General features: G+C 71.1%; 50 protein-coding genes and 1 tRNA gene. 24 read left to right on the top strand and 27 right to left on the bottom strand.

The window, feature by feature from the left end:
• The first annotated feature begins 79 nt into the window (after window positions 1-79).
• Entirely contained in the window at window positions 80-355 is a 276-nt protein-coding gene (locus tag ACZ7EG_RS15100; RefSeq protein ID WP_033312149.1) for a DUF1876 domain-containing protein, read from the top strand.
• Here ACZ7EG_RS15100 and ACZ7EG_RS15095 read toward each other — a convergent pair.
• From ACZ7EG_RS15095 to ACZ7EG_RS15070, 6 genes are all read right to left on the bottom strand, one after another.
• The gene (locus ACZ7EG_RS15095) at window positions 352-1,515 is read right to left on the bottom strand and encodes a serine hydrolase domain-containing protein (RefSeq protein ID WP_471077590.1); all 1,164 of its coding nucleotides are present in this window, start codon (window positions 1,513-1,515) and stop codon (window positions 352-354) included. The two genes, ACZ7EG_RS15100 and ACZ7EG_RS15095, sit on opposite strands and share 4 nt — an antisense overlap.
• A gap of 39 nt (window positions 1,516-1,554) precedes the next feature.
• A complete protein-coding gene (locus ACZ7EG_RS15090) occupies window positions 1,555-2,001 on the bottom strand; it encodes an organic hydroperoxide resistance protein (protein ID WP_471077587.1) in 447 nt (148 codons plus the stop codon).
• A gap of 103 nt (window positions 2,002-2,104) precedes the next feature.
• Window positions 2,105-2,566 (bottom strand): MarR family winged helix-turn-helix transcriptional regulator, encoded by a 462-nt coding sequence (locus tag ACZ7EG_RS15085; protein WP_471077584.1) that lies wholly within the window; start codon window positions 2,564-2,566, stop codon window positions 2,105-2,107.
• Between the two features lie 10 nt (window positions 2,567-2,576).
• Complete coding sequence (locus ACZ7EG_RS15080) at window positions 2,577-3,344, bottom strand: energy-coupling factor ABC transporter ATP-binding protein (RefSeq protein WP_471077581.1); 768 nt, start codon at window positions 3,342-3,344, stop codon at window positions 2,577-2,579.
• Entirely contained in the window at window positions 3,332-4,093 is a 762-nt protein-coding gene (gene cbiQ / locus ACZ7EG_RS15075) for a cobalt ECF transporter T component CbiQ (protein ID WP_471077578.1), read from the bottom strand. The genes ACZ7EG_RS15080 and cbiQ overlap by 13 nt, the downstream gene beginning before the upstream one ends.
• 1 nt (window position 4,094) lies before the next feature.
• The gene (locus ACZ7EG_RS15070) at window positions 4,095-5,159 is read right to left on the bottom strand and encodes an energy-coupling factor ABC transporter permease (RefSeq protein ID WP_471077575.1); all 1,065 of its coding nucleotides are present in this window, start codon (window positions 5,157-5,159) and stop codon (window positions 4,095-4,097) included.
• Window positions 5,160-5,327: 168 nt separating this feature from the next.
• Here ACZ7EG_RS15070 and ACZ7EG_RS15065 point away from each other — a divergent pair, with 168 nt between their 5' ends.
• Window positions 5,328-5,693 (top strand): SsgA family sporulation/cell division regulator, encoded by a 366-nt coding sequence (locus ACZ7EG_RS15065; protein WP_471077572.1) that lies wholly within the window; start codon window positions 5,328-5,330, stop codon window positions 5,691-5,693.
• Window positions 5,694-5,702: 9 nt separating this feature from the next.
• Here the strand turns inward: ACZ7EG_RS15065 and ACZ7EG_RS15060 are convergent, their stop codons facing one another.
• The 3 genes from ACZ7EG_RS15060 to ACZ7EG_RS15050 form a co-directional block, all read right to left on the bottom strand.
• The gene (locus ACZ7EG_RS15060) at window positions 5,703-7,370 is read right to left on the bottom strand and encodes a penicillin-binding transpeptidase domain-containing protein (protein ID WP_471077569.1); all 1,668 of its coding nucleotides are present in this window, start codon (window positions 7,368-7,370) and stop codon (window positions 5,703-5,705) included.
• Window positions 7,371-7,473: 103 nt separating this feature from the next.
• A complete protein-coding gene (locus ACZ7EG_RS15055; RefSeq protein WP_471077566.1) occupies window positions 7,474-9,108 on the bottom strand; it encodes a penicillin-binding transpeptidase domain-containing protein in 1,635 nt (544 codons plus the stop codon).
• 130 nt (window positions 9,109-9,238) lie between these two features.
• Entirely contained in the window at window positions 9,239-10,987 is a 1,749-nt protein-coding gene (locus ACZ7EG_RS15050) for a dolichyl-phosphate-mannose--protein mannosyltransferase (protein WP_471077563.1), read from the bottom strand.
• 110 nt (window positions 10,988-11,097) lie between these two features.
• On the opposite strand from ACZ7EG_RS15050, the gene rsmI reads away from it, so the two are divergent.
• The 11 genes from rsmI to ACZ7EG_RS14995 all read left to right on the top strand — a co-directional run bounded on the left by rsmI (window position 11,098) and on the right by ACZ7EG_RS14995 (window position 25,236).
• Complete coding sequence (gene rsmI, locus ACZ7EG_RS15045) at window positions 11,098-11,946, top strand: 16S rRNA (cytidine(1402)-2'-O)-methyltransferase (RefSeq protein WP_471077560.1); 849 nt, start codon at window positions 11,098-11,100, stop codon at window positions 11,944-11,946.
• Between the two features lie 325 nt (window positions 11,947-12,271).
• Window positions 12,272-12,700: a hypothetical protein gene (locus ACZ7EG_RS15040; protein WP_471077557.1), complete on the top strand. Its 429-nt coding sequence runs from the start codon at window positions 12,272-12,274 to the stop codon at window positions 12,698-12,700.
• A gap of 79 nt (window positions 12,701-12,779) precedes the next feature.
• Window positions 12,780-13,670: a TatD family hydrolase gene (locus tag ACZ7EG_RS15035; RefSeq protein ID WP_471077554.1), complete on the top strand. Its 891-nt coding sequence runs from the start codon at window positions 12,780-12,782 to the stop codon at window positions 13,668-13,670.
• A gap of 130 nt (window positions 13,671-13,800) precedes the next feature.
• Window positions 13,801-15,276, top strand: a complete 1,476-nt coding sequence (locus tag ACZ7EG_RS15030; protein WP_471077551.1) for a ubiquitin-like domain-containing protein — start codon at window positions 13,801-13,803, stop codon at window positions 15,274-15,276.
• A gap of 31 nt (window positions 15,277-15,307) precedes the next feature.
• Entirely contained in the window at window positions 15,308-16,198 is an 891-nt protein-coding gene (rsmA, locus tag ACZ7EG_RS15025) for a 16S rRNA (adenine(1518)-N(6)/adenine(1519)-N(6))-dimethyltransferase RsmA (protein WP_471077548.1), read from the top strand.
• Window positions 16,195-17,097 (top strand): 4-(cytidine 5'-diphospho)-2-C-methyl-D-erythritol kinase, encoded by a 903-nt coding sequence (locus ACZ7EG_RS15020; RefSeq protein WP_471077545.1) that lies wholly within the window; start codon window positions 16,195-16,197, stop codon window positions 17,095-17,097. The genes rsmA and ACZ7EG_RS15020 overlap by 4 nt, the downstream gene beginning before the upstream one ends.
• Window positions 17,098-17,158: 61 nt before the next feature.
• Window positions 17,159-18,379: a hypothetical protein gene (locus ACZ7EG_RS15015; protein ID WP_471077542.1), complete on the top strand. Its 1,221-nt coding sequence runs from the start codon at window positions 17,159-17,161 to the stop codon at window positions 18,377-18,379.
• Window positions 18,380-18,449: 70 nt separating this feature from the next.
• On the top strand, window positions 18,450-20,261 hold the full coding sequence (locus ACZ7EG_RS15010; protein WP_471077539.1) for an ABC-F family ATP-binding cassette domain-containing protein: 1,812 nt from the start codon (window positions 18,450-18,452) through the stop codon (window positions 20,259-20,261).
• 191 nt (window positions 20,262-20,452) lie between these two features.
• On the top strand, window positions 20,453-22,249 hold the full coding sequence (locus ACZ7EG_RS15005; RefSeq protein ID WP_471077536.1) for an outer membrane protein assembly factor BamB family protein: 1,797 nt from the start codon (window positions 20,453-20,455) through the stop codon (window positions 22,247-22,249).
• A 58-nt stretch (window positions 22,250-22,307) separates the two neighbouring features.
• Window positions 22,308-24,287 (top strand): outer membrane protein assembly factor BamB family protein, encoded by a 1,980-nt coding sequence (locus ACZ7EG_RS15000; protein ID WP_471077533.1) that lies wholly within the window; start codon window positions 22,308-22,310, stop codon window positions 24,285-24,287.
• A 268-nt stretch (window positions 24,288-24,555) separates the two neighbouring features.
• On the top strand, window positions 24,556-25,236 hold the full coding sequence (locus ACZ7EG_RS14995; RefSeq protein ID WP_471077530.1) for a helix-turn-helix transcriptional regulator: 681 nt from the start codon (window positions 24,556-24,558) through the stop codon (window positions 25,234-25,236).
• A 231-nt stretch (window positions 25,237-25,467) separates the two neighbouring features.
• Here the strand turns inward: ACZ7EG_RS14995 and ACZ7EG_RS14990 are convergent, their stop codons facing one another.
• Window positions 25,468-25,785, bottom strand: coding sequence for a hypothetical protein (locus tag ACZ7EG_RS14990; RefSeq protein WP_471077527.1), 318 nt, complete (start codon window positions 25,783-25,785; stop codon window positions 25,468-25,470).
• A 29-nt stretch (window positions 25,786-25,814) separates the two neighbouring features.
• On the bottom strand, window positions 25,815-27,494 hold the full coding sequence (locus ACZ7EG_RS14985; protein WP_471077524.1) for a sodium:solute symporter family protein: 1,680 nt from the start codon (window positions 27,492-27,494) through the stop codon (window positions 25,815-25,817).
• 164 nt (window positions 27,495-27,658) lie between these two features.
• On the opposite strand from ACZ7EG_RS14985, the gene galT reads away from it, so the two are divergent.
• The 3 genes from galT to galK are packed head-to-tail and all read left to right on the top strand — an operon-like array spanning window position 27,659 to window position 30,871.
• Entirely contained in the window at window positions 27,659-28,720 is a 1,062-nt protein-coding gene (galT, locus tag ACZ7EG_RS14980) for a galactose-1-phosphate uridylyltransferase (RefSeq protein ID WP_471077521.1), read from the top strand.
• A complete protein-coding gene (gene galE, locus ACZ7EG_RS14975) occupies window positions 28,717-29,679 on the top strand; it encodes a UDP-glucose 4-epimerase GalE (protein ID WP_471077518.1) in 963 nt (320 codons plus the stop codon). Before galT ends, galE begins: the two co-directional genes overlap by 4 nt.
• 28 nt (window positions 29,680-29,707) lie before the next feature.
• Entirely contained in the window at window positions 29,708-30,871 is a 1,164-nt protein-coding gene (gene galK, locus ACZ7EG_RS14970) for a galactokinase (RefSeq protein WP_471077515.1), read from the top strand.
• Between the two features lie 140 nt (window positions 30,872-31,011).
• Here the strand turns inward: galK and ACZ7EG_RS14965 are convergent, their stop codons facing one another.
• The 3 genes from ACZ7EG_RS14965 to ACZ7EG_RS14955 form a co-directional block, all read right to left on the bottom strand.
• Window positions 31,012-31,896: a hypothetical protein gene (locus ACZ7EG_RS14965; RefSeq protein ID WP_471077512.1), complete on the bottom strand. Its 885-nt coding sequence runs from the start codon at window positions 31,894-31,896 to the stop codon at window positions 31,012-31,014.
• 128 nt (window positions 31,897-32,024) lie between these two features.
• The gene (locus ACZ7EG_RS14960; RefSeq protein ID WP_471077509.1) at window positions 32,025-32,684 is read right to left on the bottom strand and encodes a hypothetical protein; all 660 of its coding nucleotides are present in this window, start codon (window positions 32,682-32,684) and stop codon (window positions 32,025-32,027) included.
• Between the two features lie 71 nt (window positions 32,685-32,755).
• Window positions 32,756-33,250: a GNAT family N-acetyltransferase gene (locus tag ACZ7EG_RS14955; protein WP_471077506.1), complete on the bottom strand. Its 495-nt coding sequence runs from the start codon at window positions 33,248-33,250 to the stop codon at window positions 32,756-32,758.
• 309 nt (window positions 33,251-33,559) lie between these two features.
• On the opposite strand from ACZ7EG_RS14955, the gene ACZ7EG_RS14950 reads away from it, so the two are divergent.
• Complete coding sequence (locus ACZ7EG_RS14950) at window positions 33,560-34,327, top strand: response regulator transcription factor (RefSeq protein WP_344464128.1); 768 nt, start codon at window positions 33,560-33,562, stop codon at window positions 34,325-34,327.
• Here ACZ7EG_RS14950 and tamR read toward each other — a convergent pair.
• Entirely contained in the window at window positions 34,286-34,783 is a 498-nt protein-coding gene (tamR, locus tag ACZ7EG_RS14945; protein WP_471077502.1) for a MarR family transcriptional regulator TamR, read from the bottom strand. The two genes, ACZ7EG_RS14950 and tamR, sit on opposite strands and share 42 nt — an antisense overlap.
• Window positions 34,784-34,910: 127 nt before the next feature.
• On the opposite strand from tamR, the gene ACZ7EG_RS14940 reads away from it, so the two are divergent.
• Window positions 34,911-35,720 carry a trans-aconitate 2-methyltransferase gene (locus ACZ7EG_RS14940; protein ID WP_471077499.1) on the top strand — a complete coding sequence of 270 codons (810 nt, stop codon included), beginning with the start codon at window positions 34,911-34,913 and terminating at the stop codon, window positions 35,718-35,720.
• Window positions 35,721-35,929: 209 nt separating this feature from the next.
• On the opposite strand, the gene ACZ7EG_RS14935 is transcribed toward ACZ7EG_RS14940, so the two are convergent.
• Both ACZ7EG_RS14935 and ACZ7EG_RS14930 read right to left on the bottom strand, forming a co-directional pair.
• A complete protein-coding gene (locus ACZ7EG_RS14935; protein WP_053675827.1) occupies window positions 35,930-36,607 on the bottom strand; it encodes a TetR/AcrR family transcriptional regulator in 678 nt (225 codons plus the stop codon).
• Window positions 36,604-37,617: an acyl-CoA desaturase gene (locus ACZ7EG_RS14930; protein WP_471077495.1), complete on the bottom strand. Its 1,014-nt coding sequence runs from the start codon at window positions 37,615-37,617 to the stop codon at window positions 36,604-36,606. Before ACZ7EG_RS14930 ends, ACZ7EG_RS14935 begins: the two co-directional genes overlap by 4 nt.
• 294 nt (window positions 37,618-37,911) lie before the next feature.
• On the opposite strand from ACZ7EG_RS14930, the gene ppc reads away from it, so the two are divergent.
• A complete protein-coding gene (gene ppc / locus ACZ7EG_RS14925) occupies window positions 37,912-40,644 on the top strand; it encodes a phosphoenolpyruvate carboxylase (protein ID WP_471077492.1) in 2,733 nt (910 codons plus the stop codon).
• 63 nt (window positions 40,645-40,707) lie between these two features.
• Here the strand turns inward: ppc and ACZ7EG_RS14920 are convergent, their stop codons facing one another.
• The 8 genes from ACZ7EG_RS14920 to ACZ7EG_RS14885 form a co-directional block, all read right to left on the bottom strand.
• On the bottom strand, window positions 40,708-41,394 hold the full coding sequence (locus ACZ7EG_RS14920) for an LPXTG cell wall anchor domain-containing protein (RefSeq protein WP_471077489.1): 687 nt from the start codon (window positions 41,392-41,394) through the stop codon (window positions 40,708-40,710).
• Window positions 41,395-41,547: 153 nt separating this feature from the next.
• On the bottom strand, window positions 41,548-42,051 hold the full coding sequence (locus tag ACZ7EG_RS14915) for a hypothetical protein (protein ID WP_471077486.1): 504 nt from the start codon (window positions 42,049-42,051) through the stop codon (window positions 41,548-41,550).
• Between the two features lie 42 nt (window positions 42,052-42,093).
• Complete coding sequence (gene pth / locus ACZ7EG_RS14910) at window positions 42,094-42,696, bottom strand: aminoacyl-tRNA hydrolase (RefSeq protein WP_471077483.1); 603 nt, start codon at window positions 42,694-42,696, stop codon at window positions 42,094-42,096.
• A gap of 69 nt (window positions 42,697-42,765) precedes the next feature.
• Window positions 42,766-43,362, bottom strand: a complete 597-nt coding sequence (locus tag ACZ7EG_RS14905) for a 50S ribosomal protein L25/general stress protein Ctc (protein WP_471077480.1) — start codon at window positions 43,360-43,362, stop codon at window positions 42,766-42,768.
• 186 nt (window positions 43,363-43,548) lie between these two features.
• On the bottom strand, window positions 43,549-44,529 hold the full coding sequence (locus tag ACZ7EG_RS14900; RefSeq protein ID WP_471077477.1) for a ribose-phosphate diphosphokinase: 981 nt from the start codon (window positions 44,527-44,529) through the stop codon (window positions 43,549-43,551).
• Window positions 44,530-44,664: 135 nt separating this feature from the next.
• Window positions 44,665-46,113 (bottom strand): bifunctional UDP-N-acetylglucosamine diphosphorylase/glucosamine-1-phosphate N-acetyltransferase GlmU, encoded by a 1,449-nt coding sequence (gene glmU, locus ACZ7EG_RS14895; protein WP_471077474.1) that lies wholly within the window; start codon window positions 46,111-46,113, stop codon window positions 44,665-44,667.
• A 134-nt stretch (window positions 46,114-46,247) separates the two neighbouring features.
• Window positions 46,248-46,320 (bottom strand) — tRNA-Gln (locus ACZ7EG_RS14890).
• Between the two features lie 14 nt (window positions 46,321-46,334).
• Window positions 46,335-47,195: a hypothetical protein gene (locus ACZ7EG_RS14885; protein ID WP_471077471.1), complete on the bottom strand. Its 861-nt coding sequence runs from the start codon at window positions 47,193-47,195 to the stop codon at window positions 46,335-46,337.
• A gap of 168 nt (window positions 47,196-47,363) precedes the next feature.
• Here ACZ7EG_RS14885 and ACZ7EG_RS14880 point away from each other — a divergent pair, with 168 nt between their 5' ends.
• Complete coding sequence (locus tag ACZ7EG_RS14880) at window positions 47,364-48,662, top strand: sensor histidine kinase (protein ID WP_471077468.1); 1,299 nt, start codon at window positions 47,364-47,366, stop codon at window positions 48,660-48,662.
• A gap of 27 nt (window positions 48,663-48,689) precedes the next feature.
• Here ACZ7EG_RS14880 and ACZ7EG_RS14875 read toward each other — a convergent pair whose 3' ends face one another.
• Window positions 48,690-49,184: an SUKH-3 domain-containing protein gene (locus tag ACZ7EG_RS14875; RefSeq protein WP_471077465.1), complete on the bottom strand. Its 495-nt coding sequence runs from the start codon at window positions 49,182-49,184 to the stop codon at window positions 48,690-48,692.
• A gap of 90 nt (window positions 49,185-49,274) precedes the next feature.
• Window positions 49,275-49,907, bottom strand: a complete 633-nt coding sequence (locus ACZ7EG_RS14870; protein ID WP_471077462.1) for a YwqJ-related putative deaminase — start codon at window positions 49,905-49,907, stop codon at window positions 49,275-49,277.
• A gap of 378 nt (window positions 49,908-50,285) precedes the next feature.
• Between ACZ7EG_RS14870 and ACZ7EG_RS14865 the strand changes: the two genes are divergently transcribed.
• From ACZ7EG_RS14865 to ACZ7EG_RS14850, 4 genes are all read left to right on the top strand, one after another.
• Window positions 50,286-51,290, top strand: coding sequence for an SMI1/KNR4 family protein (locus tag ACZ7EG_RS14865; RefSeq protein WP_362236967.1), 1,005 nt, complete (start codon window positions 50,286-50,288; stop codon window positions 51,288-51,290).
• 8 nt (window positions 51,291-51,298) lie between these two features.
• Complete coding sequence (locus ACZ7EG_RS14860; RefSeq protein ID WP_471077458.1) at window positions 51,299-54,493, top strand: SUKH-4 family immunity protein; 3,195 nt, start codon at window positions 51,299-51,301, stop codon at window positions 54,491-54,493.
• 170 nt (window positions 54,494-54,663) lie between these two features.
• Window positions 54,664-55,125 carry a carboxymuconolactone decarboxylase family protein gene (locus tag ACZ7EG_RS14855; RefSeq protein ID WP_471077455.1) on the top strand — a complete coding sequence of 154 codons (462 nt, stop codon included), beginning with the start codon at window positions 54,664-54,666 and terminating at the stop codon, window positions 55,123-55,125.
• 142 nt (window positions 55,126-55,267) lie between these two features.
• Entirely contained in the window at window positions 55,268-56,155 is an 888-nt protein-coding gene (locus ACZ7EG_RS14850; RefSeq protein WP_471077452.1) for a cellulose-binding protein, read from the top strand.
• Window positions 56,156-56,504 lie beyond the last annotated feature (349 nt).

Below are 56,504 nucleotides of genomic sequence, written 5' to 3'. Positions count from 1 at the left end.
GATGGGGGCCTGGTACAGGCGGGTGCGTCCGGCCCGCGCGAGGAGCACCCTGGAACTAAGCGTTCCGGAGGTGATCGTCATGATGCACACCACCGTGGGGTGGCACGTCGAGATGGAGTTCACGGAGGACGACCAGCACACGCGAGCGGCGGCGATGGTCCGCCTGCCCGACGGCACCGAGGTACGGGCGCACGGGCACGCGAGCCGGCACCGGACCGACGCCAATCAGCCGAGGGTCGGGGAGGAGATCGCCGGGGCGAGGGCGCTCAACGAACTCGCCATGCAGCTGCTGACCAAAGCCCACGAGGAGATCGACCAGGCGTCCGGCCGGACCTCGCACCCCATCCACGTCTAGAGGTTCAGTGCTCCCCGTACCGCCCGCACCAGCCCCTGCGCCCGCGGGTCCGCCGTCACCGTCTTGCGGAAGCCGTTGGTGACGTAGCCGAAGGCGATCCCCGTCTCCGGGTCGGCGAAGCCGAGGGCGCCGCCGCGGCCGGGGTGGCCGAAGGATCCGGGGGTGAGGAACGGCGAGGCGCTGCCGTGCAGCATGTACCCGAGGCCGAAGCGGGTGCCGACCACCAGCACCCGGTCCGGGCCCGCCGACTCCTCGGCCCGGGCCAGTTCCACCGTCTCCGGGGTGAAGAGGCGCCCGGCGCCGGCCGTGTCGCCGATCAGGGTCGCGTAGAAGCGCGCCAGCCCGTCCGCCGTCGCCATGGCGTTCGTCGCGGGGAGGGCGGTCGCGCGGTAGACGGGGTCGTTCTGATCCGGGAACGGGGAGATCGCGGCGAACGCCCTGCGTGTGAGGGAGGCCGGGTCCTCGTAGGCCTCGGTGACCGAGCGCTTGGGGCGGGCCCGCAGGCCGCCGGCCGGCTCGGCTCCCTCGACGCGGCCCACCCGCCCGACCCGGCCGCCCTCCGACTCCGGCAGACCGAGCCAGAGGTCCAGCCCCAGCGGGCCGGTGATCTGCGACGCCAGCCACTGCCCGGTGCCCTGCCCGGTCACGCGCCGCACCAGTTCGTCGACCAGCCAGCCGTAGGTGAGCGCGTGGTAGCCGTGGTCGGTGCCGGGCTCCCAGGCCGGGGCCTGCGCGGCGACCGCCTCCGGGCCCCTCAGCGGGTCGAGGGCCTCCTGCGGGGTGAGCGGCCGGTCGAGGACCGGCAGCCCGGCCCGGTGGTTCAGCACGTGCCGGACCAGCACCCGCTCCTTGCCCCGCGCCTTGAACTCCGGCCAGTAGTGCCCCACCGGCGCGTCCAGGTCCAGCTGCCCGCGCTGGTGCAGCGACAGGAGAACGGCGGCGGCGACACCCTTGGTCGCCGAGCGCACGACCTGGGCCGTGCCGCGCTCCCAGGGGGCCGTGCCGTCGACGTCCTTCGTGCCGCCCCACAGGTCGACGACCTTGTGCCCGTCCCGGTAGACGGCGACCGCCGCGCCCCGGTCCCCGAGCGTGTCGAAGTTCCGTACGAACGCGTCCCTCACCGGCTCGAAGCCCTCGGCCACTGTGCCGTGCACGTCCACGCCCGTACTCCTCGTCTCGCCGCTGTGCTGGTGTTCCCCCTAGCCAAGCAGGATGGTCACGTCGATGTTCCCGCGGGTCGCGTTCGAGTACGGGCAGATCTCGTGGGCCGCGTCCACCAGCTTCGTCGCGAGGTCCGGGTCGACGACCGGCAGGGAGACGGTGAGGGCGACCGCGAGGCCGTAGCCGCGCTGCCGGTTGGGGCCGATGCCGACCTTCGCGGCGACCGTGGAGCCGGCCAGGTCGTAGCCCTCGCGGTTGCCGACGAGGATCAGGGCGTTGTGGAAACAGGCGCTGTAGCCGGCCGCGAAGAGCTGTTCCGGGTTGGTGCCGTTGCCGTCGCCGCCGAGCTGCGGGGGCATCGCGACCCTGAGGTCGAGCTGACCGTCCTGACTGGTCACATAGCCCTCGCGGCCGCCGTGGGCGGTGGCCTCCGCCACGTACATGATCTTCGTCGGGCGGGTGTCGACGGCGGGGCCGTCAGTCATGCTGTCCTCCCCCGGAACCAAGTGCGCACAAATACATCGTGCACAAGGTACTGGCCGGTAACTCCCCTGTCATGCCCAGGGGGTGGGCAACCGGGGGTAACCCTCAGCGGGACCGGTCCGCCGCCGACTCCGCACGCGCGGCCAGCCGCCACAGCTCCGCCCGCAGCCGCCCGGCCTCCGCCGCGTCGAGCCCGGTCGCCGCGAGCAGCGCACCGGGCACCCGGCCCGCCCGTTCCCGGAGTTCCTGTCCGCGTCCGGTCACGGCCACCAGCACCGACCGCTCGTCCCGCGCCGACCGCTCACGCCGTACCAGGCCGGCCGCCTCCAGCCGCTTCAGCAGCGGCGAGACCGTGCCGTAGTCCAGGCGCAGAGCCGCGGCCAGGTCCTTGACGTTGGTCTCGCCGCGCTCCCAGAGGACCAGCAGCACCAGGTACTGGGGGTAGGTGAGGCCCAGCTCGTCGAGGAGCGGGCGGTACGCCGCCGTCACCGCTCGCTGCGCGGCGTACAGCGCGAAGCACAGCTGCTCGTCCAGCAGCAGCGACCCGTCGCTCTCCTCGTTCGTCACGCGCCCATTGTCACGGACGGGCCGGCGCCACCGGGACGGAACGCGGATCGAAGCCGAACGGCAGCTCCAGGCGGTGGGCCCGCATCAGCTCCTCGTCGGAGAGCAGCTCACCGGTCGGCCCGTCGGCCGCGATCACCCCGTCGCTGAGGATCAGGGAGCGCGGGCACAGCTCCAGCGCGTAGGGCAGGTCGTGCGTGACCATCAGCACGGTCACGTCCAGCGAGCGCAGGATGTCCGCCAGTTCGCGGCGGGAGGCGGGGTCGAGGTTGGAGGAGGGCTCGTCCAGGACGAGGATCTCCGGCTCCATCGCCAGCACGGTCGCCACGGCCACCCGGCGGCGCTGCCCGAAGGACAGGTGGTGCGGCGGGCGGTCCTTGAAATCCGCCATGCCGACCCGCTCCAGCGCCCGCTGGACGCGCTCCTCCAGCTCGGGCCCCTTCAGCCCGGCCGCCGCCGGCCCGAACGCCACGTCCTCCCGGACCGTCGGCATGAACAGCTGGTCGTCCGGGTCCTGGAAGACGATGCCGACCCGGCGCCGGACCTCGGCCATGTTCCGCTTGTCCACGGGCAGCCCGGCGACCTTCACGCTGCCGGCGCCGCCGGTCAGGATGCCGTTGAGGTGCAGCACGAGGGTCGTCTTGCCGGCGCCGTTCGGACCGAGCAGTGCGACCCGCTCACCGCGCGCGACCGAGAAGTCGACGCCGAAGAGGGCCTGGTGTCCGTCGGGGTAGGCGAAGGCGAGTCCGGAGACCTCGAGAGAAGCAGTCACAGGGTCCATCCCAGCAGACAGACGAGGAGGGCGGCGCAGGGGAGGGCGAGGGCGTACGACCACTGCGCCCGGGACGCGGTCACCTCGTCGATGACGGGCATGGAGCCGGCGTAGCCGCGGCTGATCATGGCCAGGTGCACGCGCTCGCCGCGCTCGTAGGAGCGGATGAACAGCGCTCCCGCCGACTTGGCGAGGACGCCCCAGTGCTGGACGCCGCCGGCTTCGAAGCCGCGGGACTCCCGGGCGATCCTCATGCGCCGCATCTCGTCGGTGATGACGTCGCCGTAGCGGATCATGAAGGACGCGATCTGTACGAGGAGCGGCGGGAGCTTGAGGCGCTGGAGGCCCAGGAGCAGTTCGCGCAGCTCGGTGGTGGCGGCCAGCAGCACCGAGGCCGCGACGCCGAGCGTGCCCTTGGCGAGTACGTTCCAGGCTCCCCAGAGGCCGTTGACGCTCAGGGACAGGCCCAGGACGTCGACCCGCTCGCCCTCCGCCACGAACGGCATGAGCACCGCGAACGCGACGAACGGCACCTCGATCAGCAACCGCCTGAGCAGGAAGGCGGCGGGCACGCGCGCGGCGAAGGCGACGGCCCCGAGCAGCACGGCGTACAGCCCGAACGCCCACATCGCCTCGCGCGGCGTCGACACCACGACCACCACGAAGGCGAACACGGCGGCGAGCTTGGTGTGCGGGGGCAGGCCGTGCACGGGCGAGTGCCCGTGCCGGTACAGCTTGTGCGCGTGACCCGCTCCCATGTCAGACGCTCGTCAGGCTCGTCGTGTCCGACGGGGACGTGTCCTGCGTGCGACGGCGGCGCACGGCCCAGAACACCCCGGTGCCCGCGACCACCGTGACGCCCACGCCGATCACGCCCGCCAGCCCCCCGGACAGGCGCGCGTCGTCGACGTCCTCGACGCCGTAGTCGGCGAGCGGGGAGCCGGCCGCGGCGTGCTCCTCGGCCTTCTTGTCGATGCCGTGGTCGGTGGCGACCTTCTCCAGGCCGTCGGGGTTCGCCGAGGCGTAGAAACTGACGAAACCGGCCAGCACGAGGGAGGTGACCAGGCCCGCGGCCCAGACCTTGCGGTGCGAGGTCCGGGCGGCCACGGGGGCGGGCTCGGGCTCCGCGCCGGGCGCGTCGACCAGTTCGCCGTTCACCCGCAGCTTGAGCTTCTGCGTCAGGCCACGTGCCCCGTACACCAGGTCCGGGCGTACGGCGATGACCGCGCCGACGGTGAGCGCGGTGATCACGGCCTCGCCGATGCCGATCAGGACGTGCACGCCGCCCATGGCGGTGGCGACCTTGCCGATCGAGACGTCGGTGGTGCCACCGATCGCGTACATCAGCGTGAAGGCCAGGGCGGCGGCCGGGACGGACACCAGGGCGGCGACGAAGGAGGCCGCGGTGACCGACCGGCGGGTGCGGGGCAGCACCTTCACCAGGCCGCGGAAGAGGACGTAGGCGACGACGGTCGTGACGATCGCCATGTTGGTGATGTTCACGCCGAGGGCGGTCAGACCGCCGTCCGCGAAGAGGATGCCCTGCATCAGCAGGACGACGGAGACGCACAGGACCCCGGTGTAGGGGCCGACGAGTATCGCCGCCAGCGCACCGCCGAGAAGATGGCCGCTGGTCCCCGCCGCGACGGGGAAGTTCAGCATCTGCACGGCGAAGATGAACGCCGCGACGAGTCCGGCCAGCGGCGCCGTGCGCTCGTCGAGTTCGCGGCGTGCGCCGCGCAGGCTCACGGCGACGGCGCCCGCGGCGATCACACCGGCGGCGGCGGAGGTGGGCGCGTTGATGAATCCGTCAGGTACATGCACCGTTCGATGATGTGGCTTGATGCGAACGATTTGCAAGAGCGTGAAGCTCGTTTTATCTCACCCGTGAGGTATCCGGCTCCACGGGCGTAATCCAGAAAATATGCGACATTGGAGGGGGAGTGGACGCACGGTTTCCACTCGGATTGCGCACGGTGAAGGGGCCGTCCGATGTCCGTAGTCGAGCAGTACGCGCGAGCCCACATCGTCTCGGACGCGGCCGTCCCGCTTGTCGACGAGCTGGAGGCGGTGCCGGTCAGGCTCCGTTACGACCCCGACCACGACCCCCGCAAGGTGCGCATGGCGCTGCCCGGTGCCGGTGGAGGCGAATGGATCTTCGGCCGCGAGCTGCTGGAGGAGGGGCTGCGGGCGCCCGCCGGGAGCGGCGAGGTACGGGTGTGGCCCTGCGGCCGGGTACAGGTCGTCGTGGAGTTCCACACCGCGCAGGGTGTGTCGGTGGTGCAGTTCGAACGGCAGGCGCTGCTGCGGTTCCTGCGGCGGACGTACACGGCCGCCGCGGAACCCGTCACCCATTGAGCCCCGCGCTCAGCCGCCCGCCTTCAGCAGCGCCGCCACGATCGGACCCGCCGTCGAGCCGCCGTGCCCACCCTGCTGGACCACGCCCGCGGCAGCCAGGTCGCCCCGATAGGCAGTGAACCAGCCGTTCGGCTTCTTCTGCCCGTCGACCTCCGCGGACCCGGTCTTCGCGCCGACGTCGCCGCCGACCCCGGCCATCGCCTCCGCGGCCGTGCCGTACGCGGCCGTGTACGACATCAGCTCCCGCAGCTGGGACAGGGTGCTCGCCGGCAGGGTGCGGGAGGCCTTCGCCAGCTTGCGTCCGTCCACGTCCGGGGAGACCAGGTAGGGCTGGTGGAAGGTGCCGGCCTTGACCGTCGCCGAGACGGACGCCATGTTCAGCGGGTTCATGCGGACCCCGCCCTGCCCGATCAGTGAGGCGCCCATCTGGGCCGCCGACTGCACCGGCACCGCGCCGTCGAAGGACGGCACACCGATCGCCCAGTTGTTCAGCCCCAGGCCGAAGACCTGCTGGGCCTCCTTGGTCAGGTCGTCGTTCTTCAGCTTCGGGGCCTGGCTGATGAAGGCCGTGTTGCAGGACCGGGCGAAGCTCGCCTTGAAGGTGCCGTTCTTGATCTCGAACTTGTCGTCGTTCTGGAACTTCCAGTGGCCGTACGTGAAGTACTTCGGGCACGGGTGCTTCTTGTCCGCCGAGGCCAGGCCCTTCTCCAGCAGCAGCGACGAGGTGATGACCTTCATCGTGGAGCCGGGGGCCAGGGAGCCCTGGAAGGCGGTGTTGAAGCCGGGGGAGGCGTTGGCGGCGGCCAGGATCTCACCGGTCGACACCCGCAGCAGGACCACCGACGACCTGGCCTTCTTCGCGACCTTCTGCTCGGCCGCCGCCTGCAGGGCCGGGTCCAGCGTGGTCTTCACCGTGCCCGGTGTGCCCTCGCTCAGCTCCAGGAGGGTCTTGTCGGAGAGATCCTTCACCTTGGCGGCCTTGCCGCGTACGACCCGCAGCTCGATACCGGCCTTGCCGCCGGCCTTCTTGCCGTACTTCTCGCGCAGTCCGTCCAGGACCGGGCCGAGGGACGGGTACTTCTTCGCGGTCAGCTCCCCGCCGTCCCGGTCGAGGGCCTTGACCGGGGGCGTGCCCGATGCGCCGGTGACCAGTGTGTCGCCGTCCTTCAGATCCGGGTGGACGACCGTGGAATGCCAGTCGACCAGGGGCTTTCCGTCGCTGGTGCGGCGCATCACGGTCAGGGCGCTGTCGTACGTCAGTGGCTTGTCGGTTCCCTTGTAGGACACCGTGCCCTTGACGGAGAACGGCACCTTGTCGCCGGCGGGCTTGCCCGGGATGAGGGTGACGTCCTTGATGTGGGCGTCCTTGGTGTAGCCGGTGAGCAGCGGCCGGGCCGCGGAGGGGTCGTCGGTGGCTGCGGCGGCCTGGGGGATCTTTCCGGACTGCCAGGCGGTGAGGAAGGCGGTGGCGGTGGTGGTGACCTCGGTCGGTGACAGCGGGCCGGTCTTCACCTTGGGCTTCTGGTCCGCCGCCCGCGAGCCGTCGTCGGCGGCGGCACCACCGCCGAACAGCGCGTAGGCACCGGCTCCGCCGCCCGCGACGACCACGGCGATCATCCCGCCGATCACGGCGGGTCTCGTCTTCCGTCGCTCGGCGACGCGCCTTCTGTTGCCCACTGCTGTTCGTTCCTCCGCGATTCCCCAGGGTCCCCGTCACCCTCAGCTGTCCCATGTCCCAACGACGGCCACCACCCTAGAGTCCCGTTCCTCGAAGGTGAGATCAGCCACCTGTTCGTAGCACGGCTGCGACAATCGGCCCGGCCGCGTCGCCGCCGTGGCCGCCCTGCTCGGTCATGGCCGCCGCCGCGATGTCGTTCCGGAACCCGGTGAACCAGCTGTTGGACTTGGCGTTGCCGTCGACCTCGGCGGAACCGGTCTTGGCGCCGATGTCGCCGCCGAGTCCGCGCATGGCGTTCATGGCGGTGCCCTGCGTGGCCGTGAGCCGCATCATCTGCTTGAGCTGGGCGGCGGTGCTCGGCCGCAGGCCCTCGGCCTGTGCCGGCTCCCGGCCGTCCAGCTTCGGCGAGACCAGGTAGGGCTGGCGGAACGCCCCGGTGATGGCGGTCGCGGTGACCGAGGCCATGTTCAGCGGGCTCATCTGGACCTGGCCCTGCCCGATGGCGCCCGCCGCCCGGTCCGGCCCGTCGACCGCGGGCACGCTGCCGTCGAAGGACACGATGCCGGCCTTCCAGTTGTCCCGTCCCAGCCCGAAGCGGTCCTCGGCCTCCTGGGTCAGCGAGGCGTCCGTGAGCGGCTTCTCGTCGATGAGTTTGATGAAGGCGGTGTTGCAGGACCGCATGAAGCTGCTGGCCAGCGTGGCGTTCTCATCGGGCTTCATGCCGGTCAGGTTCTTGAACGTCTGGCTCTGCCACACGGCGGTGTCGGGACAGGGCGCCGGGCCGTTCATCGAGGTCACGCCGTTGTCGATGAGCATCGCAGCGGTGATGATCTTCATGGTGGAGCCGGGCGCCGACCGGCCCTCGAAGGCCGCGTTGAAGCCGTCCGTGCGGTTGTTGGCCACGGCCAGTACTTCGCCGGTGCTGGGCTTCACGGCGACCACCGACGACTGGGCGAACCGCTTGACCGCCTTCTCGGCGGCCGCCTGCGCGCCCGGGCTGATCGTGGTGGTGAGCTTGCCCGGCTTGCCCTCGGCGAGGGTGAGCAGCGGGGTGTCGGGCGCGCCGTTGCCGTCGTGCCGGACGACCAGCTCGATGCCGGGCGTGCCGCCGGCCTGCTCGCCGTACTTGTCGCGCAGGGCGTCCAGGATCGGGCCGAGGGAGGGGTACTTCTCCTTGGTCAGCTCCGAGCCGTCGCGGCCGACGGCCTCGATGGGCGGCGTGGCCGACTGCTCGGTGACGAGGGTGTCGTCCTTCTTCAGCCCGGGGTGCACGACGGACGGCTGCCAGTCGACGAGTGCCCGCCCCGTGGTGAGCCCGCGCACGACCTTGAGCTCGCTCCGGTAGTTCAGCGGCTTGGACTTTCCGTCGTAGGCCACCTTCGCCTTCACCGTGTACGGCACGGTGGTGCCCTTCGCCGGGCCCGGCGTGATCTTCACTTCGGTGATGTGCGCGTCGTCGGCGAAAGCACTGAACAGCTGCTCGGCGGCCGCGTCGTTGTTGGTGTACGACGCCGCCTTCGCGGACGCTCCCGTCTGCCAGGCCTTGAAGAACGCGGCCGTGGTCTCCTTGACCTCGTCCTTGCCGGGCGGCCCCGTCCGTTTCTCCGCGGCGACTCCGCCCGCGCCGCCGCCGTCACCGCTCAAGGCGCTCACGATGTTGTAGGCGCCGTACCCGGCCCCGCCCACCATCACCGCGAACACCCCGCCTATGACGGCGGCTCTGACCCCCTTGCCCATCGGGACGTCCCCTCCCCGTTGAGCCTTCCGCGCCCCCTTGAACGCGTTCAGAAAGCTCGAATCCCGGGAGCACTCTATGCGTAAGCGGTTACTGACGGGACGGGCGTTTCGATTTTTGACCGAACACAGATCAGACCCACGTATCCAGCCACATCCGCGACCGCCAGTCGTCGATCGGGATGGCCTGGCCCGTGTACAGCGGCCAGAAGTAGATGAAGTTCCAGGTGATCAGGAGGACCAGGACGCCCGCTGCAGTGGCGCCCGCGACGCGGCGGGTGTCGGAGGAGCGGGGCGGGCCGATGATCGCGCCGAGCAGCATCGCCACCGCCAGGCACAGGAACGGCAGGAAAACGACGGCGTAGAAGAAGAAGATCGTGCGCTCCTGGTACATGAACCAGGGCAGGTAGCCCGCCGCGATGCCGCAGGCGATGGCGCCCGCGCGCCAGTCGCGGCGGAAGAGCCAGCGCCACAGGACGTAGAGGACCGCGAAGCAGGCGACCCACCACAGCAGCGGCGTGCCGAGCGCGAGGACCTCGCGGGCGCACTTCTCGCCGGCGTCGGCGGGGCAGCCGTCCTTGCCGGGGGCCGGAGACTCGTAGAAGTACGACACCGGCCGGCCCAGCACGAGCCAGCTCCACGGGTTGGACTGGTACGTGTGCGGCGACGACAGGCCGACGTGGAACTCGTACACCTGGTGCTCGTAGTGCCACAGGCTGCGCAGCCAGTCGGGCAGGAACGTCCAGCTGCCGCCCTTGCCGCTGGTCGCGGCCCAGTTGCGGTAGTAGCCGCCGGAGCCGTTCGTGGCGGAGAGGATCCAGCCGGTCCAGGACAGCAGGTAGGTGACCAGGGCGACCGGGACGGTGGCGAGGAACGCGAGGCCCGTGTCGCGCTTGAACACCGCCGCGTACGGGTGCCGGGCCCCGGCGACCCGCCGCGATCCGACGTCCCACAACACCGCCATCAGGCAGAACGCGGCCAGGATGTAGAGGCCGTTCCACTTCGTGCCGATGGCCAGGCCCAGCATCAGGCCCGCCGCCCAGCGCCAGGGGCGCCATCCCAGGCGGGCCGTCTCGGCGGTGTGCCGGTCGGGCCGGGCCCTGCCGCCCTCGTCCAGCGGCAGCGCGGCGGCGAGCTTCGCGCGGGCCTTGTCCCGGTCGACGAGCAGACAGCCGAAGGCGGCCAGCACGAAGAACATCAGCACGCCGTCGAGCAGTGCCGTGCGGCTCATCACGAAGTGCAGGCCGTCCACCGCCATCAGCGCGCCCGCGAGACACCCAAGGAAGGTGGAGCGGAACAGGCGGCGGCCGATCCGGCACAGCAGCAGCACGGACAGCGTGCCGAGCAGCGCCGTCATGAACCGCCAGCCGAAGGGATCGAACCCGAACATCAGCTCGCCGAGTCCGATGACGTACTTGCCGACCGGCGGGTGCACGACGTACGCCGCGTCGGTGGGGAGCTTCACGTTCCCGCCCGACGACAGGAGCAGGTCGTTGGCGTTCTTGGCCCAGTTGACCTCGAACCCGCGGTGGACCAGCGCCCAGGCGTCCTTGGCGTAGTACGTCTCGTCGAATATCACCGCCCTGGGGCTGCCCAGGTTCCAGAACCGCAGCACCCCGGCCAGCAGCGTGACGAGCAGCGGGCCGATCCAGCCCGACCAGCGCACGAGCCGGCCCGCGAGCGTGTGCGGGACGCCGAGCGCCGCCCACAGACGCGGGGAGGGCTCGGTGTACGGCGGCACAAGGCGGTCACGGACGTCGCGGGCGTCGCTTCCGGGCTGCCCCTGGTAGCCGAAGCGGCGCAGCCGCTGCTGCCAGGACGGCCGCTGGTCGAGCGGTGCCTGGCCCTGACGGGTGTCCGTGGAGGACGCGGTACTGGTCACCGCGCCATCGTAGGGAACCGTTCTGTGTGAGTCCCGTGCATGGCCGTATGCGTCCGCATCCTCCGCCCCTGGGAGGAGTCCCCACCCGCCGCCCCTGGGAGGATGGGGGCGTGATCGGAACCCTCGTACTCGCAGGCACCCCCATCGGCGACATCGCGGACGCCCCGCCCCGGCTCGCCGAGGAACTGGCCGGAGCCGACGTCGTCGCCGCCGAGGACACGCGGCGGCTGCGCCGGCTGACCCAGGCGCTCGGCGTCACCCCCAAGGGCCGGGTGGTGTCGTACTTCGAGGGCAACGAGTCCGCCCGGACGCCGGAGCTGGTCGAGGAGCTGGTGGGCGGGGCGCGGGTGCTGCTCGTCACGGACGCGGGGATGCCGTCGGTGTCCGACCCGGGGTACCGGCTGGTGGCCGCCGCGGTCGAGAGGGACGTGCCGGTCACCGCCGTGCCCGGGCCGTCCGCGGTGCTCACCGCGCTCGCGCTGTCCGGGCTGCCCGTCGACCGGTTCTGCTTCGAGGGGTTCCTGCCGCGCAAGGCGGGGGAGCGGCTGGGGCGGCTGCGGGAGGTCGCCGAAGAGCGGCGGACGCTCGTCTACTTCGAGGCTCCCCACCGGCTCGACGACACGCTGTCGGCCATGGCCGAGGTGTTCGGGGCGCAGCGGCGCGCCGCGGTGTGCCGGGAGCTGACCAAGACGTACGAGGAGGTCCGGCGGGGCGGGCTGGGGGAGCTGGCCGCGTGGGCCGCGGAGGGCGTGCGCGGGGAGATCACCGTCGTCGTGGAGGGCGCGCCGGAGAAGGGGCCCGAGGAGGTCGGGCCGGAGGAACTGGTGCGGCGGGTCCGGGTGCGGGAGGAGGCCGGGGAGCGGCGCAAGGAGGCGATCGCCGCGGTGGCGGTGGAGGCCGGTGTGCCGAAGAGGGTTGTGTTCGATGCCGTGGTCGCCGCGAAGAATGCCGCTCCGTAGCCGGGTTCGGGGTGGGGGCCGGAGTGCTTGGCGGGGTGCGCGTTGTGTGAGGTTGATCGCGCCCCTGCGGCGGAGCCGCACATGGATGCGGACCCGCGCCCCTGACGGGGCGCTCCTGAGGAGACGCTGAACACCTTCTGAGCAGGGCGCATGTCGAATGAGCGTGCGCCCCATGGGTGGGCAAAGCGCAAGGGGTGCAGGGGCAAGGGACGCCCAAATCGGGGCCAACAGTCGACAGGTCTGCTGCCATCGGTCCGGCCGGGGAGTCCACTGGGGTGCGGGGACGGAACCGTCCTCACGCCACAGCGGACCAACAGGAGCTGGCATGAGTGAGATCGCAGGGCAGACCGGGCTCCGCGCCGGTGCGAGCGCAGTCGTCAACGAGTCCTACTCCTTCGCCTGCATGCGGTGCGGGCACGGCTGGGAGCAGTCGTACGAGATAGAGCACCACACGGACGCCGCGGGTCACGAGTTCGTCCTCTACGTGGCCGACGGCAAGGTGGTGCCCTCCCCGTTGAGCAAGCCCGAGTGCCACAACTGCGACAGCCAGGTCGTGCGGATCATGCGGCCCGGGCGGGTCGCGTCGGCGCGAGACGCGGCTCACCCGAGCCACCGCGTGCCGCCTCCCGCCGGGCCCGTGGAGGGGCCCACCGCGGCCGCCGAGGCCGGGGCGACGGCCGATCAGGAGCAGGGCGAGCACCACCACTGGCACCTGTCCGACCTGCTGCACCCCTTCCAGCGCAAGGCGAGCTGACCCGTCCGGCTCCCCTTGTCGACGCCCTCCCCGGTCCTCCCCCACCGGGGAGGGCGTACCGCTTTCGTAGGATCGGGGCATGCCTTCGAACACCTCCGGCCGCCCGGACAAGAACGCGGCCCCGCCCCTCCCGGAGCCCCTCCGGGTGCCGGTCGCCGACTCCCACACCCACCTGGACATGCAGTCCGGCACGGTCGAGGAGGCGCTGGCGAAGGCGGCGTCGGTCGGAGTGACGACGGTCGTGCAGGTCGGCTGCGACCTCAAGGGCTCCCGCTGGGCGGCCGAGACGGCGGCGGCCCACGACGCCGTCCACGCGACGGTCGCCCTGCACCCGAACGAGGCGCCCAGGATCGTGCACGGCGACCCCGACGGGTGGTCGCGACAGGGTGCCCGCGAACCAGGAGGTCAGGCCGCCCTGGACGACGCCCTCGCCGAGATCGACCGGCTGGCCGCGCTGGAGCAGGTCAAGGGCGTCGGCGAGACCGGCCTCGACTACTTCCGCACCGGGCCCGAGGGCAAGGAGGCGCAGGAGCGTTCCTTCCGCGCCCACATCGAGATCGCCAAGCGGCATGGCAAGGCCCTGGTCATCCACGACCGCGAGGCCCACGCCGACGTCCTGCGCGTGCTGAAGGAGGAGGGCGCCCCCGAGCGGACCGTCTTCCACTGCTACTCCGGCGACGCCGAGATGGCCGCGATCTGCGCGAGCGCGGGCTACTTCATGTCCTTCGCCGGCAACGTCACCTTCAAGAACGCCCAGAACCTGCGGGACGCGGTGGCGGTGGCCCCGCTGGAGCTCCTCCTCGTGGAGACCGACGCGCCCTTCCTCACCCCGGCGCCCTACCGGGGGCGGCCCAACGCCCCCTACCTCGTGCCGATCACCGTGCGGGCCATGGCCGAGGTACGCGGCGTCGACGAGGACACGCTGGCCACGGCCCTCGGCGCGAACACGGCACGCGCGTTCGACTACTGACCCCGCCGCCCACCTCACCGCACGACTGTGCGTAGCCGCGTCGCTTTGGAGAGTGACGATCGCTCCGCTAGGTTCTGGGGGCCCTATCCGGACCCCTCTGGACCCCCTCCGGCAACTGGAGCGTGTCGGCGTGAGCAACTCGCGGTACGAGACGTACGAGGCGTATGAGACATACAAGGCGTACGAGACGTACGAGACGTATGGCCCCGCCTACGCCGACCCGGTGTACGGCGGGTTCGACGTGGCGCCGGCCGATCCGCACGGCGCCGAGACCCTCGCCCACGGCAGACCGGCGCCACCCGGCGCCTACGCGGACACCTACCGGCCCGCCTACGAGGCACCGACCCTGCCCGCGCTGCCCCGGCAGGGCACTCCGGACGACGAGCCCGCGTCCGGGCCCGCAGGGCACCCCGACCCGGGTCCGGGAGCACGCGCCGGGGCGCGAGCCGCGGCGCGCACCGGCTCGCACCGCAGGTCCACGCGCCGGCGCAAGACGCGCTACGCCGAGCGCCCGGACAGCCCCATGCGGCGGCTGCTCCCGCAGGCCCTCGTCGTCGCCTTCCTGGCGGGCGGCACCACGGCGTTCGTCGCCAAGGACAAGGCGATCGAGCTGAACGTCGACGGCAGGGCCCGCACGCTGCACACCTTCGCCGACGACGTCACCGAGCTGCTGGCGGACGAGGGTGTCGAGGTCGGCGCCCACGACGTGGTGGCGCCCGGCCCCGGCACGCGGATCAGCAGCGGCGACGAGGTCGCCGTGCACTTCGCCCGTCCCGTGCGGCTCACCCTCGACGGACACCGGCGCGAGGTGTGGACCACCGCCCACACGGTGGCCGGAGCGCTGCGGCAGCTCGGTGTGCGACAAGAAGGCGCGTACGTGTCCACATCGCGCTCCCGGCGCATCGGACGCGGGGGGCTCTCCCTGGACGTGCGGACCGAGCGCACGGTCACGATCATGGCGGACGGCCGCGCCCGCACGGTGCGCACCAACGCGGCGACCGTTCGGGAGGCCGTCGAGGAGGCGGGTATCACCCTGCACGGCCAGGACACCACCTCGGTCCCGCAGGGCGGCTTCCCGCGCGACGGGCAGACCGTGACGGTGCTGCGGATCACCGGCGGCAGGGAGGTCCGCGAGGAGCCGATCCCCTTCCAGGTGCGGCGGACGGAGGACCCGACCCTGTTCCGGGGCACGGAGGTCGTGGAGCGGGCGGGCGAGCCGGGACTGCGCCGGGTCACCTTCGCCCTGCGTACGGTCAACGGAGTCCCGCAGAAGCCGCGCCGGATCAGGTCCGAGCTGGTGCGCGAGCCGCGCGCGCAACTGGTCAAGGTCGGTACCAAGCAGCGCCCGGCGTCCGTGCAGGGCGCCGATCACCTCGACTGGCAGGGCCTCGCGGCCTGCGAGTCCGGCGGCCGGCCCGACGCGGTCGACTCCTCGGGCACCTACGGCGGCCTGTACCAGTTCGACACCCGGACCTGGCAGGCCCTCGGCGGCAGCGGCCGTCCCCAGGACGCCCCGGCCGCGGAACAGACGTACCGGGCGAAGAAGCTCTATGTGCGGCGAGGAGCCAGTCCGTGGCCGCACTGCGGGGGACGGCTGCACGGGTAGGCGCCGGCGCAACCCCCCGTACCCTTGTCCCGTGACCAGCAGCCCCACCCCCGACGCCCTCCTGGGCCCCGCCGACATCCGCGAGCTCGCGGCAGCCCTCGGCGTACGCCCGACCAAGCAACGCGGACAGAACTTCGTGATCGACGCGAACACCGTCCGCCGGATCGTCCGCACCGCACAGGTCCGCCCCGACGACGTGGTCGTCGAGGTCGGCCCGGGGCTCGGATCGCTCACCCTCGCGCTGCTGGAGGTCGCCGACCGGGTCACGGCGGTGGAGATCGACGACGTGCTCGCCGGGGCGCTGCCCGCGACCATCACGGCCCGCATGCCCGAACGCGCCGACCGGTTCGCCCTGGTCCACTCGGACGCCATGCACGTCACCGAGCTGCCGGGCCCCGCCCCGACCGCGCTGGTCGCCAACCTCCCCTACAACGTGGCCGTCCCGGTGCTGCTGCACATGCTCGACACCTTCCCGACCATCGAGCGCACCCTCGTCATGGTCCAGGCGGAGGTCGCCGACCGGCTCGCCGCCCCGCCCGGCTCGAAGGTCTACGGCGTCCCTTCGGTCAAGGCCAACTGGTACGCCGAGGTCAAGCGCGCCGGTGCCATCGGGCGGAACGTGTTCTGGCCCGCGCCCAACGTCGACAGCGGCCTGGTCTCCCTGGTCCGCCGGAGCGAGCCGCTGAAGACGACGGCCGCCAAGCGCGAGGTGTTCGCCGTCGTCGACGCGGCGTTCGCCCAGCGCCGCAAGACGCTGCGGGCCGCCCTCTCCGGCTGGGCCGGGTCGGCCGCCGCCGCCGAGGAGGCCCTGGTCGCCGCCGGGGTCTCGCCGCAGGCCCGGGGCGAGTCGCTGACCGTGGAAGAGTTCGCGCGGATCGCCGAGCACAAGGCGGACCGGCACCAGGAGAAGGAGCCCGCGTGAGCGTCACGGTCCGCGTCCCGGCCAAGGTCAACGTCCAGCTGGCGGTCGGCGCCGCCCGCCCCGACGGCTTCCACGACCTCGCCAACGTCTTCCTCGCGGTCGGCCTCTACGACGAGATCACCGTCACCCCGGCCGACGAGCTCCGCGTCACCTGCGACGGCCCGGACGCCGACCAGGTCCCCCTGGACCGCACGAACCTGGCGGCGCGGGCCGCCGAGGCACTCGCCGGGCGGTACGGCCGCAGCCCCGGCGTCCACATCCACATCGCCAAGGACATTCCCGTCGCCGGAGGCATGGCGGGCGGCAGCGCGGACGGCGCCGGCGCCCTGGTGGCCTGCGACGCGCTGTGGCAGACCGGCGCCTCCCGTGACGAACTCCTGGAGATCTGCGCCGAGCTGGGCAGCGACGTGCCGTTCAGCCTGGTCGGCGGTGCCGCCCTCGGCATCGGGCGGGGCGAGCGGCTGACGCCCCTGGAGACCGGCGGCACCTTCCACTGGGTGTTCGCGATGGCCGCGCGTGGCCTGTCCACCCCGGCGGTGTTCCGCGAGTTCGACCGGCTCGGCGAGGGCACGGACATCCCCGAGCCCGTCGCCTCCCAGGAACTCCTCGCCGCCCTCGCCAAGGGCGACCCGGACGCGCTTGCCGCCGCCGTCTCCAACGACCTCCAGCCCGCCGCCCTCTCCCTCTTCCCGGAACTCGCCGGCACCCTGGCCGCGGGCCGGGCGGCGGGTGCCCTCACCGCGCTCGTCTCGGGCTCCGGACCGACCACCGCGTTCCTGGTCCGCGACCCGGAGTCGGCCGCCGCGGTGGCGCAGGCCCTGCTGGCGTCCGGCACGTGCCGGACGGTGCGTACGGCGTCGGGCCCGGCGCCCGGGGCGACGGTGGCAGCCGCCGGTTAATCGCGTGCCCCGGCCGCTGCCGGGCGCCTAGGCTCCCCCAGTCGATTCGACGGGGGGAGACATGAGCGTGAGAGAACTGGTCGCGGCCGTACGGCGCAAGGACGTGGCCGAGGTCACGGCGCTGCTGGAGTCCGGGGCCGACCCCGACACCCTCGCCGAGGGCCTGCCGGTCCTCTGCCTGGCGGTGGCGGCGTACGACGAACCCGTCGCCGATGCGCTGCTGCAAGCAGGTGCCGACCCCCTGCGCCGGCTGCCCGACGGGAGCACCCCGTTGACGCGGGCGGTGGAAGGCGGGTCGCACTCGCTGACGTACGCGCTCGCCACCAGCCGGATCCCGCTCCCGGCACCGGCGCGCGCGGACCTGCTGGCCCGGGCCCGGCGGTGGGCCGAAGCGGGCGCGGAGGCCGAGCTGCGCCGCCTCACCGGCCTCACCGGGCCCATCGAACGTGTCCGGGTCGAGGACGACGAGGTCGGCTGGTGGTGCGAGCAGCTCACGCTCGGCCCCGTGACCGTGCGCGACGAGCACCGGGCCGTCCTCACGTCCATGGAGGCCCTGTACGGCATCCGCACCCCCTTCGACGAACTGGTCGCGCGCGCCCTCGCCCACCCCGACCGGAACCACGTCGTGTGGTGCGACGTCGTGTTCACGCTCGGCCGGCGGATCGACGAGGAGACCTGGCTGTGGAGCCGGGACCTGCTCAACCACCCCGACCGGCTGCACCGCCTGCTCGCCGCCGACCTCCTGCTGTCCCTGATCCTCGGAGACGTCGTCAAGGGCGGCCAGCCGTTCTGGGAACGGGGGCGGGAGCTCGTGCCCTGGGCGGAACAGGAGGAGGACCCGGAGGTGCTGGCGGTTCTCCTGCACGCGATGACCCACGACAGCGCCCCGGAGATCGAGGCCGTCGGGCTGTCGTACCTCTCTCACCCGAACCCGGCGGTGCGCGCCCTGGTGCCGGAGACCCTGCACCACACCGAGAGCCTCACCGCGGTGCTCACCCTGGCCCATGACGAGGACGCCGGCGTACGCGAGGCGCTGTGCCACTGGCTCGCGCACCACCGGGGACCCGAGCCCGAGGTGGGAGACACGCTGCTCGCGCTCACCCATGACGAACGGCAGATGATCCGCATCTGCGCGGTGTCCGGCCTGGCCGTGCGCGACGACCCGCGCTGTGTGGAGGCCGAGCACCGGATCGGCCCCGTCGATCCGGAGCTGCCGTTCGACGAGCGGCTGATGGACGTGTCGCGCTACCAGCGCCGCCGGGAGGCGGCGGACGGCGGCTGACCGCCCCGGCCGGAGCACCCCCGCGCGCGACTACCCTGGGGGTCGATCCATCCCCCTTGGCAGGAGAGTAATGGCCGTCAACCTGGTCAATGTCGAGAACGTCAGCAAGGTGTACGGCACCCGCGCCCTGCTCGACGGCGTCTCCCTCGGCGTCTCCGAAGGGGACCGCATCGGTGTCGTCGGCCGCAACGGCGACGGCAAGACCACGCTCATCCGCATGCTCGCCAAGCAGGAGAGCGCCGACACCGGGCGGGTCACGCACTCCGGCGGGCTCCGCCTCGGCGTACTCACCCAGCACGACTCCCTCGACCCCGAGGCCACCGTCCGCCACGAGGTCATCGGCGACATGGCCGACCACGAGTGGGCGGGCGACGCCAAGGTCAGGGACGTGCTCACAGGCCTGTTCGGCGGGCTCGACCTGCCCGGCTTCCCCAAGGGACTGGACACCGTCATCGGCCCGCTCTCCGGCGGTGAGCGGCGCCGGATCGCGCTGGCCAAGCTGCTCATCGAGGAGCAGGACCTGCTCGTCCTGGACGAGCCCACCAACCACCTCGACGTCGAGGGCATCGCCTGGCTGGCCGGCCATCTGCAGAAGCGCAGGTCGGCCCTCGTCTGCGTCACCCACGACCGGTGGTTCCTCGACCAGGTGTGCACGCGCATGTGGGACGTCCAGCGCGGTGACGTCTACGAGTACGAGGGCGGCTACTCCGACTACGTCTTCGCCCGGGCCGAGCGCGAGCGCATCGCCGCCACCGAGGAGGCCAAGCGGCAGAACCTCGTCCGCAAGGAGCTGGCCTGGCTGCGCCGCGGGGCGCCCGCCCGTACGTCCAAGCCGCGCTTCCGCGTCGAGGCCGCCAACGAGCTCATCGCGGACGTACCGCCGCCCCGGGACAGCAGCGAGCTGATGAAGTTCGCCTCCACCCGGCTGGGCAAGACGGTGTTCGACCTGGAGGACATCACCGTCCAGGCCGGCCCCAAGGTCCTCCTCAAGCACGTCACCTGGCAGCTCGGGCCCGGTGACCGGATCGGCCTGGTCGGCGTCAACGGCGCCGGGAAGACGTCCCTGCTGCGGGCCATGGCCGAGGCCGCGCGCTCCGACGGCGAGACCCAGCCCGTGGGCGGGCGCGTCCGCGTCGGCAAGACGGTGAAGCTGGCCTACCTCTCCCAGGAGGTCGCCGAACTCGACCCCGCCACACGTGTGCTGGAGGCCGTGCAGCAGGTGCGCGAGCGCGTCGACCTCGGCAAGGGGCGCGAGATGACCGCCGGGCAGCTGTGCGAGACGTTCGGCTTCACCAAGGAGAAGCAGTGGACGCCCGTCGGCGACCTGTCCGGCGGTGAGCGCCGCCGGCTCCAGCTGCTGCGCCTGCTCATGGACGAGCCCAACGTCCTCTTCCTCGACGAGCCGACCAACGACCTCGACATCGAGACGCTGAACCAGCTGGAGGACGTGCTCGACGGCTGGCCCGGCTCCATGATCGTCATCTCCCACGACCGGTTCTTCATCGAGCGCACCACCGACCGGGTCTTCGCCCTGCTCGGCGACGGCGCCCTCCGGATGCTGCCGCGCGGCATCGACGAGTACCTGGAGCGACGCCGGCGCATGGAGGAGGCCGCGGCCGCCTCGGCCCCCGCCGCCGCGCAACAACAGTCCGCCGCGCCGGAGAAGAGCGCCGCCGACCAGCGCGCCGCCAAGAAGGAGCTCCAGAAGATCGAGCGGCAGCTCGACAAGGTCTCCGAGAAGGAGACCAAGCTCCACTCCCAAATCGCCGAAAACGCAACGGACTTCGCGAAGGTGGCCGAACTGGACGCGGAGCTGCGGGAGTTGGCCGGTCAGCGCGAGGAACTCGAGATGCGCTGGCTGGAACTCGCCGAGGACGCGTGAAGGGTGCGTGAAGACGCATAACGACGGCATCACGGGCCGGTCCGCCCTTGGGAACAGGGGGTGAGACGGCCCGGCCGCTGTCGGAACCTGGTGATACAAAGAGTCGTCTTAGAACTTTATGAAGCGACTCTGAGCCCATTTCGTATCTCAGGGCGTGGCTAAAAATCAGTGATCGAACGGGGGAGCCGCTGATGACTCAGCCGCCCAGTCAGCCGCCGCACGGTGGCTTCGGAGCACCGCAGAACCAGCCGCCGCAGGGCGGTGGGTTCGGAGCACCGCAGACCCCGCCGCCGCCCCAGGGCCCGCCCCAGACGCCGCCGCCCCCGCAGGGCCCGCCGCAGCCGGGGTACGGCTACCCGCAGCAGCCTCCGCAGCAGCCCGGCCCGTACGGGCAGCCGGGACAGCCGGGCCCGTACAACCCCGGCCCCTACGGCCAGCCGCAGCAGCCCGGCCCCTACGGCCAGCCGCAGCAGCCGGGCCCGTACGGCCAGCCCGGCTACGGCTACCCGCAGCAGCCGCAGTACCCCGGCGCGCCCGGCACCCCGCCCGGGGGCGGCTCGAACAACCCCTTCAAGGGCAAGCCCGCCCTGATCATCGGCGCCGCGGTCGCCGCGCTGCTCGTGGTCGGCGGCACCGTGTGGGTCGTCACCGGCGACGACGGCAAGGGCAAGAAGAAGCCCGTCGCCCAGAAGACCGACGACGCCAAGCCCGGCTCCTCCGCCCCGGTCAACCCCGGTGACGGCAGCGGCGACGGCGGCGAGGACCCGGAGGACCTCAACGCGGGCCGCCAGGCCGGCGAGGCCAAGGTCCTCTGGTACAAGGAGGCGCCCGACGCCCCCGGTTCCGGCGCCGACGCCGACGGCATGTGGATCACCGACAAGACCGCGGTGAAGGCCGCCTACAAGCAGCTGTCCGCGTACAACGTCGGTGACGGCAAACCGTCCTGGGACGCCATCACCTTCCCGCAGAAGATCTGCGCGACGACTCCGCAGAAGACGTCCGACGACAAGATCGTCGTCGCGTACATGAGCGGCGCGAGCGACCGCGCCAAGTGCAACCAGCTCCAGGAGATCGACCTCGTCACCGGCGAGAAGGGCTGGAAGGAACAGGTCGCCGACGGCGCCCTGTTCGACTCCACGCTCTCCGTCGAACTGTCCATCACCGGCAAGACGCTGATGGTGGGCCGCTCCCAGTCCGGCACGGCGTACGACGTCACCAACGGTGACAAGCTCTTCGACAAGAAGAAGTACGGCAACGCCTGTTTCCCCGCCGCGTTCGCCGGTGGCGAGAAGCTGATCGCCGTCTCCTCCTGCGGCGCCGGCTCCGACAAGGAGCACGACGAGATCCAGGAACTCGACCCGAAGACCGGCAAGGCCAAGTGGACCCAGCCGTTCGACAAGGGCTGGCGGGTCGCGCGCACCTACTCGGTCAGCCCGCTGGTCGTGTACAGCACCAACGCGGACAAGAAGGCCTGGAACATCTCCACCTTCACCTCCGGCGGCAAGTTCCGCTCGCAGGTCGGCTTCGACGAGGACTTCGCCCCCGAGTGCGGCTGGGCCATCCTCGAACGCGACCTCACGGGCTGCGAAGGCGTCGCCGTCGACGACACCACGCTGTACCTGCCGACCGAGGCCACCTCCGGCGCCAACGAGATCGTCGCGGTCAACCTCGCGAACGGCAAGGAGAAGTGGCGTGTGAAGTCACCCTCCGACGAGTCGATGCTGCCGGTGAAGACCGAGGGCGGCAAGCTCATCGCCTACGTGGAGCCGTCCTACGACGCGGGCGGGCAGATCGTGTCCATCCCCACCGGCGGCAGCGGCCACAAGCCGTCCAAGCTGCTGCAGAACCCCGAGGGCGCCGCGGACATCGAGGACAGCTTCTTCTCCAAGGAGATCGACTGGGTCGACGGGCGCTTCTACATCTCGACGACCCGGCTGAGCGGGAACGACGACACGAAGGAGAAGTTGATGCTCGCCTACGGCAAGTGACTCCTCCTCCCTCCGAACCCCCTTTGTCGTCCGTCCCCTTCCCCGAGGTACCCACGCCATGACCCAGCCGCCGCCCCCGCCGCCCCAGCAGCCCCCGCAGGGGGGCGGCTTCGGTCCGCCCCAGGACCAGCCGCCGCAGACCCCGCCGCCCGCGGCCGGGCCGAACCTCGACAAGGCCCCGGAGCCGGGGTACGGCTACCCCCAGGCGCCGCAGACCCCGCAGACTCCTCCGCCGGCCGCCCCGCAGACGCCGCAGACGCCTCCGCCGGCAGCCCCGCAGACGCCTCCGCCGGCAGCCCCGCAGACGCCGCAGACGCCTCCGCCGGCCGCCCCGCAGACGCCGCCCCAGGCGCCGCAGGGTTACGGCTATCCGCAGGGTGCCCCGGCGCCCCAGCCTCCGCAGGCCCCGCCCGGCTACGGCTACCCCGGCCAGCAGCCGGGGCCGTACGGGCAGCCGCAGCAGACGCCTTACGGGCAGCAGCAGGCGCCTTACGGGCAGCCCGGTTACGGGCAGCCCGGTTATGGGCAGCAGCCCGGTTACGGCTATCCGCAGCAGACCGTGCCGCACCAGCCGCAGGCCGGACAGCCGGGCGGTGGCGGGAAGTTCAGCACGCAGATGCTGATCATCGTCGCCGCGGTCGTGGCGATCGCCCTGATCATCATCGGCGGCGTCTGGTACGCCTCGTCCGGCAAGGACGAGAGCAAGCAGAACGACACCGCCGGCCTGAGCGGCGGCACCGGCGGCACGGACGACGGCAACGGCGGCACCACCTCCGGCAAGGAGAAGGCACCGTCCGACCCCAGCGCCAAGGTCCTCTTCCAGGTCCCGGCGCCCGAGGTGAAGAACGACAGCACGGTCGTCGTCTCCGGCTCGTGGCTCACCGACAAGGCGTACGTCAAGAGCGGCATCGCCCAGATCGTCGGCTACGACCGCGACAAGGGCGGCGAGCTGTGGAAGGTCCCGCTGGACGGCCCGGTCTGCCAGGCCAGCCGCCACGTCACCGACGACAACCTGACGGCGGTCCTCTACCAGCCGGCGATGCCCACCAAGGCCGACCCCTCGCACGGGTGCAGCCAGCTCGCGCTCATCGACCTCGACGCCGGCAAGCGGCTGTGGACCAAGACGGTCAAGACCGGTGACCAGTTGATGAACTTCGACAACATCACCCTCAGCGGGAAGACCGTCGCCGTCGGCAGCACCAGCGGCGGCGCCGCCTTCGACGTCTCCGGCAAGCTCCTGTGGAGCCCGAAGCCGGCCGACTCCTGCTACGACGCGGGCTACGGCGGCGGCGAGAAGCTGGTCGCGGTGCGCAAGTGCGGCTCCTACGACCAGCGGCAGCTGCACATCCAGACCATCGACCCGAAGTCCGGGAAGGTGATCTCCGAGTACAAGATGGCCGAGGGCATCGAGTACGCGAGCATCGTGTCGACCAACCCGCTGGTGGTGGCCGCCGACGTCGGCGACTCCGCGGGCGACGGCAGCGGCATCTCCGACTTCTTCTCCATCGACGGCAAGACCGGCAAGCTGCGCACACGCATCTCCGCGCCGGGCGAGCAGTTCGCGGCCCGTTGCGAGGGCATCACCCGCGTCGAGGCCTGCAACCTGCTGGCCGTCGGCAACGACCGGCTGTACCTGCCGACCGAGGAGCACGACGGCACCGGCAAGTACAGCGAGACCAACGAGATCGTCGCCTTCGACCTCGCCACCGGCAAGCAGACCGGGCAGCGGGCCGACGCGGGCGACGGCTACACGATCTCGCCGCTGCGCATGGACGGCGGCAACCTGATCGCGTACAAGCGTCCCCCGTACGACAAGGGCGGACAGGTCGTGAGCATCGACGGGGGCAGCTTCAAGGAGACGATGCTGCTGCGGAACCCCGCGACGCGCACGGTCCGCGACGTGGAGACCAGCATGTCGCCGGAGTACTCCGAGTTCCTGTTCTCAGACGGGCACCTTTACATGTCCAAGGTGTACGCGAGCAAGCGGTCGACGGTGCGGGAGAAGGAGTACCTCGCGGTCGGCTTCGGCACGGGCTGACCGCTCCGACCGGGCTGCGACCGGGCTCTGACCGGGTACTGACCGGTTCTTGATCGACTGGTGGCTGATACGGCCCCGTCCCTGCTCAGGGGCGGGGCCGCTCGGGTTCGGCGCGGTCAACCCGGGATGAGAGGAATATCGGCGATCCGGGGCGATTCTCGCCGGTAGGGGGAGCGCAACGTCGAACAAGCGTGTAGCTTCCGGGGGCATGAAGGCGGGGGAGCCGGGGGGCTTCCGTGGGGGGCTGGGGTGACTGGGGGGTTGCTCGATGGGAGTGCGGCTCATGGTGGTCGACGACCACCGATTGCTGGCCGAGGCGCTGGCTTCGGCGCTGAAGCTGCGAGGGCACCGGGTGCTGGCCGCGGCGGCGCCGGCCGCGGGCGCGGCGGAGCTGGTGATCACGCGGGCACCTGAGGTGTGCCTGCTGGGGACGGCGGCGCCGGCCGAGCCGGGGATCTTCGACCCGGTGGTGAGGATCAAGCGGGAGCGGCCGCAGGTGGCGGTGCTGGTGCTGGGGCCGGTGCCCAGCCCCCGGGGCATCGCTGCGGCGTTCGCGGCGGGGGCGTCGGGGTACGTCCGGCACGACGAGCGCATAGAGGGTGTCGAGCGGGCGATCATGAAGGCGCGGGCGGGGGAGGCGGCGGTGGCGCCGCAGCTGTTGCAGGGGGCGTTCAGCGAGTTGCTCAACCCGGCGGCCCAACCGGACGACGAGGGCCAGCGGTTGCTCCAGATGCTCACGCCGCGTGAGGTGGAGGTGCTGGTCCGCGTCGCCGACGGGGAGGACACCCGCCTGATCGCGGCGGGTATGGGCATCGCACCGTCGACGGCGCGTACGCATGTCCAGCGGGTGCTGATGAAACTGGGCGTCGGGTCACGTCTGGAGGCGGCGGCGCTGGCGGCGCGGACGGGGTTGCTGGATCGGGCGGGGGCGGTGCGGCGGGAGCCGTGAGCCGTGAGCCGTCTGATCGTCTGACCGTCGGCGGGGGTGCGGGCGGGTGCTTGGCCTGACGCCGGTGGGGTGCGCGCCTTCGCGTGACGCCCGGGTGGGTGTGTGCGCCTTCGCGTGACGCCCGGGTGGGTGTGTGCGCCTTCGCGTGGCGCCGGGGTGGGGGTGCGGGTGGCTGCGCCAATCGCCGGGTGGGGGCCGGGGCCGCGCCGGGGGGTGTCCGCCCTCGGTGGGTCACTCCACCCGCTCGTCGTCCTCCGGCTCGACCCCCGGAGGGGCCGGTGCCGCAGGCCTCAGCTTCAGCCATGCCAGGAAGAACAAGCCCAGCAGCAGCATCCCCAGCCCGGTCCACAGGTTGATGTTCACACCGGCGGCCTTGTCGATGTCCGCGTCGGACGCCGTGAATCCCGCGATCGTGACGATGACGCCGTAGATCACGAACAGCCCGCCGATGATCCGCCGGATGTCGAACAGCCGTGCGGCGGTCGCCGACTTGCCCTGCAGTTCGGTGACTTCCCGTTGCAGGTCCTTCTCGGAGTAGAACTCGGACATGTGCGATCACACTCCTCGGTGGGGTTCGGTCAGAACGAGAACGGGATGTAGCAGGCCGCGGCCAGGACGACCGCGCCCCAGCCCAGCAGCGCCGGCTTGCGGTACCAGGCCTCGTCCCCGGGCGCCGGCGGCTCCGCCATACCGGGCGAGGTCGTGCCGTAGACCAGCCCCTGCAGTTCCTCGGCGGGTTTCGGCGCGGTGAACAGCGACACCGCCACCATGACGACCGCGCCGGCCACGAAGCCCGCGATTGCGGAGACGAAGTTGGCCCCCTGGTCGGAGGGGATGTCGATGACGTCCTGCTTGTAGAGGACGAAGTAGTTGACCATCGCGGCGGTGGTGCCCGCGAGCAGTCCCCAGAAGCCGGACTTCATGGACGCCCGCTTCCAGAACATGCCGATGATGAAGACGACGAACATCGGCACGTTGAAGAAGGAGAACAGCGTCTGGAGGTAGGCCATGATGTTCGAGAAGGACCGCGCCAGGAACGCCGTGCCGATGGAGGCCAGGACACCGACCGCGGTGATGAGCCGGCCGAAGCGTACGTAGTACTCGTCCTCGCGGCCCTTCACCACGTACTTCGCCCAGATGTCCGTGGTGAACACGGTGTTGAAGGACGACACGTTCGCCGCCATGCCCGCCATGAACGCCGCGAGCAGACCGGTGACGGCGATGCCCAGCACGCCGTTGGGCAGCAGCTGTTGCATGAGGTAGGGGATGGCGTCGTTGTACTGGAGGTCGGAGCCGGACGTGCCGATCTTCGGCACCAGGACCGCGGCGACCAGGCCCGGGATCATCACCAGGAAAACGATGAAGATCTTCGGGAACGCGGCGATCAGGGGGGTGCGCTGGGCTGCCGAGAGGTTCTTCGCCGACAGCGCGCGCTGCACCTCGGCGAAGTTCGTCGTCCAGTAGCCGAAGGAGAGGACGAAGCCGAGGCCCAGGACGATCGTCAGCCAGTTGGCGCCGAGCGGGTTGTCGCTGCCGATGCCCGTGCCGCCCCAGGACGTCATGAAGTCCGCGCCGTGGCTCTTCGTGAGGGAGTCGGACAGGCCGTCCCAGCCGCCGACCTCCTTCAGGCCCAGCACCGTGATCGGGATGAGCGCGGCGAGGATGACGAAGAACTGCAGGACCTCGTTGTAGATCGCCGAGGACAGGCCGCCGAGGGTGATGTAGGCCAGGACGAAGAACCCGGCGACGACGATCGCCAACCACTCCGGCCAGCCCAGCAGCGCCTCGACGACGATGGCCAGGGCATAGAGGTTGACGCCGGCGATGAGGATGGCGGCGAACGCGAAGAGGATCGAACTGAGCAGGTGCGCCGCCCGGTCGAAGCGCATCAGCAGGAACTCGGGGACCGAACGGACCTTGGAGCCGTAGTAGAAGGGCATCATCACCAGGCCGAGGAAGACCATGGCCGGGATGGCGCCGATCCAGTACCAGTGCGTGGTGTAGACGCCGTACTGGGCACTGTTGGCGGCCATGCCCAGGATCTCGGTGGCGCCCAGGTTGGCCGCGATGAACGCGAGACCGGTGACCCAGGCGGGCAGGGAGCGGCCGGAGAGGAAGAAGTCGAGACTGGTCTTCACCGAGCGCCGGGCGGCGAAGCCGATGCCGAGGACGACGAGGAAGTAGATGCCGAGGATGGTGTAGTCGAGCCAGTTGGTGGGGAGTCGCAGCTCGGCCGACAGATATGTGGGGGTTTGCATGAGCCCTCGCTTCGTTGCGCGAACCGATACCTCGCGGCCTCTTCTTCTCTGTGCTCAGCGATTGAACCCGTCTTTTGATGCACTTTGTTGGATTGTGATGTTGACGATTGGGGAGGGTAGTGTTTTGATATGTTGGGTTCTGTTTGAAGGACAAGGAGTCCGGCGTGAAGAAGACCTCGACCCGGCTGGCCGACGGTCGCGAGCTCATTTACTACGACCTGCGTGACGACAGCGTGCGGGGCGCGACCGACCGCCGGCCGCTGGACCGCACCGTCACCACGTCCGAGATCCGCCGCGACCCCCTCCTCGGCGACTCCGTCGCCATCGCCTCGCACCGTCAGGGCCGCACCTACCACCCCCCGGCCGACGAGTGCCCCCTGTGCCCGTCGGCGGGCGATCGCCTGAGCGAGATCCCCGACTCGTCCTACGACGTCGTCGTCTTCGAGAACCGGTTCCCCTCGCTCGCCGGCGACTCGGGCCGCTGCGAGGTCGTCTGCTTCACCTCCGACCACAACGCGTCCTTCGCCGACCTCACCGAGGAGCAGGCGGGCCTGGTGCTGGAAGCCTGGACGGACCGCACGTCGGAGCTGTCCCATCTCCCCGCCGTCGAGCAGGTGTTCTGCTTCGAGAACCGGGGCGCCGAGATCGGCGTGACCCTCGGTCATCCGCACGGCCAGATCTACGCCTACCCCTTCACCACCCCCCGCACCGCGCTGATGCTCCGCTCGGTCGCCACCCACAAGGAGATGACCGGCGGGGAGAACCTCTTCGACGCCGTCCTGGAGCGTGAACTCGCCGGCGAGCGGGTCGTCCTTGAGGGTGAACACTGGGTGGCCTTCGTGCCGTACGCGGCGCACTGGCCGTACGAGGTCCACCTGTACCCCAAGCGCCGCGTGCCCGACCTGCTCGGCCTTGACGAGGGCGCGCGCACAGAGTTCCCCAAGGTCTATCTGGAACTCTTGAGGCGCTTCGACCGGATCTTCGGTGAGAGTGAGCCCTCGACGCCGTACATCGCGGCCTGGCACCAGGCCCCGTTCGGCGCGCTGGAGGAGTTCGACGGGGTCGTGCGCGAGGACTTCGCGCTCCACCTCGAGCTTTTCACCATCCGCCGCACTTCCGGCAAGCTGAAGTTCCTCGCGGGTTCCGAGTCCGGCATGAACGTGTTCATCAACGACGTGCCGCCGGAGCGCGCGGCCGAGCGACTGCGAGAGGTAGCGAGTTCATGAGCGGGAAGTACCTGGTGACAGGCGGTGCGGGATACGTCGGCAGCGTGGTCGCACAGCACCTGCTGGAGGCCGGCCACGAGGTCGTCGTCCTCGACAATCTCTCCACGGGCTTCCGCGAGGGCGTCCCGGCGGGCGCGTCGTTCGTCGAGGGCGACATCCGCGATGCCGCCAAATGGCTGGACTCCTCTTTCGACGGTGTGTTGCACTTCGCCGCGTTCTCGCAGGTCGGCGAGTCGGTCGTGAAGCCGGAGAAGTACTGGGACAACAACGTCGGCGGCACCATGGCGCTGCTGGCCGCGATGCGCGAGGCGGACGTCCGCAAGCTGGTCTTCTCCTCGACGGCGGCGACGTACGGCGAGCCGGAGCAGGTCCCCATCGTCGAGTCGGCGCCCACGTCCCCGACGAACCCCTACGGCGCCTCCAAGCTCGCGGTCGACCACATGATCACGGGCGAGGCGGCGGCGCACGGTCTGGGCGCGGTCTCCCTGCGCTACTTCAACGTGGCCGGCGCCTACGGCGAGTACGGCGAGCGCCACGACCCCGAGTCGCACCTGATCCCGCTGGTCCTCCAGGTGGCGCAGGGCAGGCGCGAGGCGATCTCGGTGTTCGGCGACGACTACGCGACGCCGGACGGCACCTGCGTCCGCGACTACATCCACGTCGCGGACCTGGCCGAGGCCCACCTGCTCGCCCTGACGGCCGCCGCCCCCGGCGAGCACCTGATCTGCAACCTCGGCAACGGCAACGGCTTCTCGGTCCGCGAGGTCATCGAGACCGTCCGCCGGGTCACGGGCCACCCGATCCCCGAGGTCGTTGCCCCCCGCCGGGGCGGCGACCCGGCGGTCCTGGTGGCCTCGGCCGCCACCGCCCGCGAGAAACTGGGCTGGAACCCGTCCCGCGCGGACCTCGCGGGAATCGTCGCGGACGCGTGGGACTTCGCGCAGCGGCGCGGTAACTAGCAGGTACGGAAAGGGTCAGGGGTCAGGCATGAGCGAGGCTGTGGCGCAGACGGTCGCCTCACGGTTCAGCGAGCTGTACGGAGCCGAGCCGCACGGCGTGTGGGCGGCGCCGGGCCGCGTCAACCTCATCGGCGAGCACACGGATTACAACGACGGCTTCGTCATGCCGTTCGCCCTGCCGCACACGGCGGTGGCGGCGGTGGCACGCCGCGACGACGGGATCCTCCGCCTGCACTCGGCGGACGTCGAGTCGGGCGTGACCGAACTCCACCTGGACGACCTGTCCCCCGAGTCGGACAAGAACTGGACGGCGTACCCGGCGGGCGTGGTCTGGGCCCTGCGCGAGGCCGGCCACGCGATCACGGGCGCGGACATCCACCTGTCCTCCACGGTCCCGTCGGGTGCGGGCCTGTCGTCCTCGGCGGCGCTGGAAGTCGTCGTCGCCCTGGCCTTGAACGACCTGTTCTCCCTCGGCCTGCGCGGCTGGCAACTGGCCCGCCTGTGCCAGCGCGCGGAGAACGTCTACGTCGGTGCCCCCGTCGGCATCATGGACCAGACGGCGTCGGCCTGCTGCGAGACCGGCCACGCCCTGTTCCTCGACACGCGCGACCTCTCCCAGAAGCAGATCCCCTTCGACCTGGCGGCCGAGGGCATGCGGCTGCTGGTCGTGGACACCCAGGTCAAGCACTCCCACAGCGAGGGCGAGTACGGCAAGCGCCGTGCCGGCTGCGAGAAGGGTGCGGCCCTGCTGGGCGTCGACGCGCTCCGGGACATCCCCTATGCCGACCTGGACGCGGCCCTGGCCCGCCTGGGCGACGAGGAGGAGGTCCGCCGCCTGGTCCGCCACATCGTCACGGAGAACGCACGCGTCGAACGGGTCGTCTCCCTCCTCGAATCCGGCGAGACCCGCGCGATCGGCCCGGTCCTGATCGAGGGCCACGCCTCCCTCCGCGACGACTTCCGCATCTCCTGCCCGGAGTTGGACCTGGTCGTCGACACGGCCCTGGCCTCCGGCGCCCTGGGCGCCCGCATGACGGGCGGCGGCTTCGGCGGTTCGGCGATCGTCCTCGCGGAGGAGCAGGACGTGGACGCCATCACCAAGACGGTGACAGAGGCCTTCGCGTCGGCGGGCTTCACGACCCCCCGCGTCTTCGAAGCGGTCCCGTCACCGGGCGCCCGCCGCCTCCACTGACGGTTGGGCGGCGCCCGCCGCGTGCACTGACGGGTGGGCGCCCGCCGCCTCCACTGACGGTTGGGCGTCCGCCGCCTCCACTGACGGTTGGGAAAGCGGCGCCCTCGAACCCACGAGGACGCCGCTTTTCGTCGTCCCTGTCAGCGGTTGACGGACTGGATCTCCTGGACCGGCACCTCGGTGGTGGTGGCGAACGTGCCGTTGGGCAGATCGCCACCCGTGCCGCCCGCTCCTTCCCAGGTGATCTCCCAGGTGAGAGTCGCCTCCAGGCCGTACGTGTCGTCCCCCGACGAGCGCAGGTACCGGACTCCGCACGGAGGCGTCAGCTCCGCCTTGCCCCGGGCGTACGGCTCGCCGATGGAGCCGTCGTCGTTGATCAGGCACTCACCGGACGCCGGGAGGGTTTCCGCGTCCGCGGTTCCCGGATCGAGGTGCAGGCTCACCGGCTTGGCCGTGGTGGTCGCCCACAGTCCCGTGCCGGGCAGACTCGCCGTGACGGAGACGGGCTTGAAGGCGCCCTTGTCCAGCCAGACCCAGGTGGGCGCGTTCACCGTCGACCTGGCGTCCGGCGCGAGGGAGATCTTCGTCGGCGGTACGACGGTCCGCTGGTGCGCGAGCCCGGCGAGGGTCTCGGTGTCGATGGCTTGAGGGACGCCGGGGTTCTTGCCGTTGTCGACCCAGAAGGGGTCGCGCTTACAGTTTCCGGAGGCGGGGTCGTCCTCCATCTTCGGGTTCTTCACGGCGACCCACCACATGCCCTCGTCGTTCTTGGCGACGTTGAAATTCTTGTAGGGGTGGCCCCCCTTGTAGCGCGCCTTGTCGTCCGCCACGCCCGCAGGCGCACCACCGACCGAGTCGTAGATCGACCAGTTGGCCTCGGTGTAGGTCTTGAAGTCCTTGGCCTTCCAGTAGGGCTCGTACCAGCAGGCCGGAGGTTCCCAGTCCACGGCGGTGGACGTGATTGTGCCGCTGTCTTTCGAGGGGGCGCTGCCCTTCACGTTGAAGCTGACGCGAGACTCCAGCATGGGTCCTGAGGAGTCACCGGACGTTTCTTCGGCCTGGTCTCCATTGCTTCCGATACCTCCGGCGACAGCTGTGTCCACTCCGAGGAAGAGCATCGCGACGGTGAGAGCACCAAGCGCCAGGCGCCGCGTCACGGCTGGCACCTCTGGGAACCGCGGTCCTCGTGCAGGCTCCAGATCTGCCAGACGCCTTGCTTGTCCTTCTTCACGCTGGCGTTGTAGTACACGTAGCTGTCAGGCGAGGTCTCGACCACCTTCACCTTCTTCGTCTTCAGGTCCTTGACGTTGGCCTTGCTCTCGTCCACGCAGTACGTCAGGGCCCCCGATGTCTTGTCGAACACCGTCACCTGGCGGTCGAAGTAGCGCAGGGTGCCCGCCCAGCTGGTCTTCCGGGCGTTGTTGTCCTTCGCGTAGTTGTAAACGCCCCTCAGCGCGGCATCCGTGTAGTAGAAGCCCATGCCCGACTTCTGCAGATCACCGGAGGCCACGGCCTGCCACACGGTGCTGACGGCACGTTCGTTGTCCGCCAGGATCGCGTCCTTCACGGAGTCGCCGGTCTGCTGGCCCTCGAACACCAGCTTCATGTCTCCAGGCAGCTTGATCTCCGGCCGGTCGATCCCGTCCTCCGACGCGGAAGCCGAAGGCGAAGCCGACGCTTTGTCGCCCGAATCCGCACCGGCGATCTTGTCGGACGATGACGAACCGTCACCTCCCCCCGAGCCACAGGCGGTCAGCAGCAGGGCCGCGGATGCGGTGAGCGCGGCTGTCACGAGCCGAGCGGGGCGGTTCACTGTGTCTCCCGTTGATCATGTGGGGGGATAACTCAAGCGAACCAACGCTATCGGTGAGGGAAGGCGGGACGTCATCGAGGGTTTCGCTCCCGCAACGCGTCCCCGCCGCCTCGGCCCAGCCTCTTCGTCAGCATGTACTCCGTGACCCCCGGCGGATAATCCGGCACCGCGCACACCACCTCGTACCCCTGCTTCACATAGAACTGTGGCGCCTGGAAGTCCCATGTCTCCAGGCGGGCCGCGCTGCAGCCTCGGGACGTCCTCGCGATGTGTTCCGCCTGCGCGAGGAGCCGTGCGCCCAGGCCCCTGCCGCGGTGGCGTTCGTCGACCCAGAGGTAGGTCACGTGCAGCCACGTCGCCCAGGTGTAACCGACCAGTCCGCCGGCGAGATCGTCGGTGTCGTTCACAGCCCACACGTGCAACGGGACGTCCCGCTCGCCGGGCGTCCCGCGCAGGGCGCGCAGGATCGGAGAGGCGGCTGTGTTCGTGTCCCGCAGGCGTGCGCGGAGCAGATCACGTCGGGCCTTGTCGACTTCTGTCTCAAGACGGAACATGCGGCACACCATAAACGCGTCGGACAGTCAGTTCTGCAAATAACCTTCCGCTCCGGGCCCCCGTCCGTACCCTGATGAACAGCACCGGTGGGGGCCGGTGCCGATCAGGGGGCGAGACAGCCGGGTACGACGCCCGGGGTGGGGGTGGCGGTTACTGCACGGCGGCGGCCGTGCGGCTGCGGCGACCCGGACAGGCTGCTGCGGCACCGACGGACAGTCGGACGCGGCGGGCCCGGACACCCCGGCGTCGTACCGGCATGGTGTCAACCCCCGACGATGGGGTATCCCCTGCTCTTCGGGAGCACTGGGGAAGGGGGTTACGTGGTTCGCATCCGAGTCCTGGTCGTCGACGACCATCGCATCTTCGCCGAGTCACTCGCGGCGGCGCTGGCCGCCGAGCCCGATGTCGACGTCTCCGCGGCCGGCAGCGGCCCGGCCGCGCTGCGCAGCCTGGAGCGGGCCGTCGCCGAGGGGCGGCGGTTCGACGTGCTGCTCGTGGACGCCGACCTGGGCGGCAAAGTACCGGGCGCCCGCCCGGCCGTACCCGTGCAGGAGGGCAACGAGGACGGGCTCGTCGACGGGATCTCCCTCGTCACGGGAGTGCGCTCCGCGCAGCCGAACGTACGGATCGTCGTGCTCGCCGAGAAGGACGATCCGCGGCGGGCGGCGCTCGCCCTGCAGGCCGGCGCTTCCGGCTGGGTCGCCAAGGACTGCTCGCTGTCCCGGCTGCTCACAGTCATCCGGGGCGTGCTGCGGGAGGAGACCCATCTGCCGCCCGCCCTGCTGACGGGTGTGCTGCGCGAGCTCACCGCCGCCCGCAAGCACCGCACCGAGAGCGAGCGCCTCGTCGAGTCACTCACACCGCGTGAGCGGGAAGTGCTGCGGTGCATGGTCGCGGGGCTGGGGCGCAAGGCCGTCGCCGAGCGCCTGTTCCTGTCGCCGCACACCGTGCGGACCCACATGCAGAACGTTCTCGGCAAGCTCGGTGTGCACTCCACCCTCGCCGCCGTCGCGCTGGCGCGGCGGGCCGGGGTCGGGCCCGTGGACCTAGCCGGGGATGTTGTCGAACGGGGCGGTCAGCTGGCGTAGCAGCGCCGCCAGATCGCCTCGCTGGGCTCGGGAGAGCTCCGCGAGGATCGCGCGCTCCTGGTCCAGCAGACCCGCCAGGGCCTGGTCCGCGCGGTCCCGGCCCTCGTCCGTCAGCCGGACCAGGACGCCGCGGCGGTCACTGGGATCGGGGAGCCGCTCCACCAGGCCCTTCTTCGCCAGACGGTCGATGCGGTTCGTCATCGTGCCCGAGGTGACCAGGGTCTGAGTGAGGAGCTGCCCCGGCGAGAGCTGGTACGGGGTGCCCGCCCGGCGCAGGGCCGTCAGGACGTCGAACTCCCACGGCTCCAGGTTGTGCTCCGAGAACGCCAGCCGCCGAGCCCGGTCCAGATGCCGGGCGAGCCTGCTCACGCGGCTGAGCACCTCGAGCGGTTCCACGTCGAGGTCCGGGCGCTCCCGGCGCCACGCTGCGACCAGCCGATCGACCTCGTCCTCCATGACGATCAGTGTAGTGGTTGTGTCGACGTAGAGTCTCTTGACGCCGAGTTTCTTGACATCGAGATATATCCGGGATCACGCTGGGTGTGCGTCCCGTACGGCCACCACCAGGACACCAGGAGGAACCATGCCCGCAGCCGCCCCCACCTGGGACCCGGCCCAGTACCTCCGTCACGCCGGCCACCGCGCCCGCCCCTTCACCGACCTCCTCGCCCGCGTTCCCGACCTGCCCGGGCAGCCGGCCCGCATCGCCGACCTCGGCTGCGGCCCCGGCAACGTCACCACGCTGCTCGCCGCCCGCTGGCCCACCGCCCTGATCACCGGCTACGACAACTCGCCCGAGATGCTCGACAAGGCCCACGTCGATCACGAGGGGGCCACGTCCGGGGGCGGCCGTGTCGACTTCGGGCACGCCGACGTACGGACGTGGACGCCCGGCGAGCCCCACGACCTGATCATCAGCAACGCCACGCTCCAGTGGGTGCCGGGCCACGTCGAACGCTTCGCCGACTGGGTGGCCGGGCTCACACCCGGCGGCACCCTCGCCCTCCAGGTGCCGGGCAACTTCGACGCCCCCAGCCACCGGCTCATGCGCGAACTCGCCGGTTCACCGCGCTGGCGCGGCCGGCTCGCCGACACCCTGCGCCACGCCGACGCCGTCCTCACCCCCGAGGCCTACCTCGAGCGGCTGACGTCCCTCGGCTGCGCGGCCGACGTGTGGGAGACGACGTACGTCCACCTGCTCCAGGGTGAGGACCCGGTGCTCGACTGGGTGAAGGGAACCGGACTGCGGCCCGTGCTGACCGCGCTCGCCGACGAGCGGGAGGCCTTCGTCGCCGAGTACCGGGCGGCCCTGCGCGAGGCCTACCCGGCCGGTCCGCACGGCACGCCGTTCCCGTTCCGCCGGGTATTCGCCGTGGCCCGGCGGGAGGGCTGATGATCGCTGCGCTCGATCACCCGTCGGCCTGGTGCGCGCGGTCGAGAAGGGCCGGGAGCGCACCCTGACCGAGGTCGGCAAGGAACACGGTCACGTCCAGCTCGCCGCCCCGCCCGGCAGCGCGGGGCGGCTGACCCCGGCCGGCCGGGGCACCAGCGGTTCTTCTCGCAGGATCCGGTGGGCAACCGCCTGGAGTTCCTCGAACCCCGCTAAGCCTTACGGCGCCCTATCAGGTGCGGCTTGGCCTCTATCCCGTCCAGGCCGTGCCACGCCAGGTTCACCAGGTGCGCGGCCACCTCGGCCTTCTTCGGCCGGCGCACGTCCAGCCACCACTGGCCGGTCAGGGCGACCATCCCGACCAGCGCCTGGGCGTACAGCGGAGCCAGCTTCGGGTCGAAGCCGCGGCTCTTGAACTCGCGGCCCAGGATGTCCTCCACCTGCGTGGCGATGTCCGAGATCAGCGAGGCGAAGGAACCCGTCGACTGGGGGATGGGGGAGTCACGGACCAGGATGCGGAAACCGTCCGTGTACTCCTCGATGTAGTCCAGCAGCGCGAACGCCGCCTGTTCGCACAGTTCGCGAGGGTGACCGGCCGTGAGCGAACTGGTCACCATGTCCAGCAGGCGCCGCATCTCACGGTCCACCACGACCGCGTACAGCCCTTCCTTGCCGCCGAAGTGCTCGTACACCACCGGCTTGGACACCCCGGCCTTCGCCGCGATCTCCTCCACCGACGTGCCCTCGAAACCTTTCGCCGCGAAAAGCGTGCGACCGATCTCCAGCAGCTGCTGACGGCGCTCGGCACCGGTCATCCGGGTGCGACGCGCTCGCCGCGGCTTGTCGTTGCTGGGGGTGCTGCTCGAGTCGGTCGCCACAGCGACCATCATGCCGCCTCGACGGGCTCCTTCCCGCGCGGGGAGCCGCCTTCCCCGGTGTTACGGCGCGAATCGATACGGGAGCGTGACGGCCACCGCACGTCGTAGGCCCAGCCCGCCATCTCGAAGAAGCGGATCAGCCGTGCGGACGAATCCACCTGGCCGCGCATCACGCCGTGCCGGGCGGACGTCGGGTCGGCGTGATGCAGGTTGTGCCAGGACTCACCGCAGGAAAGGATCGCCAGCCACCACACGTTGCCCGAGCGGTCACGCGACTTGAACGGGCGCTTGCCGACCGCGTGGCAGATCGAGTTGATCGACCAGGTCACATGGTGCAGCAGAGCGACCCGGACCAGGGAACCCCAGAAGAACGCCGTGAACGCGCCCCACCAGGACATCGTCACCAGACCACCGATCACCGGCGGCAACGCCAGCGACACCACCGTCCACAGGACGAACTGACGGGAGATGTTGCGGAGCGTCTTGTCCTTGATCAGGTCCGGGGCGTACTTCTCCTGCGACGTCTGCTCCTCGTCGAACATCCACCCGATGTGGGCCCACCACAGGCCCTTCATCAAGGCCGGGAGCGTTTCACCGAACCGCCACGGCGAATGCGGGTCGCCCTCCGCGTCGGAGAACTTGTGATGCTTGCGGTGGTCGGCCACCCAGCGCACCAGCGGACCCTCGACCGCCATGGAACCCGCGATCGCCAGCGCGATCTTCAACGGCCGCTTGGCCTTGAAGGAACCATGGGTGAAGTGACGGTGGAAGCCGATCGTGATGCCGTGGCACCCGAGGTAGTAGAAGAAGACCAGCAGACCGAGGTCCAGCCAGCTCACCCCCCAGCCCCACGCCAGCGGCACCGCCGCCAGCAGCGCGAGGAACGGGACGGTGATGAAGAAGAGGAGGGCGATCTGCTCGATGGACCGCTTCTGCTCGCCGCCCAGCGTGGCCATGGCGGCGTCGGTGTCTTGACCGGGCGCCTTGGGAGCGTCCTCGATCACGTCGGAACTACTGGTCATACGCGTCCCCTGGGGGGTATGTGGATGGAGAAGGAGTGGCCGGGGCACGTGAACCGTGACGTGCTTCCTACGGTTCCGTAACCTACGGCATCGTAAGTATGGCAGTGCGTCGCCCGGCGGCAAGAGCCCGCGAGCCTGCGCGTCCCGGCCGACACCTATCCTGGAGTCGGTCGGACAGCGCGGTCCGCTCTGATTTCTTCCCGGATGTCCGATCTGTATGCGGCGCCCCGCCGCGCGAGACGCCGTCCGGGTTCCCCTCCCAGACGAGCTTCAACACTGCAAGGAGCCGCACCTGTGAGCAGTGCCGACGACCAGACCACGACGACGAGCAGCGAGCTGCGAGCCGATATCCGCCGGCTGGGCGACCTCCTCGGCGAGACCCTCGTCCGCCAAGAGGGCCCGGAGCTGCTGGAACTCGTCGAAAAGGTCCGCCGCCTCACCCGCGAGGACGGCGAGGCCGCCGCAGAGCTGCTGCGCGGCACCGAACTCGACACCGCGGCCAAGCTGGTCCGCGCCTTCTCCACCTACTTCCACCTGGCCAACGTCACCGAACAGGTCCACCGCGGCCGCGAGCTGCGCGCCCGCCGCGCCGCCGAGGGCGGACTCCTCGCCCGCACGGCCGACCGGCTCAAGGACGCCGACCCCGAACACCTGCGCGAGACGGTCCGCAACCTCAACGTCCGGCCCGTCTTCACGGCCCACCCCACCGAGGCCGCACGCCGCTCCGTGCTCAACAAGCTCCGCCGCATCGCCGCGCTCCTGGAGACCCCGGTCATCGAATCCGACCGGCGCCGCCTGGACACCCGCCTCGCCGAGAACATCGACCTCGTCTGGCAGACCGACGAACTGCGCGTGGTGCGCCCCGAGCCCGCCGACGAGGCCCGCAACGCCATCTACTACCTGGACGAGCTGCACGCGGGCGCCGTCGGCGACGTCCTGGAAGACCTCACCGCCGAACTGGAGCGGGCCGGCGTCAAGCTCCCCGACGACACCCGCCCCCTCACCTTCGGCACCTGGATCGGCGGCGACCGCGACGGCAACCCCAACGTCACCCCCCAGGTGACCTGGGACGTCCTCATCCTCCAGCACGAGCACGGCATCAACGACGCCCTGGAGACCATCGACGAGCTCCGCGGCTTCCTCTCCAACTCCATCCGCTACGCCGGCGCCACCGAGGAACTCCTGACCTCCCTCCAGGCCGACCTGGAGAACCTCCCCGAGATCAGCCCCCGCTACAAGCGCCTCAACGCCGAAGAGCCCTACCGGCTCAAGGCCACCTGCATCCGGCAGAAGCTGGAGAACACCAAGAAGCGCCTCGCCAAGGGCACCGCCCACCGCGACGGCCGCGACTACCTCGGCACCAGCGAACTCCTCGACGACCTGCGGATCATCCAGCGCTCCCTGCGCGAGCACCGCGGCGGCCTCTTCGCCGACGGCCGCCTCGCCCGCACCATCCGCACCCTCGCCGCCTTCGGCCTCCAGCTCGCCACCATGGACGTCCGCGAACACGCCGACGCCCACCACCACGCCCTCGGCCAGCTCTTCGACCGGCTCGGCGAGGAATCCTGGCGCTACGCCGACATGCCCCGCGACTACCGCGCCAAGCTCCTCGCCAAGGAGCTCAGGTCCCGCAGGCCCCTCGCCCCCACCCCGGCACCCGTCGACGCCCCCGGCGAGAAGACCTTCGGCGTCTTCGGCACCGTCAAGCGCGCCCTCGAAGTCTTCGGACCCGAAGTCATCGAGTCCTACATCATCTCCATGTGCCAGGGCGCCGACGACGTCTTCGCCGCCGCCGTCCTCGCGCGCGAAGCCGGACTCATCGACCTGCACGCCGGCTGGGCCAAGATCGGCATCGTGCCGCTGCTGGAGACCACCGACGAGCTCAAGGCCGCCGACACCATCCTCGAGGACATGCTCTCCGACCCGTCCTACCGGCGCCTCGTCGCGCTCCGGGGCGACGTCCAGGAGGTCATGCTCGGCTACTCCGACTCCTCCAAGTTCGGCGGCATCACCACCAGCCAGTGGGAGATCCACCGCGCCCAGCGCCGCCTGCGCGACGTCGCCCACCGCTACGGCGTCCGCCTGCGCCTCTTCCACGGCCGCGGCGGCACCGTCGGCCGCGGCGGCGGCCCCACCCACGACGCCATCCTCGCCCAGCCCTGGGGCACCCTCGAAGGCGAGATCAAGGTCACCGAACAGGGTGAGGTCATCTCCGACAAGTACCTCATCCCGTCCCTGGCCCGGGAGAACCTCGAACTCACCGTCGCGGCCACCCTCCAGGCATCCGCCCTGCACACCGCCCCCCGCCAGTCCGACGAGGCCCTCGCCCGCTGGGACGCCGCCATGGACGTCGCCTCCGACGCCGCCCACGCCGCCTACCGCCGCCTCGTCGAGGACCCCGACCTGCCGACGTACTTCCTCGCGTCGACGCCGGTGGACCAGCTCGCCGACCTGCACCTGGGCTCCCGGCCCTCCCGCCGCCCCGGCTCCGGCGTCTCGCTCGACGGCCTGCGCGCCATCCCGTGGGTGTTCGGCTGGACCCAGTCACGGCAGATCGTGCCCGGCTGGTTCGGCGTCGGCTCCGGCCTGAAGGCACTGCGCGAGGCAGGCCTGGACACCGTCCTCGACGAGATGTACGGACAGTGGCACTTCTTCCGCAACTTCATCTCCAACGTCGAGATGACCCTCGCCAAGACCGACCTGCGGATCGCCCAGCACTACGTCGACACCCTCGTCCCCGACGAGCTCAAGCACGTCTTCGACACCATCAAGGCCGAACACGAACTCACCGTCCGTGAAGTCCTGCGCGTCACCGGCGAAGACGAACTGCTGGACGCCGCACCCGTCCTGAAGCAGACCTTCACCATCCGCGACGCCTACCTCGACCCCATCTCCTACCTCCAGGTCGCCCTGCTCAAGCGGCAGCGCGACGCGGCCGCCGCCGGCGAACAGCCCGACCCGCTCCTCGCCCGCGCCCTCCTCCTCACCGTCAACGGCGTGGCAGCCGGCCTGCGCAACACCGGCTGAACCACCCCGGACACGACCGTGCCCCCGAGCCCGTACAGGCTCGGGGGCACAGTGCCTTCCAGATCAGCCGCGGCCGGCCCTCCGGCGCCGCAGCACCAGGAACCCACCACACGCCACCAGCGCCGCCGCCACACCCGACAGCACACCCACCGGCGCCCCGCTGCCCGTCTCGGCGAGATCACCGTCGCCACCACCCTGCGCCGACGGCGACGCCGGCACACCCCCACCGGCCGACACGCTCGGCGACACCGACGCACCCGGCTCACCCGACGGCGTCCCGGACGCCCCCGACGAAGGCGACGCGGACGCCGAACCCGACGGCGTCGAACCACCCGGCTCCTGCTCGTCCTCACAGTCCGACCAGAACACCTTGTGCTTGGCGGACCCCTTCTCACCCTCGAACTTCCAGAACAACTTGTAATGCCCGTCGGCCAGCGACAGATCCTCGGTCCGGCCGTGACCCTCGGCGCCCAGCGTCAGCACACCGGACTCCACCGTCTCCCCCTTGTTCTCACTCGGAGGGATCGCGTCGATGCGCCAGTCCACCTTCTGACCACCGTCGAAACCGAAGGCGTCCAGGTAGAAGGCACACACATGCGGCTCGTTACGGGGCAACTCCTCACCCGTCGAGGCGTCATGGATCTTCACCGTGCCGTTGTCACCGGGCGGGGTGGCGTGGGCGGCCGGAGCGAGCAGGAGGACCGCGGAAGCGGCAGCGCAGACAGCGCCGACGCGCGGGAGGGTTCGCATAACAGGTAGTCCATCTTCGAGAAGTGACCGAGAAGATGTGGAGGGGGCGGCTCAGCTTCCAGCCTCACGGGCAGCACGTCAATCACGAACGCACAACACTCGCCCCACCAGAAAGCGAAGGCCCCTCCACGAAGAAGAGAACGACCCAACCCCTCAAACGGCTACGAACACCGCCGTCAACAACGCCACCCCCGACAACGCCATCACCCACGCCAACCGCGTCCGCAGCAGACCACCCGCCACCACGACCGACGCCAGCAACAACGCACCACCCAACGGAACCCACGCATACAGAACCCCCGCCGGACCCGAACGCACCGCGTCATCACCGCCGGGCTTCACAACCACCGTGTAGGTCCGGCCCCGCTCCACCGCGACCGACCTCTCCAGCACCACCCGCGCCCGCGGCTGCGAACCCTCCGACAACGGCGTGAACCGGCCCCAGCACATGTCCGGCCCGCACCGCGCCACTTCGACCGTGCCCTGCTCCCGGCCCTTCGTCAGCATCACGTGCTGCGCCGTACCCCACGACCCCCACACCCCCGCGATCAGGATCAGCACCGCGACCGTGCCCATCGCCGCGAACCGCCCGAACCGCAGCACGACGGCCGAAACCCGGGACGAAGAAGGGGCAGTGGCAGACATGGCCGGGATCATTGGCCATGCCCGAACGGCCCGTCAACCTCGGTGGGCGACAAGTCAGGAGTTGTACGAGCTTTGCGCCCGCTCCAACCCCTCGATCACCAGACACTCCACCGCATCCGCCGCACGGTCCACGAAGTAGTCCAGCTCCTTGCGCTCCGCCGACGAGAAATCCCTCAGCACGAAATCCGCCACCGGCATCCGCCCCGGCGGCCGCCCGATCCCGAACCGCACCCGGTGATACTCCGCACCGAACGCCTTCGTCATCGACTTCAGCCCGTTGTGCCCGTTGTCCCCGCCCCCCAGCTTCAGCCGCAGCGCCCCGTAGTCGATGTCCAACTCGTCATGAACCGCCACCACATGCGCCACCGGCACCTTGTAGAAGTCCCGCAAGGCATTCACCGGCCCGCCCGACAAGTTCATGTACGACATCGGCTTCGCCAGAATCACCCGCCGGTTCAACGGCCCCGGCGGCCCGATCCGCCCCTCGACCACCTGCGCCTGCGCACGCCCGGCCCGCTTGAACCTCCCCCCGACCCGATCCGCCAGCAGATCGGCCACCATGAAGCCCACGTTGTGCCGGTTCCCCGCGTACTCCGGCCCCGGATTGCCCAGCCCCACGATCAGCCAGGGAGCGGCGGCATCGGTCGTCACGTCCATGTCTCCTTCATACGCGTCGGCCGCTGCCCCGCACGGGAACAGCGGCCGACGAAACGACGACGCAGAGGATCAGGCCTCAGCGGCCTCTTCCTCAGCGGCCTCCTCGCCCTCCGGGGCCTCCTCGGCCTGCGCGGCCAGAACCTGCAGCACGACGGTGTCGCCCTCGACGGTCAGCGTGGTGCCCTTCGGCAGCTCGATGTCCTTCGCGAGGATGGAGTCACCCGCCGCCAGACCCTCGACGGACACGGTCACGGACTCGGGGATGTGGGTCGCCTCGGCCTCGACCGGCAGCGCGTTCAGCACGTGCTCCAGCAGGAAGCCACCCGGGGCCAGCTCGCCCTCGGTGTGCACCGGGATCTCGACCGTGACCTGCTCGCCACGCTTGACCAGCTGCAGATCCACGTGCTCCAGGAAGCCCTTCAGCGGGTCACGCTGCACGGACTTCGGAATCGCCAGCTCGTTCGTCTTGCCGTCGATGTCCAGCGCGATCAGCACGTTCGGCGTACGCAGCGCCATCAGCAGGTCGTGACCCGGCAGGGTCAGGTGCACCGGATCCGAACCGTGCCCGTACAGGACACCCGGAACCTTGTCTTCACGACGGATACGGCGCGCGGCACCCTTGCCGAACTCGGTGCGCGTCGCGGCGGAGATCTTCACCTCGGACATAATCACTCCTCGAAATCAGAACGGACGTGGTCACCCGGCCACGAACGGCCTGCTACGAAGAGCGCGTCGATAACGGACAACCGCGTCCCGAAACGGGAACGGCCTCCCTCGCCGAGCAACTTCAGCAGTCTACTCGGCAAGGAAGGCCGCACCCAAAACGATCTACACAAGCCCCACCAGGGACTCCTACTGCTCGTCGAACAGGCTCGTCACCGAACCGTCCTCGAACACCTCACGCACCGCACTCGCGATCGTCGGCGCGATCGACAGCACCGAGATCTTGTCCAGATCCCGGCCCAGCTCACCCGGCGTCGGCAGCGTGTCCGTGAACACGAACTCACTCACCCGCGAGTTCTTCAACCGGTCGGCCGCCGGACCCGACAACACACCGTGCGTCGCCGTCACGATCACGTCCTCCGCACCGTGCGCGAACAACGCGTCCGCCGCGGCACAGATCGTCCCACCGGTGTCGATCATGTCGTCCACCAGCACACACACGCGACCCTCCACCTCACCCACGACCTCGTGGACGGTGACCTGGTTCGCGACGTCCTTGTCACGCCGCTTGTGCACGATCGCCAGCGGCGCGCCCAGCCGGTCGCACCAGCGGTCCGCGACCCGCACCCGGCCCGCGTCCGGCGACACGACCGTCAGCTTCTGGCGGTCCACCTTCCGCCCCACGTAGTCCGCCAGCAGCGGCAGCGCGAACAGGTGGTCCACCGGACCGTCGAAGAAGCCCTGGATCTGGTCCGTGTGCAGATCCACGGTCAGGATCCGGTCCGCACCCGCGGTCTTCATCATGTCCGCGATCAGACGCGCCGAAATCGGTTCACGTCCACGGTGCTTCTTGTCCTGCCGCGCGTAACCGTAGAACGGCACGATGACCGTGATGGAGCGGGCCGACGCACGCTTCAGCGCGTCGATCATGATCAACTGCTCCATGATCCACTTGTTGATCGGAGCCGTGTGGCTCTGGATCAAGAAGCAGTCGGCACCACGCGCCGACTCCTGATAACGCACATAGATCTCACCGTTGGCGAAGTCGAAGGCCTTCGTCGGGACAACCCCGACACCCAGCTGTTGGGCGACCTCCTCCGCAAGCTCGGGGTGGGCGCGGCCGGAGAAGAACATCAACTTCTTCTCGCCGGTCGTCTTGATCCCGGTCACAGCACTGTCTCCTCAGAGGTGTCGCAGCTGGGTGTCGAGAGACCTCGCAGCCGGCTTGCCGGAGGCCGTCTCAGCTGGTGGGGGTGCGGGCATGCACTTATCACCGTACGCCGTGTTTGAGGCATCGGATTCCGGTCAGCCCTCACCGGCCGACTCCCGGGAAGCCGCCTCAGCCGCCTTCGCAGCCGCGCTCCCCGGACGCTTCCGAGCCACCCAACCCTCGATATTCCGCTGCTGACCACGGGCCACGGCCAACGAACCCGCCGGCACATCCTTCGTGATCACGGACCCCGCAGCGGTGTACGCACCGTCCCCCACCGTGACAGGCGCCACAAACATGTTGTCCGAGCCCGTCCGGCAATGCGAACCGATGGTCGTGTGGTGCTTCTCCTGCCCGTCGTAGTTCACGAACACGCTCGCGGCACCGATGTTGGTCTGTTCACCGATCGTCGCGTCCCCCACGTACGACAGGTGCGGCACCTTCGTCCCGTCCCCGATCGACGCGTTCTTCGTCTCGACGTACGTCCCGATCTTGCCCTTCGCACCCAACCGCGTCCCCGGACGCAGATACGCGAACGGCCCCACCGTCGCCTCCGGACCCACCTCGGCACCCGAGGCCACCGTGTTGTCCACCCGCGCACCCGCACCCACACGGGTGTCGGTCAGCCGGCAGTTCGGCCCGACCTCCGCACCCTCCGCCAGATGCGTCCTGCCGTGCAGCTGCGTGCCCGGGTGGACGACGGCGTCCTGCTCGAACGTGACCGTCACGTCGATGAACGTCGTCGCCGGATCGATCACGGTCACACCGGCGAGCATCGCCTCGCTCAGCAACCGGTCGTTCAGAATCCGCCGCGCCTCCGACAGCTGCACACGGTTGTTGATCCCGGCGATCTCACGGTGGTCACCGGCCACCGACGCCCCCACCCGGTGCCCGGCCTCACGCAGGATCCCGAGCACATCGGTCAGGTACTCCTCGCCCTGGCTGTTGTCCGTCCGCACCTTCTTCAGCGCGTCCGCCAGCAGCTGCCCGTCGAACGCGAACACACCCGAGTTGATCTCACGGATCGACCGCTGGGCGTCGGTGGCGTCCTTGTGCTCGACGATGGCCGTGACGGCCCCGGTGGCGTCGTCCCGGACGATCCGCCCGTACCCCGTCGCGTCCGGCACCTCGGCGGTCAGCACGGTGACCGCGTTGCCGTCCGCGGAATGCGTGGCCGCCAGGGCCTGCAGGGTCGCGCCCGTCAGCAGCGGCGTGTCACCGCACACGACGACGACCGTCCCGTCGACGGCCCCGCCCAGCTCCTCCAGGCCCATCCGCACGGCGTGCCCGGTGCCGTTCTGCTCCGCCTGTACGGCGGTACGGACGTCCGGGGCGATCTCACCGAGATGGGCGGTGACCTTCTCACGGGCGTGGCCGACCACGACGACCAGGTGCTCGGGGTTCAGCTCGCCTGCGGCGGCGAGCACATGGCCCACGAGACTGCGACCGCAGAGCTCGTGCAGGACCTTGGGTGTGGCCGACTTCATACGGGTGCCCTCACCCGCTGCGAGAACGACGACGGCTGCCGGGCGGTTGGCGCTCACGGGATGCCCTTCGGCTGTGGATGGGGTGGGGTGACATCCGCAGGATACCGGGGGGTTTTGTGGGGGGCATGGGTGCGGGTCCTGACCGAGGGGGTGTGGGTCAGGACCCGAACTGAGGTGGTGTGTTCTGTGGGCTCCCCCGCAAGGATTCGAACCTTGTCCTGCTGGTACCAAAAACCAGTGTGCTGCCAGTTACACCACGGGGGACAGCGCCTCAGACCTTACCGGAGACGTGCCTCGGCATGGGCCACGATGCCGCTCCACCAGCCCTCGATGCGGTTGTACAGCTCGGCACTTCGGGCCACCGAGACGACCAGGCAGCCGTGGTAGTCGGGACCGGTGTTCTTGCGGACGGTCTTGGGGTTGTGCTTCTTCAGCGTGGGCTTGGCGAATGCCGACGCGTTGACGCCCACAAGGGCTGCCCAGTGGCGGTGGGCCGCGTCCACATCGGCCGATTCGTGGATGAGCACCCGGAAGCCCAGGCGTTCCCGGCTCACTCCCAGCAGGTCGAGCCAGGCGAGGTAGACCCGGATCACGCCCGGGTCGCTGTTGACGAAGACGGCCCTCTCGCGCCGGTCGTAGGGCTTGCTCTTGGTGCCCTCGGCCCAGTACAGCGCGACGCCTGTCAGGAACAGCTCCCTGTCCGTAAGGGCGCCCACCTCCTGTGTTGCGCTTTCCTTGGTGCGCTTGCGCTCTTCGTCCTGCGTGGCGCGGAGCCGGGCGAGGCCCGCTTGCATGAGTGCCCGCTGTTCCTCCGGCGTGTAGCGGGGTTCGGGCTTCGGAAGATCCCGCACCCACAGCGACACCGAACTCCTCGAGCAGCCCAGTTCCGCCTCGATCCGGTCGTACGTCCAGCCCTGGAGCCGCAGGTCCCTCGCCTTTTGCCGTAGGTCGTCCTTTGCGTTCGGGCGCTTCGTCCAGGCCGGGGCCGGTTCTCCCTTCACCAACTGGTGGAGGATGTCGTTGTTGTAGATCTTCAGCTCGTCGCGGATCTGGCGAAGGCTGAGGCCTTGGCGGCGAAGTGCCACCGCCTTCTCCCGCAGCCCCTCGAAGTCGGCGTACTTGCCGGGCGCATGTGTCATACGCATACCGTCCGGCCGGAATGGAGGCCTCCGGGGTCGAACGGTGTGCGATTCAGCAGTTCGAGGGATATCGGGTGGTATCGCAGCCGAAGGGTCACGCAGTGTGGTGTAGGCCAGTCCGGGAAATGCGACGGAAAACCGGCGGGGGCCGCCCGTAGGCTGGGAGGCATGACCGCGACGGGGGAAGACCATGTGACGGCCCGGGGAGGGCCGTGGTGGTGGGCCAGGCGGCGCAGTGCCGTGTTCGATGTGAGTCTGGCCGTGGTGTCCGCGCTGGAGTGCGCGCTGGAGGGGATCCCGTTCGCCCGGGACGCGGGGATCCCGGTGGCGGCGGGGGTCGTCTTCGGGGTGCTGGCCGGTTCCGTGCTGCTCGTGCGGCGGCGGTGGCCGATCGCCGTGGTGCTGGTGTCGATCGCCGTCACGCCGGCCGAGATGGGCTTCCTGATGGGCGTCGTCGGCCTGTACACGCTGGCCGCGGCCGAGCTGCCCCGGCGGATCATCGCCTCGCTGGCGGGGATGTCGCTGGTGGGGACGCTGATCGTGACGTTCGTGAAGACGCAGCAGGACATGTCTCGGGGGGACCTGGACATAGGGGACTGGTTCGTGCCCTTCGCGGCGATCACGATGTCGCTGGGGTTCACGGCGCCTCCGGTGCTGCTGGGTCTGTATGTGGGGGCGCGGCGGCGGCTGATGGAGAGCCTGCGGGAGCGGGCGGACAGTCTGGAGCGGGAGCTTCAGTTGCTGGCGGAGCGGGCGGAGGAGCGGGCCGAGTGGGCCCGGAGCGAGGAGCGGACGCGGATCGCGCGGGAGATGCACGATGTGGTCGCGCATCGGGTGAGCCTGATGGTGGTGCATGCGGCGGCGCTGCAGGCGGTGGCGCGGAAGGACCCGGAGAAGGCTGTCAGGAACGCCGCGTTGGTGGGGGACATGGGGCGGCAGGCGCTGACGGAGCTGCGGGAGATGCTCGGGGTGCTGCGCAGTGGTGGGGACGGGCTGCGTGGGCGTGCGGCGTCGGTGCCGTTGGCGGCGGTGGGGGTGGCTGCGGCTGCGGCGGCTTCGCGGGCGGCGGACGACGACGGTCCGTGTCTGGCGGAGATCGAGGAGTTGGTGGGGCAGTCGGCTGCTGCGGGGATGGTGGTGGCGTTGTCGGTGGAGGGGGATGTGCGGTCGTACGCGCCGTTGGTGGAGCAGACGGCGTATCGGGTGGTGCAGGAGGCGTTGACGAACGTCCACAAGCACGCGGCCGGGGCGAAGACGTATGTGCGGTTGGCGCATCGGGTGTCGGAGATCGCGATGCAGGTGGAGAACGAGCCGCCGGAGGAGGCGGCGTCGTCGGCGCGGTTGCCGTCCGGGGGGAACGGGTTGGTGGGGATGAGGGAGCGGGTGGCGGCGCTGGGTGGGGTGTTCGTGTCCGGGCCGACGGCTGCGGGGGGTTTTCGGGTGTCGGCGGTGATTCCGGCGTCGTAGCCCGTTCCGCTCGGCGTCGGCCGGTGGTCAGCCTGTGGTGAGGCGTGGGGGTGCGGTGCCGGTGATGAGTGTGGCGAGGGCTTGGTCGATGTCGGTGCCGAGGTACCAGTCGCCGGTGTGGTCGAGGGTGTAGACGCGGCCGTCGGTGTCGATGGCGAGGAGGGCTTGGCTGTCGGTTTCGGCGCCGAGGGGGCAGACGTCGGTGCCGAGGGCGCGGCCGAGGTCGCCGAGGGTGCGGGCCATGTGGAGGCCGTGCAGTGGGTCGAGGTGGAGGGTGGCGGGGGCGACTTGGCGGCCGGGGCCGGTGGGGGTGATGTGGAGTCCGCCGAATTCGGCCCAGGCCTCGACGGCGGCGGGGAAGACGGTGTGGCGGTGGCCTGCGGGGGAGGCGTGGTCGCGCACGGCGTCGGCCCAGATCTCGGCTTGTTTGATGTCCCAGCGTCCGGGTTGCCATCCGGCGGCGCGCAGGGCGGCGTCGACGGGTACGGCGAAGCGGGTGGTTGAGGTGCGGTCGGTGTGCATCTGCCCTTCGTCTCGTCGAGGTCGTGGGGTGGCGCGGGTGTGTGTGGGCGCGCCTGTTGGGTGGCGGTGCGGTGTGGGGGGTGGGGCGCGTCAGTTGTTCTGGGACGCCGGGTCGACTATGCGGACGCCGAAGTGGGCGCTGAGCGCGGTGCAGGCGCGGCAGGGGGTGGCGAAGCTGCCGTGGAGGGGGTCGCCGTCCTCGCGGATGCGTCGGGCGGTGAGTTTGGCCTGTTTGAGGGCTTTGCGTGCTTCGCCGTTGGTCATGGGTTTGCGTGCGGCGCGTTTGCTGCGGGCGGCGTCGGCGGCGGCGATGTGGCGGGAGATGAGGATGGTTTCGGCGCAGCGGCCGGTGTAGCGGTCGCGTTGGGCGCTGGGGAGGGTGTCGAGGAAGTCCTGGACGAGGGGGTGCAGGGCGGGGGGTGTGTCGGCGCGGGCGGCGGTGCCGGTGAGGGTGGCGCCGCGGACGGAGAGGGCGGCGGCGACGGTGGGGAGGATGCCGTCGCGGCGGTGCCGGAGGGCGGGGGCGTGGGTGGTTTCGGTGGCGCTCCAGCCGATGCGGGGGTCGCCGCGTCTGGGGTCGCCGCCTCGGGGGTCGGCGTTTCGCGGGTCGCTGTTTCGCGGGTCGCCGGCCAGGGGGCCGGTGTCGCGGCTGCCGCCCCTGGGGTCGCCGTTTCGTGGGTCGGCGGACCTGCCGGTGTGTGGTCCCGTCTGCGTCGCGTTCATGATCGTCTTCCCCTCCGTGCATCCCCCCGGGGGTCACAGACTGCCAAATGCCGCGGCTGGTGCGGAAGCTGGGGCGCGGCGACACGCCCGTAGCGGGTTGTGCCGTCACGGTGGGGTGACGGCTGGTCACGGAGGCGGAGGGGGTGCCGACCGGTGCCGGTGACCGGTGTCGTCGTACCGCATAGGCTGTCGGCACCGTGGGCGATGCGGTGATCCGTTCGGGGTTCGATGCAGTGAACCGGAAGGGGGATCCGTGAGGTCGGCGCGTGCGGTGAAGTGCAGAGAAGTCGAGACAGCAGACGTGACAGTCGATACGGGTCGTAGTGCACCGAGGGTGGTCAATACGGGTCGTACAGAGTGCCGCAGGGGGCAACCGCCATGACGACAGGTCGGCTCGGGCAGCAAGCCGCGCCGCCGAACGCGGCCTACGCCGGGCAGGTCGTGCATTTCCCGGATCCGGTCCGGGCGGCACGTCACCCGAGAGGGGTACGGGTCGACGAGCACGGTTACCCCGACTTCTCGGCTTACGCTCGGGCGGCCGCGGAGATCGCGGAGCCGCCGGAGGGTTTCGGCGTCGACGAGTTGCGGCTGACGGACTACGTGTCGGCGAACACGGCGTTGTCGGCGTCCGGGCACGAACTGTGGGACACGGTGCCGGCGGTGGCGACGCCGCACGGCTGGACGTGGCACCACGTGGTGGGTACGCGGCGGCTGGAGCTGGTCCCGGTCGAGGTGAAGGCGCTGCTGCGGCATCACGGCGGGGTGGCGACGTCGGGTGTCGACCATGCCAAGCGGGGCACGCGGCCGCTGCAGGAGACGCGTCCGGCGCACTTCGGGCTGCCGAAGTCCGGTGTGGCGGTGACGGAGTCGCAGGTGCAGGGCGTGGAGGAGGACCTCGGCTACCGGTTGCCGGGTGCGTACCGGTCGTTCCTGAAGGCTGCGGGTGGCTGCGCGCCGGTGGGTGCCGCGTTGGACGCGGAGCTGGGGCTGCTGGTGGACCAGCCGTTCTTCACGGTGCGTGACGAGGCGGCGGTCAATGACCTGGTGTACGTCAACAAGTGTCTGCGTGACCATCTGACCAAGGACTATCTGGGGATCGCGTTCGTCCAGGGCGGGTTGCTGGCCGTGAAGGTGAAGGGCGAGCGGATCGGTTCGGTGTGGTTCTGCGCGTACGACGACGCGCGGGACGTGGATCCCTCGGTGCCGCCGGCGGAGCGGGTGGAGCGGTTGTTGCTGCCGTGCGGGGACGACTTCGACGTGTTCCTGTCGCGGCTGGCGGGCGATCCGCCGGAGTTGGAGACGGTGGCGAACCTGATGGTGGACGGCGGGTTCGCGCGTGTGGTGCCGGTGGGTGCGGTGTCGTCCTCGGCTGTGGGGGAGTGAGGTCGGCGATGGTGACCTTCGCGCAGGCGCAGGAGCGCGCCGAAGAGTGGATCAACGGGGATGTGCCGTCGTACCAGCATCGTGAGGTGCGGGTGCGGGAGTTCGATCTCGGGTTCGTGGTGTGGGCCGAGGACCGGGCGGACGGGCCGCGCTCGGACGGCGGTGCGCAGCGGTTGGTGATCGCGCGGGACAGCGGTGAGGCGACGTTGTGGCCCGGGTTGCCGGTGGGCGAGGTGATCCGCCGGTACGAGGAGGAGTACGGCGGTCCGGACGCGGTGGACGAGTCGGCCCCGGCGGCGCCCGCGGCGCGGGTGGATCTGAACCAGACGTCGTTCCTGCTGACTCCGCCGGAGTGGTTGCAGGACGCGGCGGACAAGCTGGGGATTCCGGATCGGCGAAGTGCGGGTGCGGGTGCGGGTGCCGAGGCTCAGGCGGCTTCTGCTGCCGGGGAGTCGGGTTCCGGCTCTGCTGCCGGTCCTGGTTCTGGTTCTGGTTCCGGTTCCGGTTCGGCGGTCGGGGGCGCTGTGACTCCTGCGCAGGGTGCGCCCGCCGCGCCGGGGAGCGGTGCGTCGTGGCCGGCGGCCGGGGGCGAGGACTCCGGGGCCGACGCGGGTGCTCCCGGGGCTCCGGCGGCGCCGGGTGTGCCGGAGGGGGCGACGCCCTGGGCCGGTACGGACACCACCGCGGACGCGGGTGACGACCGTTCCGTGCCGCTGCCGGCGACGGTCTTCGCGCCGCCGCTGAGCGAGGCCGACGGCGATGTTCCGCCGCCGTCGACGATGCCCGAGGCCAAGACGACTCTGATGTCGGGTGGCAGCCGGCTTCCGCCGACGGCGCTGTCGCCGGCGGTCGACGACCCGAACGCGCAGGGCCCGGGGGCGACGCCCGCAGCCGGTGACCCGGGGTACGGCTATCCGGCAGCGCCGGGAGGTGCTCCGGGAGTGGCGGGGACGCCGCCCGGCGGTGTGCCGCACGGCAGCACGCCTCCGCCCGCGCCCGGTGGACAGCCGTACGGGTATCCGCAGCAGCCGGGGAGTACGCCGCCGCCGGCCGCCGTGCCGGGTGGGGCGCCGTACGGGTATCCGCAGCAGCCGGGGAGTACGCCGCCGCCGGCCGCTGCGCCGGGTGGGGCGACGTACGGGTATCCGCAGGGGGCCGTCGGCGCTGCGGGGGCGGCCGGCCCCGCCGGGTCCGGTCCTGCTGGGTCCGCTGGTCCTGGGCCCGCTGGTCCTGGTTCCGCTGGTCCTGGTCCCGCCGGTCTGCCGCGGCCGGCGGCCGGGCCGGGGGCCGCTGCGAATGCCGGGGACATCGCCGACGCCGTGACCAGCAAAGCGGCTCCGCCGCCCGGGCGCCGGGGTGCGGGTCCTTCCACTCCGCCCCCGCCGGGTGCCCCGGGGACGCCCGGTGCTCAGCGGGGCGGTACGCCGCTGTCGGGGCCCGGGGCGTCGGGCACTCCCGCGGGCGGGTACGTCCCCACGCAGATGGTGTCGGCGCTCGGGCCCGACGGCCCGGGTGGGGCCGGGGACTCTTCGGGTACGGGCGTGCCGATGCCGCCGCCCGGTGCCCCCGGCGTTCCGGGTGCGCCCGGCGTTCCGCACGCGGGCCCGGGTGCTCCTGGCGCTCCCGGTGCGCCGAACCCGCCCGGTGCGCCGAACCCGCCCGGTGCGCCGAACCCGCCCGGTCCTCCGAACCCGCCCGGCCCTCCGGGCGCGCCGCAGCCTCCGGGCGCCCCGGGCGGTACGCCACCCGGCGGTGTCCACCACGCCGCCACGGTGCTCGCCGACCCCGGCCGGATGGGCCCGGGCGCGCCGCAGCCGCCGGGACCGCCGGGAGCTCCCGGCGCGCCCCAGCCTCCGGGCGCTCCCGCCCCGCCTGGTGCGCCTGGCATTCCGCGGCCTCCGGGTGCCCCGGGCGCTGCACCGCCCGGCGGTCCGGGGCCCGTGCATCACGCGGAGACCATGCTGGCCGCGCCCCCGGCGGGCGGGCCCGGCGTGCCCCCGCCGCCGCAGGCCCCCGGCGCACCACCGGCCGCCCCGGGTGCTGCCCCGGGCGCCCCTGGCACGCCCGGTGCGCAGCCGGTACCGGGGATGCCGGGCGCGGTGCCGCCCGGTGGCATGCCTCCGGGTGCCGTGCCTCCGGGTGCCGTGCCTCCGGGTGCGATGCCGCCGCCCGGCCGGCCCGGGCCCGGGCAGCCGTCGGCGTACGGCTATCCGCAGCAGCCCACCGGGCAGCCGACCGTCGGCCCCGGCTACCAGGCCGTGCTGCGCTACCGCGCGCAGGACGGTTCCGAGCAGCAGCTGATTCGGCGTTCGGCGCCGGGTACGCCGCACCCGGAGTGGCAGATCTTCCACGAGCTGCGGGCCATGAACGTGCCCCCGGACCAGGTGCTGGAGCTGCACACCGAGCTGGAGTCGTGCGAGCTGCCCGGTGCGTACTGCGCGCGGATGATCCGGGAGCAGTGGCCGCAGGCGCGGATCACGAGCATCGCGCCCTACGGCACGGACCACGCGAGCCGGCAGCAGGGCATGCAGCAGCTGCTGGCCCATCAGGGCGAGTTGCACCAGGTGGCGGACGGCCCGGCGCGTCCGGCCCCGGTGCGTGCCCCGCTGCCGCCGGTGCAGCCGGCACCGCCGATTCCGCCGGAGGCCATCGGGCAGGAGCTCGGGGCCGCGTTCGGGCCGGGGGTGTTCCGGTTCGAGCAGGCCGCCGTGTCGCGGCAGGGTGTGCCGCCGATCGTGGCGCACACGCTGGTGGCGGCCGGACTGCCGATGGACATGGGCCCGTTCTTCTGGGCGCAGGCGCAGCCGGGACGGCCCGTTCCGACGCTGGCCGAGCTGGCGGCCGAGCGCGGTGTGCAGCCGGCCTCGGACGCGGGTTCCTATCTGGTGATGGGCAGCGACTTCGGCAAGGCGATCTGCGTGCAGTACGGCACGGCGAACATCGTCGCCGTGCCGGTGGAGGCCGGGCCGGGCGGGGCGCCGGTGCCGCCGCAGTTCGTGAACACCGGGCTGCCGGAGTTCGCGCGCTGCCTTGCGCTGCTGGGGCGGATGTGGCGGCTGCGGTTCGGGCTGAACCAGGAGCAGGCGGGCCGCTGGACCGTCGACTTCCAGGCCCAGCTGGCCGCGCTCGACCCGGCGGCGCTGGGCTCGCCGGAGAGCTGGTGGTCGGTCCTGCTGGAGCAGATGTGGGACGGACTGCTGTGACGCGTCCCCGCTGATGTGCCGTACGGAGCCGGGTTCGGTCGCTCGCGCGACCGAACCCGGCTCTTTCGTGCCCGCGGGTGAGGAATTCTCGCGCCGGGCTGTCACACCTCCCTCCGCCGTTCCGTCAGTGCAGTGACAGCGACGCACCGCGGACTCAGGAGGCAGAGATCATGCAGGCACGGATGACGAACCCGGCGTATGTCCTTTCCGGCGCGATGAAGGGCATCGGCACCCTCTTCCAGGCGATCGGCGAGGGCGGTCTGGCGCAGGACGTGGCGGAGATCGTCGGGCTGCGCGCCAGTCAGATCAACGGCTGCGGGGCCTGCGTGCACGGTCACGTCGCCAATCTCCGCAAGAACGGGGTGAGCGAGGAGCGCATCGCGGCCGTCGCCGCCTGGCGGCACGCGCCCTTCTTCTCGGACGCCGAGCGGGCCGCGCTGAAGCTGGCGGAGGCGATGACGAGGCTTTCCGACCTCTCGGGGGAGTCGGTCCCGGACGCGCTGTGGGACGAGGTGGCCGACCACTTCGACGAGAAGGAACTCTCGGCGCTGATCCTCACCGTCGCGGTCACCAACATGTTCAACCGCGTCAACACGACCATCCAGGAGCCCGCGGGCACCACGTGGGGCTGACGGGTGTACGGCCCGGCCGTGGTTCCGTGACCTCCGTGCGGAGTGTCGCGTTATGCATGCTTCCGTCTGATCCACCAAGATGTGCGCGAAATCATCCCATTTCTAGCGCGACGTCACATCGGTGTGGTGGAGAGGGGTCCGGATGAGCGGCGCGACGGTGTCACCGCACGGCTTCACGGCCGTGCGGGGGCGCGGCTACCGTCCCGAGCAGGTCGACCAGTACGCCGAGGCCCTCTCCGCGGACCGGGACGCGGCCTGGGAGAGGGCAGCCCGGCTGACGGTGCTCGCCCGGCAGATGGACGAGGAACTGGGGCGGCTGCGCGAGGCCGTGGACCGACTGGCCCCGCAGGACTACGAGACGCTGGGCGAGCGGGCTCGGCGGCTCTTCGAACTCGCCGGACAGGAGGCAGCGTCCGTACGGGAGGGGGCACGGGTCGAGGCGCTGCACATCCTGGACGGGGCGCGGGCGTCCGCGGCCGAGGTGCGCGAGTCCGCCCAGACGCACGCCGATGCCGTACGCGCCGATGCCGACGAACGCGTCCGGCAGCGGCTGCTCGCCGCGCACGCCGAGGCCGACGAGATCTTGGGCGCGGCCCGTCGGGAGGCGCAGGAGGAGTGGGGCGAGGCGCTGGCCGCGTTGCACGAGACGCAGCAGCGCGCTGCCGGGTTGCTGGCCGAGCAGGACAAGGAGCGTGCCGAACGGTGGGCGGAGACGGAACGGGCGGAGGACGCCAGGGGTGCCGCACTCGACGCCGACTACGAGCAGGCGATGACGGCCGCCCGGGACGCGTTGTGCGAGGCCGAGCAGGCCTTCGCCGACGCGGAAGCAGCCGCCCACGACCTGGAGGACGAAGCCCAGGCCCACGTGGCGGAGTTGGTCGCCCGGGCCCGCGAGCACGAGGAGACCGTGGAGGAGGAAACGGACCGGCTCCTGAGCGAACACGCCGAGCAACGAGACGAGGTCCGGGCCCACATCGACCACGTCCACACCAGCTTGACGGACTGGGCGGGGCGCGTGGCGGCGGAGTGATGCCGGCGACCGGTGGAGGGGCGGCGGCGCCGCCGGACTGCCGGTCGTACGCAGCGCCCCCAGCCCACGTCGCCAGTGCCGGTTCCGCAGTTCGGCCTGCAGCCCCCGTCATCCGCGGCCGCAGTCCGCGTCCGCGGCCCGGCCCGCTCCCGCAGCGCGCCCTGTGCGTCGTCGCGTGACGCGGGTCTGCAGCCCCCGTCGTCGGCGGCCGCAGTCCGCGTCCGCGGCCCGGCCCGCTCCCGCAGGGCGCCCTGTGCGTCGTCGCGTGACGCGGGTCTGCAGCCCCCGTCGTCGGCGGCCGCAGTCCGCGTCCGCGGCCCGGCCCGCTCCCGCAGGGCGCCCCTTACGT

Source organism: Streptomyces sp. NPDC037100 (assembly GCF_055606225.1).
This window is presented reverse-complemented; position numbering and strand designations above follow the sequence as displayed.

Bases quoted from the DNA above. Each gene is read 5' to 3' on its own strand.
- ACZ7EG_RS15010 (WP_471077539.1), top strand. From the start codon at position 18,450: ATGGCCGTCAACCTGGTCAATGTCGAGAACGTCAGCAAGGTGTACGGC.
- ACZ7EG_RS14915 (WP_471077486.1), bottom strand. From the start codon at position 42,051: ATGATCCCGGCCATGTCTGCCACTGCCCCTTCTTCGTCCCGGGTTTCG.
- ACZ7EG_RS14865 (WP_362236967.1), top strand. From the start codon at position 50,286: ATGACGACAGGTCGGCTCGGGCAGCAAGCCGCGCCGCCGAACGCGGCC.
- ACZ7EG_RS14920 (WP_471077489.1), bottom strand. From the start codon at position 41,394: ATGCGAACCCTCCCGCGCGTCGGCGCTGTCTGCGCTGCCGCTTCCGCG.
- ACZ7EG_RS15000 (WP_471077533.1), top strand. From the start codon at position 22,308: ATGACCCAGCCGCCGCCCCCGCCGCCCCAGCAGCCCCCGCAGGGGGGC.
- ACZ7EG_RS14990 (WP_471077527.1), bottom strand. From the start codon at position 25,785: ATGTCCGAGTTCTACTCCGAGAAGGACCTGCAACGGGAAGTCACCGAA.
- ACZ7EG_RS14965 (WP_471077512.1), bottom strand. From the start codon at position 31,896: ATGCTGGAGTCTCGCGTCAGCTTCAACGTGAAGGGCAGCGCCCCCTCG.
- ACZ7EG_RS14850 (WP_471077452.1), top strand. From the start codon at position 55,268: ATGAGCGGCGCGACGGTGTCACCGCACGGCTTCACGGCCGTGCGGGGG.
- ACZ7EG_RS14995 (WP_471077530.1), top strand. From the start codon at position 24,556: ATGGGAGTGCGGCTCATGGTGGTCGACGACCACCGATTGCTGGCCGAG.
- ACZ7EG_RS15065 (WP_471077572.1), top strand. From the start codon at position 5,328: ATGTCCGTAGTCGAGCAGTACGCGCGAGCCCACATCGTCTCGGACGCG.
- ACZ7EG_RS14860 (WP_471077458.1), top strand. From the start codon at position 51,299: ATGGTGACCTTCGCGCAGGCGCAGGAGCGCGCCGAAGAGTGGATCAAC.
- ACZ7EG_RS14905 (WP_471077480.1), bottom strand. From the start codon at position 43,362: ATGTCCGAGGTGAAGATCTCCGCCGCGACGCGCACCGAGTTCGGCAAG.
- pth (WP_471077483.1), bottom strand. From the start codon at position 42,696: ATGGACGTGACGACCGATGCCGCCGCTCCCTGGCTGATCGTGGGGCTG.
- tamR (WP_471077502.1), bottom strand. From the start codon at position 34,783: ATGGAGGACGAGGTCGATCGGCTGGTCGCAGCGTGGCGCCGGGAGCGC.
- ACZ7EG_RS15080 (WP_471077581.1), bottom strand. From the start codon at position 3,344: ATGGACCCTGTGACTGCTTCTCTCGAGGTCTCCGGACTCGCCTTCGCC.
- ACZ7EG_RS14940 (WP_471077499.1), top strand. From the start codon at position 34,911: ATGCCCGCAGCCGCCCCCACCTGGGACCCGGCCCAGTACCTCCGTCAC.
- ACZ7EG_RS15100 (WP_033312149.1), top strand. From the start codon at position 80: ATGATGCACACCACCGTGGGGTGGCACGTCGAGATGGAGTTCACGGAG.
- ACZ7EG_RS14855 (WP_471077455.1), top strand. From the start codon at position 54,664: ATGCAGGCACGGATGACGAACCCGGCGTATGTCCTTTCCGGCGCGATG.
- galK (WP_471077515.1), top strand. From the start codon at position 29,708: ATGAGCGAGGCTGTGGCGCAGACGGTCGCCTCACGGTTCAGCGAGCTG.
- ACZ7EG_RS15015 (WP_471077542.1), top strand. From the start codon at position 17,159: ATGAGCGTGAGAGAACTGGTCGCGGCCGTACGGCGCAAGGACGTGGCC.
- ACZ7EG_RS15090 (WP_471077587.1), bottom strand. From the start codon at position 2,001: ATGACTGACGGCCCCGCCGTCGACACCCGCCCGACGAAGATCATGTAC.
- ACZ7EG_RS14985 (WP_471077524.1), bottom strand. From the start codon at position 27,494: ATGCAAACCCCCACATATCTGTCGGCCGAGCTGCGACTCCCCACCAAC.
- ACZ7EG_RS14935 (WP_053675827.1), bottom strand. From the start codon at position 36,607: ATGATGGTCGCTGTGGCGACCGACTCGAGCAGCACCCCCAGCAACGAC.
- ACZ7EG_RS14875 (WP_471077465.1), bottom strand. From the start codon at position 49,184: ATGCACACCGACCGCACCTCAACCACCCGCTTCGCCGTACCCGTCGAC.
- ACZ7EG_RS14955 (WP_471077506.1), bottom strand. From the start codon at position 33,250: ATGGTGTGCCGCATGTTCCGTCTTGAGACAGAAGTCGACAAGGCCCGA.
- ACZ7EG_RS15040 (WP_471077557.1), top strand. From the start codon at position 12,272: ATGAGTGAGATCGCAGGGCAGACCGGGCTCCGCGCCGGTGCGAGCGCA.
- ACZ7EG_RS15055 (WP_471077566.1), bottom strand. From the start codon at position 9,108: ATGGGCAAGGGGGTCAGAGCCGCCGTCATAGGCGGGGTGTTCGCGGTG.
- ACZ7EG_RS14885 (WP_471077471.1), bottom strand. From the start codon at position 47,195: ATGACACATGCGCCCGGCAAGTACGCCGACTTCGAGGGGCTGCGGGAG.
- ACZ7EG_RS15005 (WP_471077536.1), top strand. From the start codon at position 20,453: ATGACTCAGCCGCCCAGTCAGCCGCCGCACGGTGGCTTCGGAGCACCG.
- ACZ7EG_RS14870 (WP_471077462.1), bottom strand. From the start codon at position 49,907: ATGAACGCGACGCAGACGGGACCACACACCGGCAGGTCCGCCGACCCA.
- ACZ7EG_RS14880 (WP_471077468.1), top strand. From the start codon at position 47,364: ATGACCGCGACGGGGGAAGACCATGTGACGGCCCGGGGAGGGCCGTGG.
- ACZ7EG_RS15035 (WP_471077554.1), top strand. From the start codon at position 12,780: ATGCCTTCGAACACCTCCGGCCGCCCGGACAAGAACGCGGCCCCGCCC.
- ACZ7EG_RS14930 (WP_471077495.1), bottom strand. From the start codon at position 37,617: ATGACCAGTAGTTCCGACGTGATCGAGGACGCTCCCAAGGCGCCCGGT.
- cbiQ (WP_471077578.1), bottom strand. From the start codon at position 4,093: ATGGGAGCGGGTCACGCGCACAAGCTGTACCGGCACGGGCACTCGCCC.
- galE (WP_471077518.1), top strand. From the start codon at position 28,717: ATGAGCGGGAAGTACCTGGTGACAGGCGGTGCGGGATACGTCGGCAGC.